The organism is Hydrogenobaculum acidophilum, assembly GCF_054656715.1.
The window spans coordinates 1-57,671 of sequence record NZ_BAAHXP010000006.1 but is presented as its reverse complement, the minus strand read 5'-3'; the positions used below and the strand labels follow the sequence as shown (position 1 = coordinate 57,671).

The 57,671-nt window shown below is 33.0% G+C and carries 50 protein-coding genes (1 of these 50 running past the window's edge); 32 read left to right on the top strand and 18 right to left on the bottom strand.

Annotated features, from left to right (window positions below; all coding sequences use genetic code 11):
• The 18 genes from ACYQZV_RS04675 to csx2 form a co-directional block, all read left to right on the top strand.
• Positions 1 to 1,488, top strand: the 3' portion of a protein-coding gene (locus ACYQZV_RS04675) for a ring-infected erythrocyte surface antigen domain-containing protein (protein ID WP_459893723.1). Its footprint begins 825 nt before the window's first position; only the last 1,488 of its 2,313 coding nucleotides appear in the window; its start codon lies off the left edge, out of view; its stop codon occupies positions 1,486 to 1,488.
• Positions 1,478 to 2,143, top strand: a complete 666-nt coding sequence (sfsA, locus tag ACYQZV_RS04670) for a DNA/RNA nuclease SfsA (protein ID WP_459893721.1) — start codon at positions 1,478 to 1,480, stop codon at positions 2,141 to 2,143. The genes ACYQZV_RS04675 and sfsA overlap by 11 nt, the downstream gene beginning before the upstream one ends.
• Positions 2,144 to 2,157: 14 nt before the next feature.
• Positions 2,158 to 3,330 carry a pyridoxal phosphate-dependent aminotransferase gene (locus ACYQZV_RS04665; RefSeq protein WP_459893719.1) on the top strand — a complete coding sequence of 391 codons (1,173 nt, stop codon included), beginning with the start codon at positions 2,158 to 2,160 and terminating at the stop codon, positions 3,328 to 3,330.
• A complete protein-coding gene (locus tag ACYQZV_RS04660) occupies positions 3,327 to 3,854 on the top strand; it encodes a thioredoxin family protein (RefSeq protein WP_459893718.1) in 528 nt (175 codons plus the stop codon). The genes ACYQZV_RS04665 and ACYQZV_RS04660 overlap by 4 nt, the downstream gene beginning before the upstream one ends.
• A gap of 5 nt (positions 3,855 to 3,859) precedes the next feature.
• Entirely contained in the window at positions 3,860 to 5,692 is a 1,833-nt protein-coding gene (gene mnmG / locus ACYQZV_RS04655) for a tRNA uridine-5-carboxymethylaminomethyl(34) synthesis enzyme MnmG (RefSeq protein WP_459893716.1), read from the top strand.
• A gap of 44 nt (positions 5,693 to 5,736) precedes the next feature.
• Positions 5,737 to 6,588: a DUF86 domain-containing protein gene (locus ACYQZV_RS04650; protein WP_459893714.1), complete on the top strand. Its 852-nt coding sequence runs from the start codon at positions 5,737 to 5,739 to the stop codon at positions 6,586 to 6,588.
• On the top strand, positions 6,581 to 7,258 hold the full coding sequence (pyrF, locus tag ACYQZV_RS04645) for an orotidine-5'-phosphate decarboxylase (RefSeq protein WP_459893712.1): 678 nt from the start codon (positions 6,581 to 6,583) through the stop codon (positions 7,256 to 7,258). The genes ACYQZV_RS04650 and pyrF overlap by 8 nt, the downstream gene beginning before the upstream one ends.
• Positions 7,245 to 9,113, top strand: coding sequence for an NADH-quinone oxidoreductase subunit G (locus tag ACYQZV_RS04640; protein WP_459893710.1), 1,869 nt, complete (start codon positions 7,245 to 7,247; stop codon positions 9,111 to 9,113). The genes pyrF and ACYQZV_RS04640 overlap by 14 nt, the downstream gene beginning before the upstream one ends.
• The gene (locus ACYQZV_RS04635) at positions 9,106 to 10,065 is read left to right on the top strand and encodes a gluconokinase (protein ID WP_459893708.1); all 960 of its coding nucleotides are present in this window, start codon (positions 9,106 to 9,108) and stop codon (positions 10,063 to 10,065) included. Before ACYQZV_RS04640 ends, ACYQZV_RS04635 begins: the two co-directional genes overlap by 8 nt.
• A complete protein-coding gene (locus ACYQZV_RS04630; RefSeq protein WP_459893707.1) occupies positions 10,010 to 11,209 on the top strand; it encodes a hypothetical protein in 1,200 nt (399 codons plus the stop codon). Before ACYQZV_RS04635 ends, ACYQZV_RS04630 begins: the two co-directional genes overlap by 56 nt.
• Positions 11,196 to 11,999 carry a DUF72 domain-containing protein gene (locus tag ACYQZV_RS04625; protein ID WP_459893705.1) on the top strand — a complete coding sequence of 268 codons (804 nt, stop codon included), beginning with the start codon at positions 11,196 to 11,198 and terminating at the stop codon, positions 11,997 to 11,999. Before ACYQZV_RS04630 ends, ACYQZV_RS04625 begins: the two co-directional genes overlap by 14 nt.
• On the top strand, positions 11,990 to 12,559 hold the full coding sequence (gene nadD, locus ACYQZV_RS04620; protein WP_459893703.1) for a nicotinate (nicotinamide) nucleotide adenylyltransferase: 570 nt from the start codon (positions 11,990 to 11,992) through the stop codon (positions 12,557 to 12,559). The genes ACYQZV_RS04625 and nadD overlap by 10 nt, the downstream gene beginning before the upstream one ends.
• Positions 12,546 to 13,808, top strand: coding sequence for a PDC sensor domain-containing protein (locus tag ACYQZV_RS04615; RefSeq protein WP_459893701.1), 1,263 nt, complete (start codon positions 12,546 to 12,548; stop codon positions 13,806 to 13,808). Before nadD ends, ACYQZV_RS04615 begins: the two co-directional genes overlap by 14 nt.
• A gap of 35 nt (positions 13,809 to 13,843) precedes the next feature.
• Entirely contained in the window at positions 13,844 to 14,782 is a 939-nt protein-coding gene (locus ACYQZV_RS04610) for a peptidylprolyl isomerase family protein (RefSeq protein ID WP_459893699.1), read from the top strand.
• 13 nt (positions 14,783 to 14,795) lie between these two features.
• On the top strand, positions 14,796 to 15,386 hold the full coding sequence (locus ACYQZV_RS04605; RefSeq protein WP_459893697.1) for a 3'-5' exonuclease: 591 nt from the start codon (positions 14,796 to 14,798) through the stop codon (positions 15,384 to 15,386).
• 109 nt (positions 15,387 to 15,495) lie between these two features.
• On the top strand, positions 15,496 to 16,617 hold the full coding sequence (locus ACYQZV_RS04600; protein WP_459893693.1) for a TM1812 family CRISPR-associated protein: 1,122 nt from the start codon (positions 15,496 to 15,498) through the stop codon (positions 16,615 to 16,617).
• Positions 16,599 to 17,531 (top strand): hypothetical protein, encoded by a 933-nt coding sequence (locus tag ACYQZV_RS04595; RefSeq protein ID WP_459893691.1) that lies wholly within the window; start codon positions 16,599 to 16,601, stop codon positions 17,529 to 17,531. Before ACYQZV_RS04600 ends, ACYQZV_RS04595 begins: the two co-directional genes overlap by 19 nt.
• 15 nt (positions 17,532 to 17,546) lie before the next feature.
• Positions 17,547 to 18,722, top strand: a complete 1,176-nt coding sequence (gene csx2 / locus ACYQZV_RS04590; protein ID WP_459893689.1) for a TIGR02221 family CRISPR-associated protein — start codon at positions 17,547 to 17,549, stop codon at positions 18,720 to 18,722.
• A 263-nt stretch (positions 18,723 to 18,985) separates the two neighbouring features.
• Here the strand turns inward: csx2 and ACYQZV_RS04585 are convergent, their stop codons facing one another.
• Positions 18,986 to 19,594: a hypothetical protein gene (locus ACYQZV_RS04585; RefSeq protein WP_459893687.1), complete on the bottom strand. Its 609-nt coding sequence runs from the start codon at positions 19,592 to 19,594 to the stop codon at positions 18,986 to 18,988.
• A 217-nt stretch (positions 19,595 to 19,811) separates the two neighbouring features.
• Here ACYQZV_RS04585 and carB point away from each other — a divergent pair, with 217 nt between their 5' ends.
• From carB to folK, 7 genes are read left to right on the top strand one after another with little or no spacing between them, the layout of a single operon-like run.
• Positions 19,812 to 21,401, top strand: a complete 1,590-nt coding sequence (carB, locus tag ACYQZV_RS04580) for a carbamoyl-phosphate synthase large subunit (RefSeq protein ID WP_459893685.1) — start codon at positions 19,812 to 19,814, stop codon at positions 21,399 to 21,401.
• Positions 21,398 to 22,882: a DHA2 family efflux MFS transporter permease subunit gene (locus ACYQZV_RS04575; protein WP_459893683.1), complete on the top strand. Its 1,485-nt coding sequence runs from the start codon at positions 21,398 to 21,400 to the stop codon at positions 22,880 to 22,882. Before carB ends, ACYQZV_RS04575 begins: the two co-directional genes overlap by 4 nt.
• 32 nt (positions 22,883 to 22,914) lie before the next feature.
• On the top strand, positions 22,915 to 23,847 hold the full coding sequence (locus ACYQZV_RS04570; RefSeq protein ID WP_459893680.1) for an ATP-binding protein: 933 nt from the start codon (positions 22,915 to 22,917) through the stop codon (positions 23,845 to 23,847).
• Positions 23,848 to 23,854: 7 nt separating this feature from the next.
• Entirely contained in the window at positions 23,855 to 24,247 is a 393-nt protein-coding gene (locus tag ACYQZV_RS04565; protein ID WP_459893678.1) for a YbbR-like domain-containing protein, read from the top strand.
• A 20-nt stretch (positions 24,248 to 24,267) separates the two neighbouring features.
• Entirely contained in the window at positions 24,268 to 24,726 is a 459-nt protein-coding gene (gene ribH, locus ACYQZV_RS04560) for a 6,7-dimethyl-8-ribityllumazine synthase (protein ID WP_459893787.1), read from the top strand.
• A gap of 3 nt (positions 24,727 to 24,729) precedes the next feature.
• Entirely contained in the window at positions 24,730 to 26,007 is a 1,278-nt protein-coding gene (locus ACYQZV_RS04555) for an amidohydrolase (protein ID WP_459893675.1), read from the top strand.
• Positions 26,004 to 26,489, top strand: a complete 486-nt coding sequence (gene folK / locus ACYQZV_RS04550; protein WP_459893673.1) for a 2-amino-4-hydroxy-6-hydroxymethyldihydropteridine diphosphokinase — start codon at positions 26,004 to 26,006, stop codon at positions 26,487 to 26,489. Before ACYQZV_RS04555 ends, folK begins: the two co-directional genes overlap by 4 nt.
• Here folK and ACYQZV_RS04545 read toward each other — a convergent pair whose 3' ends face one another.
• The gene (locus ACYQZV_RS04545; protein WP_459893671.1) at positions 26,490 to 29,375 is read right to left on the bottom strand and encodes a DUF2309 domain-containing protein; all 2,886 of its coding nucleotides are present in this window, start codon (positions 29,373 to 29,375) and stop codon (positions 26,490 to 26,492) included.
• On the bottom strand, positions 29,372 to 30,100 hold the full coding sequence (locus tag ACYQZV_RS04540; RefSeq protein ID WP_459893668.1) for a hypothetical protein: 729 nt from the start codon (positions 30,098 to 30,100) through the stop codon (positions 29,372 to 29,374). The genes ACYQZV_RS04545 and ACYQZV_RS04540 overlap by 4 nt, the downstream gene beginning before the upstream one ends.
• A gap of 71 nt (positions 30,101 to 30,171) precedes the next feature.
• Between ACYQZV_RS04540 and hemB the strand changes: the two genes are divergently transcribed.
• Positions 30,172 to 31,140, top strand: a complete 969-nt coding sequence (gene hemB, locus ACYQZV_RS04535; protein ID WP_459893667.1) for a porphobilinogen synthase — start codon at positions 30,172 to 30,174, stop codon at positions 31,138 to 31,140.
• Positions 31,141 to 31,288: 148 nt separating this feature from the next.
• Here hemB and ACYQZV_RS04530 read toward each other — a convergent pair whose 3' ends face one another.
• From ACYQZV_RS04530 to ACYQZV_RS04495, 8 genes are all read right to left on the bottom strand, one after another.
• Positions 31,289 to 34,336, bottom strand: a complete 3,048-nt coding sequence (locus tag ACYQZV_RS04530) for an efflux RND transporter permease subunit (protein WP_459893664.1) — start codon at positions 34,334 to 34,336, stop codon at positions 31,289 to 31,291.
• Complete coding sequence (locus ACYQZV_RS04525; protein ID WP_459893661.1) at positions 34,333 to 35,316, bottom strand: efflux RND transporter periplasmic adaptor subunit; 984 nt, start codon at positions 35,314 to 35,316, stop codon at positions 34,333 to 34,335. The genes ACYQZV_RS04530 and ACYQZV_RS04525 overlap by 4 nt, the downstream gene beginning before the upstream one ends.
• 62 nt (positions 35,317 to 35,378) lie before the next feature.
• Positions 35,379 to 36,926 (bottom strand): AAA family ATPase, encoded by a 1,548-nt coding sequence (locus ACYQZV_RS04520; protein ID WP_459893658.1) that lies wholly within the window; start codon positions 36,924 to 36,926, stop codon positions 35,379 to 35,381.
• Complete coding sequence (gene proC / locus ACYQZV_RS04515; protein WP_459893655.1) at positions 36,923 to 37,666, bottom strand: pyrroline-5-carboxylate reductase; 744 nt, start codon at positions 37,664 to 37,666, stop codon at positions 36,923 to 36,925. The genes ACYQZV_RS04520 and proC overlap by 4 nt, the downstream gene beginning before the upstream one ends.
• Positions 37,663 to 39,090 (bottom strand): acetyl-CoA carboxylase biotin carboxylase subunit, encoded by a 1,428-nt coding sequence (gene accC / locus ACYQZV_RS04510; protein WP_459893653.1) that lies wholly within the window; start codon positions 39,088 to 39,090, stop codon positions 37,663 to 37,665. Before accC ends, proC begins: the two co-directional genes overlap by 4 nt.
• 21 nt (positions 39,091 to 39,111) lie before the next feature.
• Positions 39,112 to 39,849: a hypothetical protein gene (locus ACYQZV_RS04505; RefSeq protein WP_459893651.1), complete on the bottom strand. Its 738-nt coding sequence runs from the start codon at positions 39,847 to 39,849 to the stop codon at positions 39,112 to 39,114.
• Entirely contained in the window at positions 39,836 to 40,783 is a 948-nt protein-coding gene (gene lpxK, locus ACYQZV_RS04500; protein WP_459893649.1) for a tetraacyldisaccharide 4'-kinase, read from the bottom strand. The genes ACYQZV_RS04505 and lpxK overlap by 14 nt, the downstream gene beginning before the upstream one ends.
• 19 nt (positions 40,784 to 40,802) lie before the next feature.
• Positions 40,803 to 42,032: a glycosyltransferase gene (locus ACYQZV_RS04495; protein ID WP_459893647.1), complete on the bottom strand. Its 1,230-nt coding sequence runs from the start codon at positions 42,030 to 42,032 to the stop codon at positions 40,803 to 40,805.
• A gap of 106 nt (positions 42,033 to 42,138) precedes the next feature.
• Here ACYQZV_RS04495 and ileS point away from each other — a divergent pair, with 106 nt between their 5' ends.
• From ileS to ACYQZV_RS04465, 6 genes are all read left to right on the top strand, one after another.
• Complete coding sequence (gene ileS / locus ACYQZV_RS04490) at positions 42,139 to 44,904, top strand: isoleucine--tRNA ligase (RefSeq protein WP_459893645.1); 2,766 nt, start codon at positions 42,139 to 42,141, stop codon at positions 44,902 to 44,904.
• A gap of 63 nt (positions 44,905 to 44,967) precedes the next feature.
• On the top strand, positions 44,968 to 45,345 hold the full coding sequence (gene panD / locus ACYQZV_RS04485) for an aspartate 1-decarboxylase (protein WP_459893643.1): 378 nt from the start codon (positions 44,968 to 44,970) through the stop codon (positions 45,343 to 45,345).
• Positions 45,329 to 45,682 (top strand): rhodanese-like domain-containing protein, encoded by a 354-nt coding sequence (locus tag ACYQZV_RS04480; protein WP_459893641.1) that lies wholly within the window; start codon positions 45,329 to 45,331, stop codon positions 45,680 to 45,682. Before panD ends, ACYQZV_RS04480 begins: the two co-directional genes overlap by 17 nt.
• On the top strand, positions 45,679 to 48,582 hold the full coding sequence (locus ACYQZV_RS04475; protein WP_459893639.1) for an AAA family ATPase: 2,904 nt from the start codon (positions 45,679 to 45,681) through the stop codon (positions 48,580 to 48,582). The genes ACYQZV_RS04480 and ACYQZV_RS04475 overlap by 4 nt, the downstream gene beginning before the upstream one ends.
• Positions 48,579 to 49,736: a cation:proton antiporter gene (locus ACYQZV_RS04470; protein WP_459893636.1), complete on the top strand. Its 1,158-nt coding sequence runs from the start codon at positions 48,579 to 48,581 to the stop codon at positions 49,734 to 49,736. The genes ACYQZV_RS04475 and ACYQZV_RS04470 overlap by 4 nt, the downstream gene beginning before the upstream one ends.
• On the top strand, positions 49,723 to 49,983 hold the full coding sequence (locus tag ACYQZV_RS04465; protein WP_459893634.1) for a permease: 261 nt from the start codon (positions 49,723 to 49,725) through the stop codon (positions 49,981 to 49,983). Before ACYQZV_RS04470 ends, ACYQZV_RS04465 begins: the two co-directional genes overlap by 14 nt.
• A 3-nt stretch (positions 49,984 to 49,986) precedes the next feature.
• On the opposite strand, the gene ACYQZV_RS04460 is transcribed toward ACYQZV_RS04465, so the two are convergent.
• From ACYQZV_RS04460 to ACYQZV_RS04430, 7 genes are all read right to left on the bottom strand, one after another.
• Positions 49,987 to 51,126 carry a hypothetical protein gene (locus ACYQZV_RS04460; protein WP_459893632.1) on the bottom strand — a complete coding sequence of 380 codons (1,140 nt, stop codon included), beginning with the start codon at positions 51,124 to 51,126 and terminating at the stop codon, positions 49,987 to 49,989.
• Between the two features lie 102 nt (positions 51,127 to 51,228).
• Positions 51,229 to 52,584: an MBL fold metallo-hydrolase RNA specificity domain-containing protein gene (locus ACYQZV_RS04455; protein WP_459893630.1), complete on the bottom strand. Its 1,356-nt coding sequence runs from the start codon at positions 52,582 to 52,584 to the stop codon at positions 51,229 to 51,231.
• Positions 52,581 to 53,828, bottom strand: coding sequence for a M16 family metallopeptidase (locus tag ACYQZV_RS04450; RefSeq protein ID WP_459893628.1), 1,248 nt, complete (start codon positions 53,826 to 53,828; stop codon positions 52,581 to 52,583). The genes ACYQZV_RS04455 and ACYQZV_RS04450 overlap by 4 nt, the downstream gene beginning before the upstream one ends.
• Positions 53,809 to 54,036, bottom strand: coding sequence for a DNA-directed RNA polymerase subunit omega (gene rpoZ, locus ACYQZV_RS04445; protein ID WP_459893626.1), 228 nt, complete (start codon positions 54,034 to 54,036; stop codon positions 53,809 to 53,811). Before rpoZ ends, ACYQZV_RS04450 begins: the two co-directional genes overlap by 20 nt.
• Entirely contained in the window at positions 54,020 to 54,661 is a 642-nt protein-coding gene (gene gmk, locus ACYQZV_RS04440; protein ID WP_459893623.1) for a guanylate kinase, read from the bottom strand. The genes rpoZ and gmk overlap by 17 nt, the downstream gene beginning before the upstream one ends.
• Positions 54,654 to 56,048, bottom strand: a complete 1,395-nt coding sequence (locus ACYQZV_RS04435) for an NADH-quinone oxidoreductase subunit N (RefSeq protein WP_459893621.1) — start codon at positions 56,046 to 56,048, stop codon at positions 54,654 to 54,656. Before ACYQZV_RS04435 ends, gmk begins: the two co-directional genes overlap by 8 nt.
• Positions 56,048 to 57,526, bottom strand: a complete 1,479-nt coding sequence (locus ACYQZV_RS04430) for a complex I subunit 4 family protein (protein WP_459893620.1) — start codon at positions 57,524 to 57,526, stop codon at positions 56,048 to 56,050. The genes ACYQZV_RS04435 and ACYQZV_RS04430 overlap by 1 nt, the downstream gene beginning before the upstream one ends.
• Positions 57,527 to 57,671: the final 145 nt, after the last annotated feature.

Sequence of the window (57,671 nt, the reverse complement as noted above, 5' to 3'; positions counted from 1 at the left end):
ATAAATACATACATTCATCAAGATACTTTAGATAATATATCTGAGCATTATATACTTGCTAAAGTACAACAAACACCTACCGAAGATACCTCAAATAAAGACAATGAAACTAGCCATAAAATAACCTATTCATCAAAAGATATAGAGCTTAGCATAGAACTTCCCAACCAAAAAGAGAAACAAAAAGACATAAGCAAACATTCTAAAGAAATCACAATAACAACAAAACATATTAACATGCCCGATAAAGAAAATGAATACAATATAATATCAAATTCCACAAAAGGTAGCACATCGAAGGCTAACTCAGACCAAAATCAAGACCCAAAAGTTACACAAGATTTAAGTCTTGATAACACAGAATCTACAAAAGATGTAAACAAATCCAACAACCAAGAAGATATCCAAAAAAATACCAATTTTGCAAAGGACTCAACGCTAGAGACTTATCAAAACATATTAAAATCAAATGAAATAAACCAAGATATCAAATCTTTTAAAACAAAAGACAGCAACACCCAAAATAAAATCATAGATAATAAGACAGCTTATAAGGATATGAGTAAAACCAAAGAAAATACAAGCACTAACAACATTCAAAACAACCAGAAACCAAACAAAGAGTTATATAAGCAAGCTAACATAAGCGAGGACACTTTAATCTCAAAAAATCCACTTAAATCCGATAATTCAAACAATATATTAGAAACTCCAAAACCACAAGATACAGCAAGAGAAAACCCAATTAGATACACCGGCAAAACCAAAGAAAATACAAGCACCATGACAAAAAACATCACGAAAGATACAAATTTAGATACAGCAACGCAATATAAAGAAAACAATATAAAAAATCAAGAACAAGATATAAAACAATACATTGAAAAAAATATAAACGCCATAAACTTAGAAAATAAGGATACAATACCAAAGACAAACTTAAATAATATACATGACTTTGCAAACCCTATAAAAGATATGATAAAAGATGTCGCTAGCTTACAGGCTTTTAACACAAATACAAGCGATAAACAAAAAGACAACAAGGACAATAATCAAGGGTTTAACATGAACTATCAGCAAAATATACAAAACACCCATCAAAATAACACCGATATCATCAATACGGACAAAGTGTTTAAAGAGATAGAAAAAACAGTATTAAAAGAAGTTAAAAACCCTGTTTTGATGAAAAACGTATATATAAATTTAGACGACGGGACTGCGCTTCAAATAAAATTTAATACTAACAACCTTTCTATAGCAATAAATACAAATACAGAGCTAGTTTACAAAGATTATCAAATAAAAGATCTTGTGAAGAATTTACAAAGCTTAGGCTTTAGTATAGAAAACATTACAATCAATGGAGCTACTATAGAATCTCAGATGGGATTTTCGGAAAACAAAGACCAAAAGAAAGATGAGAAAGAACAAAAAGAAAACTATCAGACAGACCAAAGTTTTGAACTTGTAAATGCAGTTTGAGTTAAAAGAATGCATAGTCTTAGAAAGATTAAATAGATTTGTAGCAAAAGTCCTAATAGACAATAAAGAAACCCTTGTACATATAAGAAACACTGGAAGATTACCAGAGCTTCTACAAAGAGGAGTGAAGGGTCTTCTGGAGAAAAAAGAAGGCGGTAAATATCAATGGCATTTAAAAGCCGTAAACAAAAATGGATACTGGGTTTATATAGATTCTCTTTTAGCTCCCAAATTGTTTTTGGATTTTGCTAAAAAAGAAGGGTTATTCGATATTAAAAGCTTAAAACTAGAGCCAAAATATGGTAACTCTCATAAATTTGACATATTGATAAACAATAAAATTGTGATAGAAACAAAATCTGTCAACTTAGTAAGAGAAGATATAGCTATGTTTCCGGACGCTCCTTCAGAAAGAGGAACTAAGCATGTAGAGCTTTTAAAAAATATTTATAAAACAAAAGAGTATAAGCCTATGATAGTGTTTGTGGTACAAAGACCAGATGCAAAGGTTTTTAAACCAAACGAAGAAACAGACCCAGCCTTCTCGAAAGCTCTAAAAGAGGCAAAAGATATAGGTATAGATATACTTTGTGTTGATTGTTATACGTCAGAAAATGAGATTTTTATAAAAGGTGAAATACCAAAGGCTTTTTGATTTATAATATTTGTATGCTTGCTGATAGAGTTAAAACACTTAAACCTTCTCCAACGTTGGCAGTTAGTGCAAAAGCCAACGAGCTTAAAGCAAAGGGTATAGATATTATAAGTTTTGGTGCTGGAGAACCAGATATAGATACGCCAGCGTTTGTAAAAGAAGCTTGTATAAAAGCTTTGGAAGATGGTAAAACAAAATATACACCGTCTTCTGGTATTCCGCTTTTAAGAGAGGCCATAGCCAATAAGCTTAAGAAAGAAAACAACATAGAATATAGCCCTTCTGAAATAGTGGTATCCACCGGTGCTAAGATGCTACTTTTCCTTATTTTTATGACAATATTAAATGAAGGAGACGAAGTAATTGTACCATCTCCTTATTGGGTAAGCTACCCTGAACAGATAAGGCTTTTTGGTGGTATTCCTGTATTTGCGGAATTAACTAAAGAAAACAATTTTGAACTTACTTTAGATATACTAAAAAAATACGTAAGCCCAAAAACAAAAGCTATTATTGTAAACTCTCCTTCAAACCCAACTGGTGCTGTCATATCAAAAGAAAACCTTGAAAAAATCGTTGAATTTTGTATAGAAAAGAATATATTTATAATATCTGATGAGTGTTATGAGCACTTTATCTACGATGGTGCTTTTATGGTAAGCCCAGCATCTTTTAGCAAAGAGGCAAGAGAAATTACCTTTACTGTAAACGCTTTTTCGAAAACATTTTCTATGACAGGATGGAGAGTAGGTTATGTGGCATGCCCTATAGAGTATGCAAAAATCATAGCAGATTTAAATAGCCAAAGCGTATCAAACGTCACAAGCTTTGCTCAATGGGGAGCTTTAGAGGCTTTACAAAACGAAAAATCAAGAGATTTCATAGAGAATATGAAAAATACTTTTGCAAAAAGAAGAAAACATCTTATTGATATCCTTGACAAATATCAAATACCTTACTCAAAGCCAAAGGGCGCTTTTTACATGTTTATAGATTTAACGAAGTATAAAAATTATTTTAAAGACGATATAGAGATGAGTTCTTTTATACTAGAAAAAGGAAGGGTAGCGCTTGTGCCAGGTTCTTCTTTTGGTAAAGATTTTTGGGCAAGACTCTCTTACTGCGTATCAGAAAACACGTTAACAGAAGGTGTAAAAAGAATCCACGAGGCGCTTAGCAATTTATGAAAAAGCTTATTTTGACTATTGGTCTTATATTTGGTGTTGGGCTTTTGGCAACATCTTGTTCTAATAAAAGCAGTGTAAACGATTATTTGAAAGAAAGCTCTTCTAAAAATATACCTATAGTAAATTTAGAGCCTACAAAAGACTACGAAATGCTTATAATAGAAAGTAGCGACTGTCCTTACTGCCATAAACTTCAGCACGATATAACCACAAACAAAGATCTTATTGAAGCTCTTAAGAATGTTGAAGTAGCCCCAGTGTTAGCGGATGATACTTCAAAACTCTACAAGATAATTATAAACAATCACAAACTCATAGGAACTGGACAAGATTTAGCAGCAGACCTTGGAGTAAACGCCTACCCCAACATATTTTTCCTAAACAAAGATGGTAAAGTCATTTTAAACGTACCAGGCTATGTAAAACCAAAGACTATGGTTTGTGTTGTAAACTTCATTACCACCAAAAGCTATAAAAAAGAAGATATAAACTCATACATAAAAGCCAACAACTGCTTATCTTAAGATATATGAAATTTGATGTAGTGATAGTAGGAGCAGGACATGCTGGCATAGAAGCCGCAATCGGTGCTTCTAAGCTTTGTAATAGTGTTGGGCTTTTTACCATAAACGTAGATAACATAGGGCAAATGTCTTGCAATCCAGCTATCGGTGGTATAGCAAAAAGTATTGTAGTAAGAGAAATAGACATACTTGGCGGAGAAATGGCAAAAGCCATAGACGCTACAGGTATTCAGTTTAAAATGCTAAATAAGAGAAAGGGAGAAGCCGTATGGGCACCAAGAGCCCAAGCAGACAAGCTAAAGTACAAAGAATACATGAAAAAAGCTTTAATGAATATACCGAATATATACCTTATACAAGATGAGGTAGTAGATATATTGTTAAAAAACCAAGAAGTAATGGGTATAAAAACAAAGCTTGGTATAGAGTACGAGTGCAAAGCTGTTGTAGTTACTACCGGCACATTTTTAAATGGGAAGATTTTTATAGGAGATAAAGTATTTTCTGGGGGTAGAGCTTGGGAACCACCTTCCACTAACTTAGATGAGTTTTACAAAAGACACGGTTTTACAATGAAAAGGTTTAAAACTGGAACACCTGCAAGACTAGACAAAAGGACAATAAACTTTGATAGGCTTGAAAAAGCACCAGGTGATGAACCAGCGCCAAAATTTTCATTGTTCTCAGAACCAAGAGGAAGCTACTGGTTCAATCCTGGCAAAAAGCAAATTGATTGTTATATTACATACACAAATCCAAAAACTCACGAAATAATAAGAAAAAATTTGCATAGAACAGCCCTTTACGGCGGACTTATAAAAGGCGTTGGTCCAAGATACTGCCCGTCTATAGAAGACAAAGTTGTAAAATTTGAAACTAAAGATCAACATCAAATATTTTTAGAACCAGAGGGAGAAGACACGATAGAGATATATCCCAACGGTCTTTCCACATCGCTACCAGAAGATATACAGCAAGAAATGTATAGAACTATAAGAGGGCTTGAAAACGTAGTGCTTATAAGACCAGCTTATGCTATTGAGTACGATATAGTAGACCCGCTGGAGCTATACCCAACGCTTGAAACCAAAAAGATAAAAGGATTGTTTCATGCAGGTAACTTCAACGGCACTACAGGTTATGAAGAAGCAGCGGGTCAAGGAATATTGGCTGGGATAAACGCAGGTCTTAGGGCAAAGGGTAAAGAACCCATAATATTACCAAGGTCCTTAAGCTACATAGGTCTAATGGCAGAAGACCTTACCACAAAAGAGATAATAGAACCTTACAGGTTGTTTACTTCAAGGTCAGAGTATAGACTTTCCGTAAGACAAGACAACGCTCCTGAAAGACTTCTTGAGTTTTCTCACAATCTTGGGCTTTTAGGCAAAGAAGATTACGACTTAGCAAAAGAACTTTTAAATGGTATAAAGTATTATGTAGATTATTATAAAAGCCAGAAAACTATTGTAAATATAGGAGAAAATCCAAAACCTTACACATTGGCTCAAATAATAGCAGTAGAGGGTATAGAAAAAATAAAAGAATTTGGCTTTGATACCCCTCAAAATCCTTATATAAAAGATGAAACGGAAATAATATTAAAATACGAATACTATATAGAAAAAGAGAAAAAGTTAAACGAGAAGCTAAGGATGTTTGAACACATAAAATTGCCACCAGATATGGACTATGAAAACGTGAAAGGTCTTACAAAAGAAGCCATAGAGAAGCTAAAAAGGCTAAAACCAGCCACCATAGCCCAAGCCAAGAACATAGATGGTATAACACCAGCTTCCATAAGCGCAATACTAATACACATGGGTATTTTAGGCTAACAAATAGCATACAAAAAACATAAAATTAGTTTATAATACATAAGATGAAGAGCAAAGGCTTTAATATATCATTAATAGTACAAAGCTTCATAAATCTAGAAAAGGTTTATAAAGATCTCCTTAAAAATCTCAAACTTCCAAAAGAAGCTTTTGCAGTAAATAAGCTTGTTGTAGATAAAGTAAGAACAGATTTCAATATAGCTTTTGAATCGGCCATGAGACCTTGTAGACATATATCTCAAGTGTTAAGTATAAAAACCACAAAGCACTGTCTTTACGAACTATCAGAAGCTCTTGGATTTCCTTTTGCAAAAGATATGAAGGATTTATCGGAGTTTTATGTAAATTACAGAGACTTAAAAAAAGATATAGACCCAAATTATCTATACGATTTTCTAAATTCTCATGTAAAACTTTTTAGAGACTATGCAGAACATATAATAAACTACATAAAAACTACCACGAAAAATTATCTATTAATAGACTATGATTTTCTAAATGAAAAAGCAAAACATGTAAAAGACGCCGTTGAAAAGTTAAAATTTGTGTTATCTAAAGATAAAGAAGAGTTTTTATCAAAACCTATGTATTTTGATAGAGCAAAATATTTTTATCAAGTGGCATACGATGCTCTGTTTGATATATGTAGACATTTGGCTCCTAAGTTCAAATTTAAAAATCCATCAGACGATTGCTTAGTGGTGATGGCTCAAGCCAATCTAATAGAAAACCCAAATGTGGCTTATGATATGATGAGACTGAAAAACAAGCTTATAACCACTTGGGACGTTAACCACGGGGAATTTTATGAGACTCTAAAAGAGCTTTTGCCGTATTTTGAGGCTTATATCAAAGAGCTATCATCTTCTTTGAAAGAACTTGTGAAAAATGCCTAAGCTAACATTGGCAATAGACAACAAAAACTATTTAGATACGCTAAAAGAATTAAAAGGTTTTCCTATTGTCGTAAAAATTGGTCCTATAGTGTTTTTAGAAGAAGGGTTTTCATTGTTAAAAGCTCTAAAACAAGATGGCTTTGAAGTATTTTTAGATTTAAAATTTCACGATATACCAAACACTGTATTAAAAACCGTAGAAGTTTGTGCAAAACACGATGTGGATTATTTGACTATACATCTGTTGGGTGGAGAAAACATGCTTAGCTCGCTAAAAGATATAAAGGGAAATACAAACATAATAGGAGTTACAATACTAACCTCTCACGACGAAAGCTATATGAAGTTTTTACATTCAAACTATTCTTTAGAAGATATGGTACTTCATCTTGCTAGCGTAGCTTACAAATACAATTTAGATGGGGTAGTTTGTTCTAGTTTTGAAGCTTTTAGTATAAAAAGCAAGTTTCCTAACTTAAAAACCGTAATACCAGGGATAAGACTAAACAAAGACGAAAAAGACGACCAAAAAAGAGTAGCCACGATAGAAGAAGTCTTAGAAGTAGCAGATTTAATAGTTATGGGAAGAGCTATATTTAAAAGCGAAGATCCTAAGCAAACTACTTTAGATATACTTAGCAAAATAGGAGGTTTTTATGGAAACTGTTAGCATATTTATAGACGGAAAAGAATATAAGGCTCCAAAAGGAGAAAACCTTCTCAAATTTATGTTATCAAATAGTATAGAAATTCCTTATTTTTGTTATCTTGATAGATTACCACCTCTTGGGTCTTGTAGGCTTTGCATAGTGCTTGTAGAAAATCAAAATAGAGTAATACCATCTTGCACCTTGCAAATACAAGAAGGTCTTAGGGTTAGCACCCAAGCAAAAGCTGTGAAAGAAAATCAGGCGTATTTATTGCAAGCTTATATGACAAGACATCCTCTTGACTGTCCGATATGCGACAAAGCCGGTGAATGCGAGCTGCAAAATTACGGAGCTATATATGGTCCTCAAACTCAAATAGTACCAGTATCTGCTTTAGAAAAGCATAGAGAAGAACACGATTGGCAAAGTGACTATTTAGAATATTATTCAAATAGATGCGTGGTCTGTTATAGATGCACAAGAGTATGCGATTATATAAACAAAGCAAAAGCTTTATATGTAGAAGAAAGAGGTTTTGATTCAAATATAGTACCTACCGTAAGACCAATTGATACATCTTCTTGTGATATGTGTGGTATGTGTGTAGACGTATGCCCAGTGGGTGCCATCATATCTAAACCTTTCAAGTTTTGGACTAGAAGTTGGCTTTTACAAAACCAAGAAACCGTTTGTTTAAATTGTCCAACCGGATGTACAATAGAGCTTGAATTTGGCGTAGGAGATTGGAAGTCAAAAGCCCAGGTATATAGAACAAAGCCCGGCAAAGATTTAGACAGCTGTGCAAAAATATTTTTTGGATACGACATGCTAAACTACAACAGGATTAAAAATCCTATTTCAAATGAGCACAGATTCCCATTTTCAGAACCCATTGAAATAATAAACAAAAGCCTAAAAGAAAAACCAACAGCAATAATTATATCTCCTTTTATGACAAACGAAGAAATATCCATTGCCCTAGACATAGCTAAGAAATCTAGCTCTTATGTAAGTTCTGTTATTACCATTGACCTAATGCCTTTTTTAAAAGCTTACAAAAAACCGATAGCACATCTTGATGATATAATTTCTAAAAGCAAGTTTGTATTCATAGGAGATGATATAAGCTCGGTAGCTCCTGTGGTAAGCTATAGAATAAACGGCAAAGTTTACAAAACATCAAACAAGAAATCTAGAGATGATAAGTTTAAACCAACTTATATTAGTTTAGAAGACATAAAGAAAGTAGTAGATAAAGATACCGCTATATTGGTGGATATCTATAGCTTTAGATATGAAGATGCCAAAAACCTTGGAGAAATGCTTTCTAATATAGATGCCCCTGTGATGCCTATACCGCCCCAGACAAACGCCATTGGGCTTTACGAAGCTTTAAAAGAAATACCCATAACAGATATAGGGCTTATACTAGACATGATAGAAAAAGGTGAGATAAAATCAGTAGTTTTATTTGGAGAAGATTTATTTGATTACTTTAGTAAAGACTTTGTTTTTGAAGCTTTTAAAAGCGTAAAACTAACTCTTGTAACACCTTTCAAAAGTGAATTTTCTATGTTGGCAGATGCATGCATACCTATGAAACTAACTGGGGAGAAGAATGGCACCATACATACTTTAAGAGGAGTACAAAAAGTTGCAAAAGTATTGCCTTTTGAAATAAACGACGATATATTGCTTGAGCTTCCAAAACTTGCAGGCATTGGAAACTCTTTCTCTTATAAAGAAGGTATAGTTAAAACGGATTATAAAAAAGATATATCTGTTTACAACAGCTCTTGGATAATGGAATATAGCTCACTGCTTCAAAACCTTGATAAGAAAAACAAAGAGGCGGCGATAGAAATAAATGTCTGAAGTGGTTTTTTATTTAAAAGATAAGCTAAAAGGTAAGCTTGTTCAAACGCATAGTTCTTTCGTAATACTTACTGATGAGTTTGTTTATAAAATAAAGAAACCTGTGAATTTTGGTTTTTTAGATTATTCAACGTTAGAAAGAAGAAAGCTTTATAATTACAAAGAGCTTGAGATAAACAAAAGGCTTTGCGCTGATATTTATATAGAAGTGCTTCCAATATCAAAAGTAGACGATGGTTACGAGTTTTCAAGCAAAAATATAGCAGAATACGCTTTGAAAATGAAAAGGGTAAAAGATGAGTTTTTTATGATAAATAGGTTAAATGTTTTAACAGATAAGGATATTGAAAATGTAGCAGAAGTAGTAGCAAATTTTCACATAAAAACTACCAAAGTCTATGATGTTGACTTATATGAGCAGATGAAATTTAACACCGACGAGAACTTTGAACAAACAAAAGAGTTTATAGGAAAGACCATATCGCAAGAAGACTATAGCTTTATAAAGGATAAAGTAAACAATTTTTATAAAAACCACAAAGAAATCTTTGTAAGAAGGCAAAAAGAAGGATACGTAGTGGATGGGCATGGAGATATAAGACTAGAACACGTCGTTATGAAAGAAAACATATGTATAATGGACGCCATAGAATTTAACGATAGATTTAGGATTCAGGATGAGATAAATGACATGTGTTTTTTATCTATGGAGTTAGACTTTAAAGGATACAGGCATTTTTCAAAAGTATATGAAGAAACTTATAAAAATATCACCAAAGATAAAGACTTTAATATATTGCTGGATTTTTACAAATGTTATAGAGCTTATGTAAGAGGCAAAGTGACGTCGTTTTTGCTAAATGACCCACACATAGAAAATAAAGAAGGCATTTCAAATGAAGCAAGAAAACTTTTCAAACTATCAAAAGAGTATGCAGATTCAATTGTCTAACATAAGATACTGGCTTTTGTGGTCTTTGGCTTTTACATTTTTTCTATCAATTACAATTTTTGAAGCTTTTGTTGTAATATATCTCTTGGTACTTTTATACGATGAAATTAAAAACAAGAATCTAAAGGGCATTCTGACAGCACCTATATTTACATACATAATTCCGGGTCTTATTTCCAGTATATTATTTAATATATCAAAAATAAATCATGCCATTGAAGAGCTTGTTTTTATGCTTTTGTACTTAGAGAAAAACTATCTAAATATAGACTACATAGCCTTTGCAAAAAAATTAAACTTATATCTATCATTCTTGGGATTACCGCTTTCTTTGATAGCTTTTTATAATTTTAAAACCAAAGGTTACGAGATGATATTGTTTGGAGGAGCTTTTGATTCTGGGTTTATATTTTCTATGATAGCTTTTTCTTGTTTAGGGGTTTTTCTATACAAAAAAGATTCAAAAAGATTCTTATTTTTAGGGCTATTTTTTTTATATGCTTTTATGGTGGTCTTAAGCACAAAAAGGTCTGATTTACTGGGATTTTTGGCGGGATTAAGCGTTTTTATAAGTGCTTCTTTGGGAAGCTACTCCAAAAAGATTATTCTTTCTATAGCAGCGGTGTCTATTCTTATAGTGTCTGTGGGCGGGTTTTACGTTTTTAGAAAAGATCCTAGATTTGACGTAATTGTTAAAATCATAAAACATGAAAAAATCACTCAAAAAGAGTTAAACACTGTTTCAAGCCTCAGGTATAAAATAATGATACACGCTTTTAGAATTATAGAAAACGACATAAAGGATAAAAATATCCCTGCAATTCTTATAGGGCACGGGGTTAGAAGCGGTTTAAAGCTAGACCCGTCTCTTGGACTTGAAAAGTTTGAATCTTTTGAAGCGATATCTGAGTATATAGAAAAAGGGCTTATCGGTCTTGTAGGGCTTGTTTGGTTTTATTGGAGAGTTTTGAAGTTTAGTTTTAGCTTAAAAGCTCTAAAACCAGAAGATTTTTTATTTGTAAGTTTTGTCTCTACTATGGTTTATCAGCTTTTTGGTTCTCTTTTTACATTTTTCTGGAGTCTTTATCTTCCTTTAATTTTATTGCTTTTTGGTATAGCGGAAAACTATTATGAAAAACGCTAACATACATGTAGGTATAAGTGGTTATTATTACAAAGATGCCATAGGTAGATTCTACCCAAACGGTATAAGACCATCAGAGTTTATACTCTATTACAAAAAATTTTTTGACAGCGTAGAGCTAAACTTCACCTTCTATAGATATCCCCAAAAGCATCATATAAAATCCATACTTAAAAAAGCACCAACCTTAAAATATTCTATTAAACTCCATAGAAGCTTCACACACTTAAAAAATTACGACAAAGAAAGCTTGGATAAATTTATAGACAGCATAGAGCCCATCGTATCATCAGGCCATCTTATAGCTATACTTATTCAGTTTCCACCTTCTATGCATTACAAAGAAGAGACAATAGAGCATGTCAACAATCTTATCAAACATTTAAAACCTTTACCTATTGCTATAGAGTTTAGAAGCAAGTCTTTTAATAGGAAAGATGTTTTTGAGCTTTTAAAAGAAAACAACGTAAGCATAGTAAACGTGGACGCCCCTAAAAAAGAAGATGCTTTGGTAGGCCCATGGATAAACACCGCAGATTTTAACTATATCAGAATACACGGAAAAGACGAAGAAAACCCATACAAATATGTATATAGTATAGATGAGCTAAAAAAGTTAAAAACAAAGATAAGAAAGATAGAAAACAATAAACCTACCTACATATTTTTTAACAACACCTTTGGAGGTGGAGCTTTTTTAAATGCTTTAGAAATGAAACGTCTATATGGATTTGAGGTAGAAATACCAGAAAAGTTAGAGCTTATAAGAAACCAAAACATATGGGTATAGCGTTTTTTGGCGGTAGTTTTGACCCTATACACATAGGACACATACTTGTGGCAAGAGATGTTTGTGAGCTTTGTGGTATAGACAATATATATTTTATGCCTTCTTTTATATCTCCTTTTAAATCCTATCCTATAGCCTCTCCCAGGGACCGGTTTAATATGTTGAAATTGGCTTTAAAAGATGAGTCTTGGGCTTTTATAGAAGATATAGAACTTAAAAAAGAAGAAGTTTCTTATACCTATAAAAGTGCTTTGATATTAAAAGAAAAATACAAGCAAATACCAACGTTTATAATAGGCTATGACGCTTATTTAACACTTGACAAATGGTACAAATATGAAGAGCTAGTAAAGATAGCAAAGTTTATAGTGGTAAAAAGGGGCAAAGACAATCACCTTTTAAACAAAGATGTCGATGCTATATTTTGCAACACAAGAACAATAGACATATCTTCTACAGAGATAAGAAAGCGCATAAAAGAAGGCAAAAGCATAAAACACATGGTGCCAGATAATGTCTTAAAATATATACACAAATGGGGGTTGTATGCCAAAAGCTGAAAACTATGTAAGTTTAGATATATTTTCTTCAAATATACCTGCCTTTGATTACGAAGATAAAGTAGATTTGGTATATAGATTTTTCAAGGAAAAACCTTTCTATAAATATATAGTAGTACTAAAAAACCAGATTCCAATAGGTATAGTAAAAAAAGATGACATAGCTTTTGCCAATAGAAACTTAAATATAGGAGAGCTATCAAAACCACTCCCAAAAGTAAAAAATACCAACATAAACCCTCAAAGACTTTCAGATGTTATAGAAATACTTAGGCTTCAGGTATCAGATTTATTTTTGGTAAACAATAAAAACCAATATATAGGGATTATAAATTACGATACTATAATTCATTACTTGACTAAATTTCCGGATGTATCACAGGATAAAATATCAAAAATGCTAGGTAAAGATTACTACGCTTTGGTTATAGGTTTTCAAGATTTTAAAAAATTAAGGGAAGAGCTTGGGTATAAAATAGATTCTTTGTTTAAACTAATAAACGATCTACTAAAAAGTATATCCAAAGAGTGTTGCACTTATATAGAAAAACAAGATAGCGAAATATATAGTGTCCACAAAACAAAAATTACTAAAGATTTAATAATGCAGTTTTTTGATGAATTTTACAAAGAATACAGCGTATTATTCCAACACCATGAAACGCCTATCATATATGCCGTTGTAATGGACCTTTCCAACATCAAAACTTATGAAGCTTTTACAGAAAGGATAAATATTTTAAAAGTATATATAAAAAACATGAAGAATACTATAGCTATATTCGATGGATTGCAACCACTTCTTGCCACATATATATCTAAAAAAGACTTTCCCACTGTCCAGATTATAAAAGAAAAAATCTTCTCTTCTATAGAAGATATTGCAAACGTATTGGTAAAATCAGAAAAAAATTTGTGGGAGTTTATGTTGTACGATATGTTTAAAAAATATCCTTTTTACGATCTTATATACATAATGAACGAAAACGGCATTCAGATATCAAACAATATAATAAATCCTAATGTAACTAAAACCATAGCATCAGGCAAAAAAGGAGCCAATAGGGCAGAGGAAGTTTATTTCAAAAAAGCCTCTGAAATACCATACATTACAGAAGTTTATCTTTCAAAGGCTACTGACGATTTTTGTATTACCATATCAAAAGCCTTTAAATATCAAAACAAAACCTATGTTGTGGCTGGAGATATAGCTTACTCTGATATAGGAAAAATAAGCCTACAAAGTTAGTATTTTTATATTAAAATGATAAGTAAGGAGGCAGCATGAAACTTCACAAAAACAAGATACTGACTAGCATTATTTCAATGCTTACAATCACCAACATTGTATTAGCCAAAGTTGATAAAAGCAATAGCAACATTGACAAAAACCATCAAATTAAATCAGAAAACAGCTTCGAGGAACTATTGCATAGTACTCCGGGAGTTTTGGTAAATAGAGTGGTAGCTTCTGTAAACGGAGAACCAATATTAGAAAGTGATTTAAAAATAGCGATGGTGTATTTTGGTACAAAAGATGCTAAGTTAGCTCTGAAAAGATTGATAGACATATATCTTATATATCAATATCTTAGCGCAAACCACATGGCAACTCCAGAAAGTTTTTTAGACCAGACAATAAAAGATATGGCTTCTCAAAACCACCTTACCGTAGAACAGCTCTACGAAGAGCTTAGAAAACAAGGAATATCTCCAAAAGAGTTTAGAAGCTTTTTAAGAAAGGAAATACTAGCAACAGCTGGTTTTGGCGAATATTTAAGAAAAGCTGTACATCTAACACCTACTGATATAGAGCTTTTAAAGTTAAAATACGGTAAACCAAAACTAGAAAGAGATATTGAGCTTCTGATAGTACCCAAAAAAGATAAAGACAAACTAAGCAAGCTTTTAAACAATACCACAAGCCTAAAAACAATAGCCAGCAAACTAAGTTTAACTCCTCAAGAGTTAGAGGTAGCTAAAGGCGATTTAAAAAAGAACTTAGACGAACAAGTATGGAAAGCGTCAAAGGGCGATATAGTCTTTGCAGAAGGCAAAAACAACATATACGTTGCTAAGATAAAAAACATAAAATTAGTGTATCAAAATGTTGATCTAAGCAAACTAAAGAAAAAGCTTTTAGAGAAAAAAATGAAGAAAAAATATGACGAGATTTTAAACAAACTTAAAAAGGAGAGCTATATAAAGGTATATTTACAGTAATGTGTGTGAAATCATGTACTTTAATGAATCTTTTGAAAATGACATATATGTAGTTTTAGATATAGAAACCACAGGGCTTAACCCAGACGAACATGAAATAATAGAAATCTTTGCCTTTTTGGTAGAAAAAGAAAGAATTACAAAACAATTTCATAGGCTCGTAAATCCAGGTTTTTTCATTCCAAAGAGAATCACGGAGATAACAGGTATAACAAACGCTATGTTAGTAGGCCAACCTAAGGTCAAAGAGGTTATATACGATTTTGACAACTTCGTGAAAGATTATATAATAGTGGGCCACAATGTGAAATTTGATTTATCGTTTTTAAATAAAGCCTACAGTATATATCTTCAGAAGAAACTAAACTCTCCAAATATCTGCACTCTTGAACTCTCTAAAAAACTCATCCCCAATCTAAAATCTTACAAGCTTTCTGCAGTAGCAGATTACTTTAATATAAAATATGACAGACTTCATAGAGCAAAAGACGATGCACTACTTACCTACAACATCTTCAACAAACTTATAGATATTGCTAGGAAACAATATAAAAAAGAATTAAGTTATTTTTATCTTAAAAGCTTAATAAACTCAAAGATATAGAAGTTAAAACATCATCAAAAGTCTTATAATATAATATTTTTACGTCATATTTAAATTGTAAAGCTGTGTGTAAAATTATAGTTTGAAAGCTAATTGTGGAAAGGTATATATGATAAGCTTAATAGTGAATGCGGGAGCAGATTTTAGCAGATATAACCAGAAGAATTTTTACTATGATGGGAAGTTTTTGGGAACTCATAAGCTTGGGTCTTTGGCTTTTGGAGAGAAGATAAATGCTATAAATATATTTTTCTTACCAGAAAGTCTATCCCAGCACATTGTAGAAAAAGCTCAAAACGAACTGGTACCAGATTATCACAAATCTTCTTATGAGTACATAAAGCTCTTAGTATTTTTAAAACTTATTGATATAGACTTGGAGAGTGATATAGATGAACTTTATTTAAATATCATGTACGGGCTAAATGTATATCCAGATGTTTTGAAAGAAGCTTGTAGGAGTTTTGTGGTTTTTAAAAGCCTGAAAACATACCCCCGTAAATCCTTAGAGTTTAAACTTTTATTCGGAGACCCTATCATAGGAAACACCGCCACAAATATAAACCTTTATACCACAGATATTAGCACCATGGTTTTGTTTGATACGTTTGTAAGCATCAAAGATTTGGAGTTTTTAGAAAAAGATGTCTACGACATGGTCAAAAACGCAATGCTCATTTTAAAAGCTATAAAATACAACATTCCTCTTTTTATATATACCAAAGGTTATCATGATAAAAACACCATACAAAACACTATAAATCACCTAACGAAATATTTTTATAATACCTATAAAAAAAGCATACCAGATTCAAAAACCACAAATCTTATATATGCTATCATGTATCTTTTGGCAATATACCATAATCTGTCAAACACTTTAGAAAGTCTTGGTATAGCTAAAAAAGAGTGGATAAACTTGCAAGATTTAGAAACATTCATAAAAATATACAATATTTACAAAAGGGACTTTGGACAAAACGAAATAATATTGAGAAAAGATATAAGAGTAATCCAAAACAAAGAACAGCAAAACAATATAGAAAATATTTTAAGATTAAAAGAGTTAGATGGTCAAAAGGTAATATCAAATCCAAGCAAGAGAAACTGGAAAGCTCACAGCGGGCTTGAAGGAAACATAACCTTTGCAAAATACGAAAACAATAAGCTTTGTCTCTCTTACGATAAAAACTTTATAGGATGGATAGAGAAATGTCTTTTAGAAGATTAGATAAGCTAAATATAATTTACAACTTTTTACTGGTTATATCACCTACAATACTAATAATCTTTAATAATTATTTTGATAAATATGATATATACATTTTACTTGCTGGACTTGGACTTGCGGTTTTTATTTTTTCATGGCTTTTAAAAGAAACTAAGCAAGCTTTAATAAAGGATAGATACACTATATTACAACAACTTTTTACTGGAAACATAAGTATATCCATTGGTTTAGCCGGATTTCTCATAGAGCTTATACTAATTAATCAACTCTCTAACATCGTCTACTTTATGATTAGCAATAAATGGGGTTTGAAAGAAGCCTTGGAGCTTTTTATAGTATTTTTTGAAATCATGGGGGTAGGATTGTTAGTCTTGAAGTTTTATGACTATTATATAAAAGAACAAGAGATGTTAGTTAAAGAAAAAGGTAGAGAACAAAGAAGAATTTTGGTATTAGCATTATCAAAGCCCAGTGAAAATCAATCCAATAAAGATCTACCAAAAAATTATGAACCATACAAAGATTTGATTGATTTTCATAAAGATAAATTAGAGATTATATTTGCAATTTATTCTGAAGAAGTAAAAAAAGAAGGAATCGAAATATTTAACAAGATAGTCGAAAATATAAAACCTAGTATCGAAATTATAAAGAAAGAAGCAGACTATAACAACGGAGATAGTATAAAATGGGTTCTTATTAGCATAGACCGTGAGCTTAAAGAAAAAAATATAAAAGATGAAGAGATATCCATATACATATCTTCTGGCACAAACGCTATAACCGTTTATTTTACGCTTTTTGGACTTGAAAATAAAAGACAGATTGAGTATATGAGGCAAGATACAAGGGAGATAACAGTTCTTAACCTTATAAAAGAGGATGTATTAAAATTTATCAACAAAATCTATTAGAGATATAATAATTTTATGGCTAAAATTTTAATGGGAATAATAGGTGGTGGAAAATATCAGATTACCAGATACTCTTTTGAAGGTCAGGAGTTTGAGACAAACTATGTTATAGATGCTTTAAAAGAGGTTATAAAACCAGATAGAATATTTATAATAGGTACAGAGAGTTCAAACTGGGGATTGGTGGATGAAAAGCTAAGCTCTTACGAAAAGCTGATAGTACCATTAGGAGCAAACGAGCAAGATTTCTGGGAGATGTTTAGAATTATTACATCCATAGATGTAAAAGAAGAGGATGAGCTTTATGTGGACATCACTCATGGTTTTAGGTCTATACCGCTTTTTATAAACACCGCTTTGAGCTTTTTATCTAAAATAAAATCTGTCAAGATAAAAGCCATATACTACGGAGCTTACGAGGTGAAAGATGATATAAAGCCCATCATAGATATATACCCTATCATAGAGTTAAACGATTGGATTGAAGCTTTTAGCGTATACAAAGAATACAAAGATGCCTCTAAGTTTTCAGGGCTTTTAGAAAAAAAATCAAAAGATGCTTCTAAATATCAAAAGATGCTTCAAACTTATTCTGCACTTTTTGGTTTTACAGCAATAAATCAATATATTGAATATAGCAAAAACATATCAGAAGAGTTCGAAAAGATGTCTTTAGAACCGAGCCTAAAAGCCATTGAGTTTTTAAAAGAAGACCTAAAGCGTATATCCAACATGTTTTCCCATGAAAAGCCTTATGAAAACTATTTAGAGCTAGCAGAGCTTTATTATAAAAGCAATAGATTTCACCAATCTTTGGTGGTGCTTACCCAGACCATTGTAGAATGCGCTCTAAACAAGCTTGGTATAGTTTTAGAAGACAGCAATAGAATAAATCTAGAAAGTCTTATAGTAAAACACCTACAAAATCAAAGCATCGTAACAAAAGATATGGCAGATTTGATGAACCAAATATCTACTCTAAGGAATTCTGTGTCTCACGCTTTTATGGGAAGAGTTGTAAATCCACCCACCATAAAAAAATACAAAGAAGACATCAAAACTTTTATTCAAAAAGCCAAAAACTTGATAAAAGAAGATTTCATAACAGACAAAGAGCATTTTAAAGAAAACATATTTAAAGAAATCAAAAACACCTTAAATCAACAGACACCTCAAACCAAAGAAGCTTAAAGAGTCAAGACAAAGAGCTATGAACGGCAGCCAAAACTAAACCATATCGCATCAAAATTAGAAGCTTTATCAAAACAAAGTTCTTAAAACCGAACTCCCTATCCCAGTATATAAGTTTATACAATCCCACATAGTTCAGATAAAACTATATGCTTTGAAAGCAATATTTTATCCATCACCATGTTCAAATGATGTTCAAAATCTTTATCTTCAAAAAGAATTGGCTCATCCTCTTCATTTTCTATAAGTATGGAAAACTCCGCTCAATATGTATGCAATTTCCTTTTCAACTCCTCTATCTCTCTTTCTTTTTCTAAAATCTCCTTTTCCTTATCAAGTACTATTTTTTTCATATCTATATCTGCTCTTTGATATTTGTTTTCTAGGTCCTTGTAGGCTGTTTTACAATCTTCCAAATCTTTGTTTAAGTTTTTTAGCTTTTCGGATAAAGATTTATTTTCTTCTAACAATTCTTCTATCTTAACCTTGTGTCGCTCCAAATCCTTTGTTAAAAATTCTATCTCTTTCTCTTTTACCGCCAAAAGAGCGTATAGACTAGAAAGCTCTTGCATCAATTCTTGCTTTTGAAATTCAGCATATCTTTGAATATTAATATATGTAGCTATAAGGGCACCGTCTGGAAGTGATTTTAACTTTTCTATAGATTCTGAGATAGCCTGCTCCCTCTCTTGGGATTTTTCTTTGTTGTTTTGAAGGTTCTCGTATTCGTCTGATGTCAAATACACATACCATATACCATCCTCTTCTTTTGCTCCATTTAATATACCAGCCTTTATTCTATTTTTGACAGTATTCAATGATACTGACATCATCGCTGCATACTCGCTTGCCTTTAGTTTGATATCATTCATAATATTTACCTCCAATATGTTGATAGTATTAATATATCATGACATATCATTGATGTCAATTTTTGTTAATATCAAAGCAGTTATTTGTTTATTTGTTAACATAATGGTAATTATATTAACATATTTACCATGCCTTATAGATTAGATTAAGCTAGTGCTGATTATAATATTCAAAATAGATTCCACAAGAGGCAAATTGTTGTATATTATTATGTTAATGAAGAATAAAGTTATTATTTTAGGAAGTGGTCCAAATAGAATTGGTCAGGGTATAGAGTTTGATTATGCTTGCGTACATGCCATACAAGCGGTCCAAGAAGAGGGTCTAGAAGCCATAATGATAAACTGCAACCCAGAGACGGTTTCCACAGATTACGACACTGCTACAAGGCTATATTTCGAGCCTATAGTGATGGAAAACGTCAATTACATCATACAAAGAGAAAAAGATGTGCTTGGTGTTTTGCTACAATTTGGCGGTCAAACACCTCTTAAATTGGCGAACGAGTTTAGGGAAAGGGGTATAACAGTCCTTGGCACATCTCCTGAGAGTATAGACTTAGCAGAGGACAGAGGAAGATTCAACGCTTTGATGAAAGAGCTTGGCATACTTCAACCAGAGGGCAATATTGCTATTACCAAAGAAGAGGCTATAAAAGTAGCAAAAGAAATAGGGTATCCCGTCTTGGTAAGACCTTCTTACGTACTTGGCGGAAGGGCGATGAGAATTGTTTACACCGAAGAAGAGCTTCTTGATTATCTAGAACAAGCAGTAGATGTAAGTTATCAAAGACCTGTATTGATAGATAAATATCTAAGCGACTCTATAGAAGTGGATGTGGATGCTTTGTCTGATGGAGAAGATGTACTAATAGGCGCTATAATGGAGCACATAGAAGAAGCTGGCATACACTCCGGCGATAGCGCAGCTTCCATCCCACCTTATACCCTTAAAGAAGATGTTCTAAAAGAAATCAGAGATCAAACAATAAAAATTGCAAAAGCTTTAAAAGTAAAAGGTCTTATAAATCTACAATTTGCTATAAAAGATGATGTACCTTATATACTTGAAGTAAATCCTCGGGCTTCTAGGACAGTACCTTATGTAAGCAAAAGCGTCGGTTATCCTTTGGCAAAAATAGCTACAAAAATATCTCTCGGTAAAAATCTAAGAGAAATATTGCCAGAAGTTTTTGATAAAGAACACCATGTAGCCTCTGATTTTTTACCAAAAGACTTTAAATACTTTACTATAAAAGAAGCTGTGTTCCCTTGGAACAAATTCCCAGAAGTAGACCCGATACTTGGACCGGAGATGAAAAGCACAGGAGAGGTTATGGGTATAGGTACTTCGTTTGGAATAGCTTACTACAAAGCCCAATTAGCAGTGGGTAGCAAGATACCAACATCCGGAAATATTTTCATATCTGTGGCAGATAGAGATAAACCAAAAATAATAGAACTTGTCTCTGGGTTTTTAAAGCTTGGATTTAAAGTACTTTGTACAGAAGGAACAGCTTACTTCCTAAAATCAAAAGGTATCTTGGTAGAAAAAGTGCTAAAAGTTTCCGAAGGACGGCCAAACATAGTAGATTACATCGCTAACAAAGATATTCAAATTATTATAAATACACCATCAGGCCATAAAGAAAGGTCTGACGCTTTTTATATAAGAAGAGCCGCCATAAACCACAAGATACCATATACAACTACCATAAGAGGGGGATATGCCATACTAGAAGCTATAAAAGCTATAAAAAATAGCGAAGGTCATATAGAGGTTTTCTCTCTTCAGGAGATAAGGTGAACGCAAAAGAGAAAATAGTCCATTCTATAATAGTCATGATAGGGGCCTTCATGGCAATTCTTGATACTACAATAGTAGATGTAGCTTTACCAAAAATGATAGCGCCTCTTCATACCGACTTATACGGCATCCAGTGGGTAGTTACAGCTTACATGATATCTTCCGCAGTGCTGCTTCCTTTGATAGAGTACATAGAGTCAAAGGTTGGTTTAAAAAACATGTTTGTAGTGGGTATTGGGCTTTTCACATCCGCAAGTTATATGTGTGGTACTTCCCATAGATTAGATGAGATGATTTTGTTTAGAAGTGTGCAAGGAGCAGCTGAAGCCCTTATTATGGTATCCGCTCAGGCTATACTTTTTAGCATATTTGAAAACAAAGGCACTGCCATGGGTATTTTTGGGCTAGGGGCTAGTTTAGCACCGGCGGCTGGACCTACTATAGGAGGATGGTTAACTCAGCACATAGGTTGGGAGGCTATCTTCTTTGTAAACGTACCAGTTGGGATATTAAACACATTTTTATCTATATTTTTTCTTAAAAGCCTTAAAACTGGTAAGCATATAGAAGGCTTCAACCTTTTTAGTCTTTTTTTTATAAGTATATCAACCATTTCTCTTATTGTGCTTTTATCAAACGGTCAAAAATGGGGATGGTTTAGTTCAAACATTACAATACTTTTCTCTTACTTGGCATTAATAAGTTTCTTACTATATGTTGTGTTTGACGTTTATTCTAAAGATAAACTAATCGATCTTAGCATATTCTCTAAAAGAAACTTTTTGATGGCATTTTTTGCATATTTTTGGATATTAGGATTTTCCATGTATGCAGTGTTTTACGCTTTACCACTATTTTTTGAAAAGCTAAAAGGCATAGAAAGTTTCAAAACAGGTCTTATCCTTTTACCCTTTGCAATATCAATAGCCATATTTTCTGCAATAGGAGGAGTTCTTAGCGATAAGAAAAATCCAAAATTGGTGCTTTTTATATCAACAATTATATACATTGGAAGTCTTTATTTTTTCTTATTAAAGTTTGATTACTATACACCTAAAATTACAGCTGAACTTCAACTTATAGTAGTAGGTATAGGTCTTGGATTATTTTTCCCACCGGTCACTGTCATTGCTCTTTCTGGATTAGAGGAAAAGATGCTAATAGTTATTACAATACTTGATTATATAAGGTTTATAGGTGGGTCTTTTGGAACAGCCATTGCCACAAACATACTAAACACTAGAACAGATTATCATTTTGAAAATATAAGTATGATACAAAGTTTTAACGCTTTTAAAATAAAAGAATTTTTAAACTCTTCATATCTAAACAAACCTATAAAAGAGGCTATACTTTATAAAAGTATTGAACTACAAGCTTTCTCTGAAGCGTTTCAGGATTTGTTTTTCTGGTGTGTGGTATTTGCCGTTGTAGGTGTTTTGTTCTTTGCTGTAGACCTAAGAATAAAGTCAAAAGCATAGAAACTTTTTTATTAGTCTGATATATTAAATGTGTGGATAATTTTGGAGTGCTAGAATCTTTGTTAAAAGCTAATATGAGCAAATATACAAAGAAGAACATGTGTGAAAAGTGCAAAGGGACAGGGTTTATTATAAGAGAAGACAATACCGTAGATTACTGCGAGTGCATTCTTTCTTCTAAGGACTCGTTGTTAAAAGCTATGAACATACCAAAAAGATATTGGAAAATAGCCGATAACATGGACGCTTTTTATACGGAAGAGCAAGACGGAAGTTATACAAACGCTTATATAGCTGTACTTGATTATGTAAATAAATTTAAAGAAAATGAAGGAAGAGGGCTTATCTTCATGGGCCCACCAGGCGTTGGCAAAACTTATCTTTCCATATTCTCTTTGCTTTATTTAGAGGAAAAATACAAAATAAGAGGGCTTTTTTACGATGTTAGAAGCCTGATACTAGATTTAAAATCTTTGATAGGAAAAGATAGACATCTAAATAGCAATAGTTATGAAAAACTACTTAACAAAGTTTTAAAAGCTCCAATACTTGTTTTAGATGACCTTGGTAGTGAAATTCTAACAGATTACAACAAAGATATATTGACTTATATCATAGCAGCTAGATACAACGATATGGCACCTATTATAATAACAACAAATTTTAACCTACTACAATACAATATAAGACCGGAGCAAGTGGGATTATCAAATAGTCCTTCAAACAAAAAGCAAAGCTCAGAGATACAAACCTCCAGCAAAAAGATATTTGAAAAAAATGAAGCTGAGCAAGGTAAAGTGTTTTCTTACGATGATCTTCCAAACTCTTTGAAATCAGATTTAGTGTTGAGATTGGGAGAAAGTATAGCTTCAAGACTTGGGGAAACATGCGATTTTATCTATATGTTTGGTGAAGATAGAAGAATAAGTAAGTCAAAAAAAACAAAAGAATCCAACGGAAAATAATAACACTATGAAAAACGCTATAACTTTTACAAAAGAACTTGTTTTAAAAGATTGGCAACTAAAGCTTCTAGCTTTAATTATAAGCATAGGACTATGGGTTTATGTTAACTTTGGCAACTACGTACCTATAGAAATTTATAAAACAGTTCACATAAAACATAAATCACAAGATTATGCCTATATAGTAGAGCCTAAAAATGTTGTATTAAACATACTTGTGGTGGATAGGGTTTTAAATCCTAAAATCTTAAGACAAACAAAAGCTTACATAGATGCAAGAACTCTTAAAACTGGTATAAATATAGCCAAAGTAAATGTAGAAGCGCCTATGCCATTTTTGATAAAACAAAACCTTTCTAAACCAACTTACGTAAAGGTTTTTGTAAAGAAAAAAGAATAAAAATAGTTTATAATCTAATAATTATGATGATAGAAGGTTCTTTTCTAGGAGAAGGCTTAAAGATAGGTATAGTAGCTTCTAGGTTTAACTCTACGCTTGTAGATAGGCTAATAGAAGGAGCTTACGACGCTTTAAAAAGACACGGTGTAAAAGAAAACGACATAACGCTCGTAAGAGTCCCTGGCTCTTGGGAACTGCCTCTTGCTTGTAAGAAACTAGCTAAAAAAGATTTTGATGGAATATTAGCCGTTGGTGTTTTAATAAGAGGTCAAACACCTCATTTTGATTATATAGCGGCTGAGGTGTCAAAAGGATTAGCTATGATATCTTTAGAGCTTGAAAAACCAATAGCCTTTGGGGTTATAACAGCAGACAGCATAGAGCAAGCTATAGAGCGCTCTGGTACAAAACAGGGCAACAAAGGCTTTGAAGCTGCTATGGCTTTGATAGAAACTATAAACGTTTTGAAAAATATTTAGCTTATGCTTGATATAATCATCAGAAACGCCAAAATAGACGGCAAAATAGTTGACATAGGCATAAAAGATGGTATTATTAAAAGTCTAAAACCAAACATAGAAGAGTCTTCTAAAGAAACCATAGATGCCAAAGACAAGATTGTAATGCCCTCTTTTTGCAACATGCATACTCATGCAGCTATGAGTCTTTTAAAAGGTATTGGGCAAGATCTTACCCTCATGGATTGGCTTCAGAAGGTAATATGGCCATTGGAAGGAAGGTTTGTGTCAAAAGATTTTGTAAAAGATGGTACTACCCTTGCGGTTGCCAAAATGATAAGAGGTGGTACTACATTCTTTTTAGATATGTATTTCTTTGAAGAAGAAGTGGCTAACGTTGTAGAAGATGCTGGAATAAGAGCTGGAATTGGCTTTGGTATACTTGATTTTCCTACAAAGGTAGCTTCAACACCAAAAGAGTATCTTGAAAGAGCAAAATACTTTGTGGAAACATTTAAATCTAGCGATTCCGTAATACCAGTTTTATGTCCTCACAGCGTGTACACTTGTTCTAAAAATACACTTTACTCTGTTTTAGAATTATCTCAAAAGCTTGACACCTATATTCACATGCATATTTCAGAAACCAGAAAAGAAGTAGAAGGTGTAATAGAAAAATACTCACAATACCCTTTGGAATATCTAGATGAAATAGGTATTTTATCAGATAAATTTATAGGAGCTCATGGGGTTCACTTAAACGACGATGAAATAAATATAGCCTCTCAAAGAAATATAACAATAGTCCATTGTCCTGATAGCAATTTAAAACTTGGGTCTGGTATAGCACCTATTTGGAAATATGTAAAACATGGTGTCAGAGTAGCTCTTGGTACAGATGGAGAGGCTTCAAACGACAACTTATCTATGCTAGAAGAAGCTTCTATTATGACTAAGCTACAAAAAGGCTATTTCGAAGATTCTACTGCAATGCCTATAAATGTGGCGTTAGATATAGCTACGAAAAATGGTTTTGAGGCTTTTAATATTAAAGCCGGTGTCTTAGAAGAGGGATACGATGCAGATATAATTGTTATAAATCCAAACAACGATATAGCAAACATACCCATATACAATGAAAAAGCTTTAATACTTTACTCTTTAAACGAAAGCGCTATTGAAACTACCATAGCAAGAGGTAAAATCCTCTATCACAAAGGGGAGTTTAAGACTATAGACATAGAAAAAGTTAAATTCAATGTAAAATCTTGGCAAGAAAAGATTGAAAACGCTCTGACATGAATGTCGTTTACCTTGGCATAGGTAGCAACTTAGGAGATAGAATAAGCTTTTTAATAAAAGCCCTTGATAGGTTAAAAGAGATATCTTATGTGGAAAAAATATCTTTTGTATACGAGAGCATACCCTTTGGAATAGAAAATCAACCAAAATTTTTAAACTTTGTAGCAAGGATAAAAACAAACATGGGTGATTTTGAGCTTTTAAAAGCTATAAAACAAATAGAAAAAGAGATAGGAAGACAAGAAAGACCTAAATGGTTCCCAAGGGAAATAGATATAGATATTCTCCTTTTCAATACAAATATAATCCTTACAAAACCGCTAGAGGTCCCACATCCTTACCTTTTAGAAAGGGATTTTTTCTACTATCCCCTATTAGAAATAGATAAAGACGTATACCATCCTCTTAAACGAGCAAAGTTAAAAGATATAAATACTAAGCCGCTAAATAGGCTCACCTTCTTTTCTGGGCTTTATATATAGTTATATCACAAACTGATTTATACCCCTTGAGTCTAAGAGTACCTCTAAATTTCCATCCTTAAACGTGTAAGCTATTCCTTTTACCTTATCTATTATGATAAGCCTAACCCATTCGTTTACCACAAGCTTTAGAGCTTCCTCTGTTTGCTGAGCAGCCTCCAAGACCTTTTCAACAGGGGCCTCTATGAAGGTTAAAAGCCTTATAGGTTCGTGATACGGTATACCGTCATGATAAACTGTTTGGTAAGGAAGTCCGGTTCTCAAATCCCCGTAGTTTCCAGTCCAAACACCTATTTTCCCTACAACGTTGTGATACACTTTAGAACCGGCTCCTAATCTTTCGTTATCGGTAGTGGAAAAATAATGCTCCATATTTATCCATTCGCCTATAATAAAAGGACCAGACAGTATTGTCTTTAGTATCTTGTTGTCTTTGTCTATTTCCCAGTCGTAAGATTGCATAAAAAATCTGTTTTTTAAAGTGATGTTTTGAGTACTTGAACGCTTTCCCACGTAAACTCCCATATTTCTAGAAAGGCCCCATTCTGGTCTTGTTTCAGACCAATCTATAGCCCTTATGGATATTCTATCTCCAGAACCAGCATACGGCAATGTCTTTGCCCTTTCTTCTCTAGTCTTTTGAGAAGCTATTTTAAAGTCTTTCTCAATTTTTTCAAAAAGAATTTTGTCTTTTGCCGGAATTGCTTCAGTGTCGTAAAATGTTATATCATCGGTGGTGGTGTTGTGAAGCCCTGGAACAAATATCGTATCAGGCGGTATTGATATACCTCGTTTTAAAAGCTCTTTCCTTACATAATCTCTATTTGCTATATTTGCCAATATTCTTACATTGGGAAGTCCACTGTTTCCTCCACAAGCTCCACAATCCAAGGCAGATTCAAAAGGATTGTTATCAGATGAGCTTACATGGGCTATTAAAAGTACAAACTTTGGTATATTTTCAGTAAGTCCTATAAGCCTTAGAAAATTTTCCACAAGATTTACCTGCTCTTCCTTTGTGTACCCTACGTTTGACAATCTTTGCTTTTCAAACTCAAAGCTTTCTTTAGTTATGTTGTACTTTGTGGATAAAATCTCCAAAACTTTATTGTCTATATTAGATACTTTATCATTTAACATAATTTCTAATATCTCCTTTGCCTTTTTATCGTTTATAGATTTCTTAAACTCTAAGTGATAGGCCTCTTTTATCTTTTGTATGAAAAACTTTTCTGCGTAGAAGTTTATCTCCTCTTCTGTAAGGCTATCTATAGTAAATTGAGTATTTGGTTTTTTGGCTTTTATAAAAGATAAAATCTTTAAGGTAAAGTCTGGAAAAAGCGTTTTGCCAAACAAATTGATACCAAACAACCAGCCCATCGCTTCTACCATAAAAAACGGCGTGTATGGATTATTCTTTAAAGAGTCTAAAATCTTCTTAAAAGTGTGGTTTATGTTGTGTTTTGTTTTATAATCGTAATGCTCTCCCTCTGGAAGCTCAAAAATAATTTTTGATGGTTTTATAAAAACAGGACATAAGTTAAGTTCGTGAGCTTTATCAAACTCAACATAAGCTATTGGAGTACCGAAAAATCCAGCTACTCCAAACGTGTTGTAGTTTCCAAGCCTTTCTATATGTCTTCTTATAGCTTCAGACCTTACATCTATACAAAACACGGCGCTAGCCAATATATCTTTTGATATTCTCTCATGTGATTGCAAGAAATCTATTGTATATTCTTTTATATAAGAATCTTCTAAAGACTTAAGCCATATATAACCTTCTTCCTCTTTCAACCTTTCTATCAAGTAGGCAAATTCTACTATATCTTTTTGTCTATCAAGATTTAGCAAAAGTTCATTGGCTATGTTTTGGATACGACAAGCTTCCAAAATAACTTCTTCCACCAGATAATCTGTTAGTATTAAATTTAAGTTTTCTTTGTTTTCAAGTCTATCTATATACTTTGAAGGCAAAATGTTTTTTGCTTTTAAAAGCTTTAAAACAAATAGAGTTTTATTTTTAGAAAAAGCATTGTAAAGCTCGCTGAAATTTACAATATAAGAGTCTTTTACATATTTGCTCTCATAATGAAGCCTTATTGCTATATAATCTAACAAAGAAGCCGGGTGTATTTGCTGAAAATAATAATCCTTGTTGTCCTCTCTATACCTTATAAAAGCTGCCCATCCAAAATCTTTTATAAGATGTCTTAGTATATATTGTTCTATATTTTTAGGTGATATCTCATGGATTATAGTATCAGCATACTCTTCTGCATTTAGAATTGTGTTTAACCCCTCATAGTATTTAAACGCTTCAAACATGCCTTTTTCTCTTTCTGGCATAGACATCGTAGTCTGACCTTCATCTAAAAACCTTGCCACAAACTCTACTATCTCTTTTTCTATAATGTCCGTTATATTTGCTTCAAACAAAGCGTCTAATATCTCACAAAAAAGCATATCTTCTATAAGCTCTTCAAACAAAACCTCTTCTTTTTTAATTATTTTTTGGTTAAAATACTCCATGAGATTTACATCTGGTTTTTGAGAAGATTTTATTTTATAGTGTTTCCAATCTTGGCTAAGTTCCGTTATAAACTTTTTGGCTTCTGGAAAGTATTTTTCCAAACTGATACTTTTAAGAAACTCAAACAAATTTTTCTCTAAAACATCTTTTTTAATAGCACCTTCTTTGTATAGTTCTGTATAATAAGAGGATTCCATATATACCTTTGCCTTGTAGAGTTTAGAAGCTTTTTTAAGAGCTTCTTTAAAAGGCATATCCTCAAACCCATGCAAAGGGTTGTGGTGTACAAACGTAGTCATCGGCCAGTAGTGAGGTATATATTTTTTAACATTATTAAGATAAGTTTGAATCATATCAAAGCCTCCAAAAAGCTAGAAAGTCCAAGCAATGTAAGCATCAAAAGTACAATCGTCATAACCAAAGCAGATTTTCCAGATATATCTTTGTATATAACATTTTCATTTGGCGCTCCAAATATAGTGTTTTTCATTATCCTAAAAGCCATAAAAAAGTTTGCAAAAAATATCCAGCTTATTATTAAATATCCTATCTTACTTAAGTCTCCCTTCAATATTCCAAGAAGTAAAGAAAATGAGTTGGAAAAAGGAGGGTATAGGCCTAAAGCCATCAAGGTAAGTCTTATCATAAGGGCTAGCTTAGGCGATGTCAAAGCAAGACCTTTTACATTGTAAAAGTTTGCACTTTCAAATATCTCTATATACTTTAAAGCTATAACATAAAGAAGCGCCGAGGCTATAACCACAGAACTATAATAAACGTTGAAAACCTTGTAAGGTAAAATAAAAACAGATACTGCATTTAAAAATAGAAAATAATAGCTTAGCTTCATCAAGTTTGTAGTTTTATAAGATAGATAAAACGTAAGCAAGGAAGTAGCAAAAGCCACAACAGCAAACATATCATAATACATATTTTTAGGTATAGATGGGCTTATAGAATACATCAAAAACCCAATGATAGATATTAAGAATATCATAAGAGTATTCTTTGGTTTTGGGCTTTTAAAAAAAAGATAGTAAGGGATTGCGCCCATTAAAACTATAGCAAAGTATACCATAAAAACCTCCTAGAAAATATATATGATAGCTTTACCTTTGCAAGTGCTAAATACATATTATAATAAATTGTATGGAAAGAAGACCGAGAAGATTGAGGAAAAATGAGATTATAAGAACGCTTGTAAGAGAAACGAATGTAAGTATATCAGACCTTATCTATCCGCTTTTTATAACCCACGGTGAGAACTTAAGAGAGCCCATAAGCTCTATGCCAGGGGTCTATAGATTTTCTATAGATAGAGTGATAGATGAGATAAGAGAGTGCCTGGAGCTTGGCATAAAAGCTTTTATACTATTTGGCATACCAGAGCATAAGGACGAAGAAGGTTCTGATACTTGGTGCGATAGTGGTATAATACAGCGTTCGTTAGACAGTATAAAATCCAAATTTCCAGACGTATATCTTATAACAGATGTATGTTTTTGTGAATACACATCCCATGGACATTGTGGCGTTGTAGTAGATAACGACGTTGATAATGACTTAACTTTAGAAAATCTTAAAAAACAAGTGGTATCTCACGCAAAGCACGGGGCTGACATGGTAGCACCCTCTGGGATGATGGACAATATGGTAAAAGCCATAAGAGAAGCGCTTGATGAAGCAGGGTTTGTAAATGTACCTATTATGGCTTACTCGGCCAAATACGCTTCTAAGTTTTATGGACCTTTTAGAGATGCCGCAGACTCAACTCCTTCTTTTGGAGATAGAAGAACATATCAAATGGACCCTGCAAACAAAAAAGAAGCTATCGTTGAAATGGATATAGACTTTGAGCAAGGAGCAGATATTATAATGGTAAAACCAGCTCTTGCTTATCTTGATATAATACACATGGCAAAAAAACGTTACAACATACCAATAGCTGCTTACAACGTAAGTGGAGAGTACTCAATGATAAAAGCCGCCCATAAGCTTGGATATATAAACGGTGTTGACGTTATGAACGAGGCGCTTTTATCCATAAAAAGAGCTGGAGCCGATATTATCATAACATATTTTGCAAAAGAGTTTGTACTACAAAAATTTTTGGATTAAACAAGTTTCAGTGCTTTTAATACATAAACTAAAATAGTCAATATTAGATAACCTATTAAACTTATGAATGCAACAAAATTGCATTGGCAAAGAAAAATCTTAGAAAACTTACAAATTGTGCCAATTTTATATATTTGTAAACTTATTTTTAAAGCTTTTTAGAGAATCTAAATCTTAGGTAAAACCCTCTCAAAGTAGTATAAAATACAGGCAGCACAAGAAGAGATAGGAAAATACCTATAAACAATCCACCCATCACAGAGATAGCCATGTTTTGAATAACCTCTGTACCTCTTCCTATGGCAAGGGCTATCGGTAAAAACCCCAGCACATCAGCTACCATGGTCATCAGAATGGGCCTAAAACGTTTTTTACAAGCATTGAGCATAGCTTCTTTGTGTGAGATGTTTTCTTCAAGCTCTTTGTTGTAATAATCAAATATAAGTATACCGTTATTTACTACGACACTCAAAACCAAAAGCATACCCATGAAAGACGTAACGTCCAAAGGTTTACCCGTTATCATTAGGGCTAAAAACACTCCAACCACAGACAAAGACAAAACAAAGATTACAGATATGGCTTGCAAAAAGGAACCAAATTGAAATATCAAAAGCGCCAAAACAATAAGGACAGAAAAACAAATAACCACAAACATTTCTTTGAAAGATTGCTGCTGCTCTTTGTAAAAACCTTCTATAGTATAATAATATCCTTGTGGCATCACAATTTTATCCAAAACTTTTCTTAAAACCCTTATACCAAGCGATAGGTTTTCATGATGCATCTTTACTCTAACCACAGATACATTTTGAAGGTTTCTCCTTGTTATACCTGGAACATTTTCTTCAAACTTTATATGAGCTACCAAAGAAAGAGGCACGTACATATGTTTTTTGGGGGAATATATATTTATATCTTTTATAGTTTCATCGTTTGGGTTGAAAGGTTCATAAGCTCTTATAAATATTCTTTCTTGCCCCTTTAAATAATTTGTAATAGTAATACCCCAAAGATGAAGTTTTAAAGTATTAATCACATCATCGTAAGTTATACCATAATCTGAATATGCGTTTTTTTTCAAAGATATGTAATAATAAGGCCCATAAAATAGCGTTTTTAAATTCACCTCTTTGAAGATAGGCTCTTTTGCAACTTTATTTCTTATCTCTTCTCCAAGCTTAACAAGGGTCTCGGGGTCAGAACCATGTATTACTACAGAAAAAGGAGCATGCTGCCCAGTAATATCACCAAGTCTATCACGAAGAACTTGAGCCATATCAAATTCCTTTAAAACATGTATTTTTGCATCTACCCTTTGTCTTATCTCCCTCATAACTGCAAATATAGATTTTGACCTATTATCTTTTAATGTTATAAGCATATCACCTTTGTTGGTAGGATTTCTTGGCTGGCCCAACGATGCTCCTATTCTCACGGAATAGTGTTTCACTTCCGGAACAGAAGCTACTATCTTCTCTATATGTTTTACTATCTGATAGGTATTTTGAGCAGATGCGCCAGAAGGCCCTGTGAAATCTAGCACAAACATACCTTCATCCCATTCTGGCAAAAAACCGGTCTTCATAGTTTTATAAAGACCTAACGATGTTAAAAATAGCAAAGCCACCATCAAAACGCTAAGATTTTTCCTTTTATAAAAAGCACTAAATGCCGATTGATAAAAGTGGGTAAGCTTCAAAAGCCAGTTTGGTTCTGGTTTTACAACCTTTGGTATAGCCATGTAAGCTATTGAAGGAGTTATCGTCATAGAAACAAATTGTGATATTAAAAGCGCCAAGATAACTGCTAAAGCCAGCTCTTTGAAAAATGTACCTATTATACCAGATAAGAAAAAAAGTGGGGCGAAAACGCTTATAGAAGTAAGAGTAGCCAAGCTCATCGGCTTTAATATCTCAGAAGAAGCATCTATTACAGATTCTAGCTTTGGTCTTGGTTTATTAATATTTTTTTCTATATTTTCCATAACCACAATAGCGTGGTCCACCAAAGCCCCTATGGATGCTGCCAATCCTCCAAGACTCATGAGGTTTAAGCTTCCGTGCAGTATATACATAAAAAGTATTGCACATAAAATACTAACAGGTATAACTACCGCCGTAAGAAGAGACAGTCTTACGTTGTTTAAAAAAATTGCTATCACCACGAGAGTGATTAAAGAGCCTATTACAATTGCGTCTATTACACTTCTTATAGAAGAGCTTATAAAATCTGTGACATCAAACCACTTTATAACGTGAGCATGCGGTGGAAGTTTTAAATCTTTTAAAACTTTATCTACCTTATCAACAATTTTTATAGCATTCGCATCGTTGGTTCTATGTATATTAAATATAACTGTAGAAGGATATCCGTCAACATTAACGTAAGAAAGCATAGGATAATGCCCTTTTACCACAGAAGCAATATCCCCTAAGGTTATAGTTTGGTTGTTATAATAAATAGGTATATTCAATATATCCTGCTCATCCTTTGGTGTTTGAATACCAAAAACTAATATAGAAAAGTTTTTTTGATTGTATTCTCCTATAAAATGATTTTGTGTATAGCTTTTAATATCGTTTAATATAACGCTTATAGGTATATTTAGCTTTTGAATAACGGATGGGTTTAATACCACATCCATTGTGCTATAAGTACCACCAACCATGTCCACCTCATAAACACCTCTTATAGATAAAAGCGCTGGTTTTATAGTATATCTTACTATGTTGCTAAGCTCCTCTACCGGAAGCTCCCTTGATACCAAAGCGTATCCAGCTATAGAATAGGCACTTGGGCCCATAAGCCTAACGTCAAAACTTGCTTTTACACCCATATCCATCTGTAGCTCTGATATCTTTGACATTATCATTTGATAAGCTCTATAAGGATTTGTGTTTGGACTAAAATATACATTTAGCATTACAAGACCAGGCCCTGTTCTAGACCTCACATCAGTTACGCCCTCTACCGACTTTATGCCTTGTTCCATGGGAATAGTGATATCCGATAAAGTCTTTTGAATAGGCTCGTAATTGGCGTTTACTGTGATAACAACCCTCGGATATACAACGTTTGGAAATATATCTTCGGGCAGTTTAAAAGAAAGCATGTAACCAAGCAAAGATAAAACACCAAATATTATAAAGAAGGCGTACCTATTTTTAATAGCGAAGCTTACAAAAGACCTCATTTAATCTTTTCACCGTCTTTTAGAAGCTTAGCCCCTTTACATACAACATAATCACCAACTACCCCAGATACCACATAATAATCACCCATATTACCCAAAACCTTAACGGGTATATTTTTAACCATATCACCGCTCTTTACAAAAACACTTGGTCTATTGTTGTAAAGCACTAGAGCTTTTGAGGGTATCTTTTGTCCTTTGATTGTTTTTACGATAAAAGCCTTTAAACTATTTCCGGGATTTTCGTAAAAAGATATTGGGAGTATTACAGCAAGTCTTGATTTGTCATCTTGAAAAACATTTATAGGATATAACTTATTTTCAAACAAAATTTTATCATTTTTAGAGATTTTTACATTAAAAGGTATAAAAAACTCTCCGTAAAGCTTTTTTGCACTTATAAAAGCTATAGGAGCTCCAGGGTTTATGTTGCTACCGCTTGGCACTACATTGGACACAACACCATCAAATGGCGCTCTTACAATACCATAAGAAGCCTCATCTTTTACAGACTTCTCTAAATATATATTTCTCTTGAGTTCTCCTTTTGCAAGCGCTAAATCTGTTTTAATTTGAGAATACTCTTGATAAGACATAGAACCTAACCTGTAAAGCTTTTTTGCTCTTTCGTAGCGAGATTCGTAATATCTTAGCTTCTTTTTAAGAGACTCTATATCCTGAGATATTGCCATAGCTTTATCCTGATAAACTTTTGTATCGATAGTAGCTATCGTTTGTCCTTTTTTTACAAACTCACCGTTTTTTACGTAAATAGCTTTCAAAATCCCGCCTATCGGAGAGCTTACATAAGTAGCCGCTTGATTTTGTACTTCTCCGTATATAGGTGTTTTTATTTGATAAGAGCCGTACTCTACTTTACAAAAAGAAATGTGCGGGGGTTTTATACCTTTTAAGGATTCTTTTTCTTTATTATTGGGCTTTTCACAGGAAAACAGTACCCCAGAAAAAAATAAAATCATGAAAACAATATAAAATTTCATACAAATATGTTACCAAAAACCTATGATATATTAGTGAAAAACTAAGAAGAAAACTGTTCTATAAGCTTTATAGCACCTTTTTTAGTATCTTCGCTAACAATGCCCATTAATCTTGAAAGCTCCTCTATTTTTTCATCTTTTGTCAACGACCTTATGAATACGTTGTCCAATTCTTTTTTTACAAATATATGGTTGGATGAAGCGGCTGCCAAAGCCGGAGTATGGCTTATACATATAATCTGGGCATTTTTTGAAATGTTTTTTAAAAGCTTAGCTATTGATATAGAAGCTTCTCCGCTTGTCCCAGCGTCTATTTCATCGTATATATAAGTCTCGTAATCTCCAAGCACTGAGGATATAGCCAACACTATCCTTGACGTTTCTCCCCAAGAAGCTACTTCGCCAAGTTCTTTCAGGTGTTCTTTTGAATAAGAAGAAAACATAAAACTTATATCATCTATGCCGCTTCTCGATAAGTCCTTTTGTTTTATATATATCTCAGAATAGGCTTCTTTCAAATTTAAAAGCTTTAAAACATTGTTTATCGCTATACTTATCTCTCTTGCCTTTGATTTCCTTAAATTAGAAAGCTCTGATGCCTTATCTAACGTGTCTTTTCTAAGATATTCTATCTCTTTAAAAAGATGCTCTATATTTTCTTTTAAAACTTTTAATTTGTCTAAATTTTCCTTATAGGCTCTTTTCATATCAAACATATCTTCAAAAGACATTCTATATTTTCTTTCCAAAGATTGTACATTAAATATAGTTTCATTTAGCTTGTCTATTAAATCTATGTCTATATACAACTTATAAGAAGTTATAAAAGATACAATATCAAGAAGCTGTTCTTTCAAAGCGTTTAATTTTTCAACAGCTTTTGATAAATCTTCTTTGTAATAAGAGGCTTGGTTTATCTGAGATATAGAATAATTTATCTTTGACATAGCACTTTGGTCGCTGTATTCCAATGCACTTAAAGCACTTTGTAACAACATGTTTATTTTTTCAGCGTATTTTAGTTCCTCAGCTTTTTGTTTTATATCATTGTAAGCCTCTTTGTCTATACCAAGCTCTTCTAAAGCGCTTATTAGCTCTTGGTTTTTTTCAATATCTTTTTCCAAAGATTCCTTTTGTAAAAGAAGCTCCTTTAATAGCTCTTCTTTTTGTTTTAGCGTATCAAAATATTCTACAAACTCCTTTTTTTTGTTTTGAATATCCCTATCTTTATCAAGTATTTCAAGTTGATGGGACTTCTTGAAAATTTTCGACTGGGAAGACTGAGCTTGAAAAAGTATATTCTGACCAAAGACTTCTAAAACGGTTCTTTGATTCGAGGCAATGCCATTTATATAAAACCTGGATTTGCCAAGCTTTGTCTCTCTTCTTACTATATCATCGTTTATTTCGAGTTCTACACAAGCGTTATCAGAAGATGATGGTAAAAGCCCTATACCAAACTTTATGGCATCCATAAGCATAGATTTACCAGCCCCAGACTCACCCGTAATGACATTTAGACCTTCTGAAAACTCTATGTATTGGGATTTTAACAAAAGATAAGACTCTATTTTGACGCTTTTAATCATAAATTTTTACTCTTCTGATAAGCTTTTATAAAAGTTTCCATCAAAGTGCCCTTAATTCCAGATTTTTCGATGTTGTATATGCCCTCAATAGTAGTTCCAGCGGGTGAACTAACTTTCAGCATAAGCTCCTCTTCGGTATAATGTTTTAAAAGCTCTAAAACTCCTTCTATGGTAGATAAAGCTATATCGTAAGATATATCCTTGTTTAAACCCATATAAACTCCAGATAGCCTCATGGCTTCAACAATGCTAGCTATAAAAGCTGGTCCAGAACCCCCTAAGGCTGTAAAAGCATCAAAGTACTTTTCATCAAGCTCATATACCTTTCCGAGATTTTCTAGTATGCTTTTAATGATATCTTTTTTTTCATCCTCACTGTAAAAAGCCATAACGCCCTTTTTAAAAAGTACCGCCAAGTTTGGCATAATCCTTGTAATATAGGCATCTTTTATATGCTCTTTTAATCTTGAAACACCAACACCAGCTAACATGCTTACTACAGATTTTTTACTAAAGTTTATACTAGCTAAAGACGGTAAATCTTGTGGTTTTATAGAAAGTATTACCATATCTACTTTATCTAACAAAAACTCTATAGAGGACGCAAAGCCTACACCATCTTGCAAAACAATGTCTTTTTTTGATAAATCCTTGTCGTAAGCTATTAGCTCATACGAATCCTTTAGCCCAAGAGCAAAAGCTCTTCCCATGTTGCCATAGCCTATTATACCAATCATCATAACCCGTAATAGCTAGCCAAAGCCGCTGATATGGCCAAAGCCAAGACATCTTTTGGTTTTTCACCCTCTATTTTATAATCGTACTGGCTTAGCCTATTATCTAAAAAGCTTGTATCAAAATCTCCCCTTATAAACTCCTCATCTCTTATAATTTCTCTATGAAGCTGTAAGTTGGTGGGTATACCTCTTATAATGAACTCATCCAACGCCCTTTTAGCCCTAGCTATAGCTCTTTCCCAATCAAGAGCCCAAACACATAACTTACTCACCAAAGAATCGTAGTAGGGTGGGATTATATAATCTTTGTATATCGCCGAATCCATCCTAACACCTATACCACCTGGCGAGTGATAAGCGGTGATTCTGCCTGGAGATGGTGCAAAGTTTCTAGTGGGATCTTCGGCATTTATTCTAAATTGTATAGCACATCCTCTAAAAGATATATCGTTTTGCACAAAAGAAAGCGGCTCCCCGTTAGCTATTCTTATCATCTGCTCCACTATGTCAATACCTGTCACCATCTCGGTAATAGTATGCTCCACTTGAAGCCTTGTATTCATCTCTATAAAGTAGAATTCATTGGTGGTTTGGTCTAATATAAACTCTATGGTACCCGCACTCTCATAGCCATATTTCATCATGGCCCTCACAGACATCCCAAGCATTTTGTTCCTTACGCTTTTATCAAGGCTGGGAGAAGGTGTTATCTCTATTATCTTCTGATGTCGTCTTTGGATAGAGCAATCTCTTTCACCAAGATGTACTACGTTTCCATATTTATCAGCCAAAATTTGCACCTCTATATGCTTTGGTTTTTGTATGTATTTTTCTATGAAAATATCCCCTTTACCAAAAAAAGCTAAAGATTCTTTTTGAGCAGATTCAAAGTTCTGTTTTAAATCTTCTTTTTTATACACAACCCTCATACCTCTACCGCCACCACCGTATGCGGCTTTTAATATTATAGGATAGCCAATTTCGTTAGCTATGTCGTAAGCATCCTCTAATTTTGTGATAGGCCCATCGCTTCCTGGGACCACCGGTACACCTAAATTTTTCATTACCTTTTTAGCCTTTACTTTGTCTCCAAAGGTTTCTATTTGCTCAGGAGTGGGTCCTATAAATATAAGTCCCGCATCTATACAAGCTTGAGCAAATTCTGCATTTTCAGACAAAAAACCATACCCTGGATGTATGGCATCAGCCTTTGATTGTTTTGCTATATTTATAATTTTGTTGTAATCAAGATAGGCCTTTATGGGATCCATAGGAATAAGATAGGCCTCATCAGCTTTTTTTATATGTAAAGAGTTAATATCAGCCTCGGAGTATATGGCAACGGTTTTTATATCTAGTTCTTTACAGGCTCTTATGATACGAACAGCTACTTCTCCTCTGTTTGCTATCAGCACTTTTTTAATCATACTTTAATTATATAAAATTTTTTAAGGTATGTTTATCAGAAATTGAAGTTTATTTTCCATAACACTTTCAGGCATGGGTGGGGCTTGTAAACTGCTATCGCATGAAGGGTTTCCCTTTTCTACTTCTAAAAGTCTTAAAGTACCATCTTTATATAAATCAAACATCAGAACACCTTCACCCTTACAATGCTCATGTATATAATGAAAAACAACCTCTAAATAGCTTATAAGGTCGAAATAAGATCCTAGCGTATTTATATCTTTTGGCTTCATGATTTGTTTAGGTTGGTTTTCTTTGGATTGTTGGTTTTGAGTTGTTTTTTGGTTTGAAGGCTTTTCTTTATTTTTTGATGGTTTATTGATATTTTGACTGGGATTCGTAGAAAGCTTTGAAATATGGCCTTTTGAAGATGTGCTACTAGATGATGTGTTATAGCTTTCTGTTGTAGCCCTTTTTGTAGATGGTACTGTAAGGTTATAGTTTATTTTAGGCACCGATTGTCCGATTTTCTTTGACTTTGAAGTTCTATAATGTTTAATATTTTTTATGGATTTCTCGTGTTCTTTCTTAGGTTCTTTTTTTACAAACAGCCTTTTTGCTAGATTTTTATGTGCCAATTCTTGTTTAATAGTAGTTATATATATAGGTTTTTTTGGAGCTTTTAAAGGGATATCTATTTTAACAAAAGCCAAAAGAAAAAAAAGATGTATCAGGATTGACAATAAAAATCCATAAATAAAAAATCTACGACTTTTCATATTTTTGTTTTACAAACTCTAAAAATCCAGGTATCTCAAGGGTAGTGTCTATCCCAAGTATGAACTGATTAAAATCTCTTAGTTTTACCAAGTCTTTTGTAGTGCAAATATAGTTTTTACCATTTTTTAGATCCTCTTTTTTGTAAAAATAATGATCTTTAAAAGTTCTGACATCGTTTATTTTGAACCCTATATCGTTGGAGAGTTTTTCTACAAATCTTAAAAATTGCTCTTTATCTCCTAAAGCACATATCACATCAAAACTTTTTCCTTTTACAGCTTTTATGTCAACGTCTTTAAAATCTTTGTCTACAAAAGCTCTAAAAACTGTTTTTGCTTTAAAAATGGGCTTATCTACATCAAGTTTTGGCATGTCGTAAGATTCCAATCTTGTTATAACTATAGCATCGGCTCTTTTTATAGAGCTATAGGGCTCTCTCAGATTACCCCAAGGCAAAAGATAGTCTTTTATGCGGTTTGCAGGCATTAGCAAAATATCTAAATCTCTTTTTATATATCTATGAGAAAATGCATCATCAAGTATTATCATATTAGAACCAAGCTCTTTGCATGTGCTAGCGCCTTCTACTCTTCTATGAGCTACTACAACCTTTGCATGTGTTTTTAAAAATATCTCTACAGCTTCATCTCCGTAGAGCTCTGTATCTAAAGAACTCACCAACAAGTTTTCTCTGGTTTTTCTTTTGTATCCTCTTAAAATTATACAAGGATTCAGATGGTTAAAACTTTTAGCAAGATATATAGAAACTTGAGTTTTACCAGTCCCTCCTACACTAAGGTTTCCTATAGATACTGTAAAAATACCAGAATGTTTAGCTTTTAATATATTCAAATCAAAAAGCTTGTTTCTAACCCATATCCCCGCACCGTAAAAAACAGAAAACGGAGCCAAGAGCCCCCTTGTAAGTTTCATCTAATAAGTATATCAACTTTTAATTAGAAAGCTCCTCTTGGTTTTGATTTTGGTTTGACATCGTCACAGATTGTTCATAGATTTGTTTTATTATATCGGCTACAAACTGAGCCCTCGGTACTTCTGTAAAGCTTGTTTCTACCTTTGCACGACCATTGGCAGCTATTTCTCTGGCTTGGTCTTCGTTGTCTAAGAAAAATAAAAGCTTTTCTTCTATCTCAAGCCTATCAAGAGGAGTATAAGTCACTATCTCTTGGTCTGGTATAAAAAATCCAGGCAAAGACGCTCTATAGTCTATAAAAGCACAAGAATTTTGAGATATTACCTCGATAGGAGTAAAGCCTATGCTTGATGGGACTATAGAAGGAAAACTTAAAAACGTTATCAAAGAGTTAGCATATATGTTTAAAACATCCTCTTGTGTCTCTGCGTTTATTACCTCTTGACCATCTTTCAAAGGCACCTGAGAATCTCCAAGTATTTTAATATCTATACCTTCTAAAAAGCTTATAACAAAGAGTCTTTTCCTAGCAGTGTTGTAAAGACCTACGTTAACCAAAAAGTTTATATACCCTTCCGGAGATTCATTTCTCCATTTTAAAAACTTCTCTTGTATTTCGTAGTTAAAGAATGGAAGCATATATTCTACAGCAAATATAGCATCTACTTCTGGGTTTCTTCTCATAAATTCACCAACTTCTACAAATACAGGCATAACCTCTTCTGGAAATATCTTTGCACTTTCTTGGACTATGATATTTGGGTCCACTATTGGTCCTGGAAAAAGCACCTTTATCTCTTTTTCTTGAACTGTTGGTCTTTTTAAAAGCTCCTCTGACACAAAAGGGGCTAAAAAGTATACGTTTTGATATCCTACGCTTCTTAAAAAGTCAGCATGCTTCATATCCGTTATCATCTGTATAAAGTTCCTCGAACCCCTTCCGTTGAAAAGCGCTGGATAGTAAAGCATCGGATCTTCCGTGAAAACGCTTATATGTAGAAAACCAAAAGCATCGCACAAAGACACCCTACTGCCATCGGACTCACCGTAAACAAGAGCAGCACCGTTTACATCCATGACAAAAAAAGGACGCTCTTCTTGCAAGAAATTAACATAAGCATCTATATTATTATAATCTAAATCATACATCGCAAGCTCTATACCAAACTGATTAAGCTTTTGGGCCATGCGCTCCACATAATGAGCATTGTAGCTAAGACCAGGTGTTCTTACAAAAATTCCTTTCATAATAAAAACTATTATAAACTAAAATCATATTAAAAGTTTTTGTTGTTAACCTTATATCTTCAGTTTAGTAGGCTTTTAAGGAAAAAGTATTGTAAAATATAAATCTATGGATTACAAAGATACTATCAACTTGCCAAAAACAGACTTTCCAATGAAAGCTAATCTATCAGAAAAAGAACCTGAGATGCTTAAAAGATGGGAAGGTCTTTATAAAAAACTAAGAGAGCAAAGAAGAGGAAAGCCTCTTTTTGTCTTACACGACGGACCACCTTATGCAAATGGCAACATCCACATTGGACACGCTCTAAACAAGATATTAAAAGATATTATATGTAAAGTGGCTTTGATAGAAGGTTTTGACGTAGATTATAAACCCGGATGGGACTGCCATGGACTACCCATAGAACAACAAGTAGAAAAAGAGTTAAAAGCAAAAAAGATAAACAAAGAGAGCATACCAAAAGATGAGTTTAGAAGACTTTGCAGAGAGTATGCCTCTAAGTTTGTAAATATCCAAAAAGAAGAGTTTATAAGGCTAGGAGTACTGGGAGATTGGGAAGAGCCATACCTAACTATGGACCCAAAATACGAAGCCCAAGAAGTAAGAGAGATAGGAAGATGTCTTCAAAACGGTGTGCTTTATAAAGGTAACAAACCAGTTTATTGGTGCATATACGATAAAACTGCAGAGGCAGAAGCAGAAGTAGAGTACAAAGAAAAGAAAGATACATCTATATATGTGAGGTTTGAGCTTTTGGAAGATTCAAAAAACCTTCTAAGACAAAAACTAAATTTATCAGATAAACCTATTTCAATAGTAATTTGGACCACCACTCCTTGGACTCTTCCCGCAAACTTAGGAGTAATGGCTTCTAAGGATATGGAATATGGTGTCTTAGAAGAAAATGGACATCTACTTTTAGTAGAAAAAGAAAGCCTTTACGCAAAAGATAAAGAGCTTATAGCCTTTATAAAAGGCGAAGAACTCATTGGTTTAGAATACAAGCATCCTTTCATCGAAAGAACAGGCAGGATATATCCATCAGAGTTTGTGGAAAAAGGCACAGGAACAGGATTTGTGCATATGGCTCCAGGACATGGTATGGAAGACTACATAGTGGGTTTAAGATACGGTCTTATGCCTTTATCGCCTGTGGATGAAGCAGGAAGGTTTACAGAAGAAGCTCCAGAGTTTATAAAAGGCCTAAACGTGTTTGAAGCAAACAAGGTAATAATAGAACATTTAAGACAGACTGGTTTTCTTTTAAAAGAAGAGGAGATTTTGCACCCTTACCCCCATTGCTGGCGATGCAAAAACCCAGTTATATATAGAGCGACTCCTCAATGGTTTATAGGTGTTGATATTAAAAGCCCAAAACTTCAAAACAAAAGCATAAGAGAGAAAGCCATAGAAGAGGCTAGCCGTGTAAAATGGGTCCCAAAAACTGGCCAAAACCGTATGCTCTCCATGCTGCAAAATAGACCTGATTGGTGTATATCAAGACAAAGATTTTGGGGAGTACCTATTGCAATATTCTACTGCAAACATTGTAATGAGCCACTTTTAGAACCTCGTATATTTGAACACGTGGCAAAGATATTTGAAAACTCACCTTATGGGGCTGATGAATGGTTTAAAAGAAAAGAAGAGGAGCTTTTACCAGAGAATACCGCCTGTAAAAAATGTGGTTCCAAAGAGTTTATAAAAGAAGTCGATATATTAGATGTATGGTTTGACTCTGGATCTTCCCACGCATCTGTTTTAAGACCAAGGGGCATAGAAAAAGCAGACGTTTATTTAGAGGGTTCTGACCAGCATAGGGGGTGGTTTCAAGCATCACTATTAGAATCCGTAGCTTCTTACGGAGAAGCCCCTTTTAAAGCTGTGGTAACCCACGGGTTTACAGTGGATGAGAAAGGATACAAGATGTCAAAATCCCAAGGAAACGTCATATCACCTCTTGAGATTATAAAAGAGTATGGAGCAGATATATTAAGATTATGGGTAATATCAGAAGATTACACAGAAGACATAAAGCTTGGAAAATCCATTTTAAAAAGGCTAGCAGAAGATTACAAGAAAATAAGAAACACACTGAGATTTTTCCTTGGCAATCTATACGATTTTAAATACGAGCTTTCTATACCACCAAAGAAACTTCATCACTTTGACAGATACATGTATGCTTATTCATCTAAAGTGTTTGACGAGTTATTTGGCTTTTATAAAAACCACATGTATCACAGGTTTTACCATAAGTTGATGGATTTTATAAGCGTAGACTTATCTGCTTTATACTTTGATGTTTTAAAAGATAGGCTTTACATGTATAAAAAAGGCTCTTTTGAAAGAATATCTGCCCAAACAACATTGTATTTCTTGCTAAAAAACCTCGTGATACTTTTATCACCGGTGCTTAGCTTTACCTCCGAAGAAACTTATTCTTATATGAAAAGCATAGAAAACTCTTTAGAAGAAAGCGTATTTATGAACGAGTATACACCTTCAAACTTTACCGACGAAGAGATTTTAAAAGACTATCAAAATCTTTTGCTTATTAGAAAAGATGTATTAAAAGCTATAGAGATAGAGCGCAAAAACGATATTATAAAACATCCTTACGAAGCCAGAGTTATCATAGAGCCAAATGAAGAGTTTTCAACACTTTTAGAAAAATACAAAGATTATCTTCATTCTTTATTTACAGTAAGCCAGGTAGAATTTTCGAAAAACGACGGTGAAAAAGGCGAATATACAGGACTAAATATAAAAGTAGAAAGAGCAAAAGGTGAAAAATGTCCAAGATGCTGGTTATATGTAGAAAATATGGTGGATGGTCTATGCTTAAGATGCAAAGAAAACATAAATTAAACAAATTTATTTCATTGCAATTTTATAAGATTTTAATATAATGTTTAGCAAGGAGGTAATTAATTGAAGAGACATGTATTAAGAGCTAAAATACATAGGGCTACTGTTACAGGAGCAAATTTAAACTATGAAGGGTCTATATCCATAGACGAAAGGCTTTTAGAAGCTGGAAATTTTGTATTGTTCGAAAAAGTGGATATATACAATGTAAACAACGGAAATAGATTCTCTACTTATGTAATACCTGGTAAGTCAGGTGAGATAGCTCTCAACGGTGCAGCAGCAAGACTTTGTATGCCGGGGGATATCATCATAATAACAGCTTATGCAGAAATAGAAGAAAAAGAACTTAACAGTTTCAAACCTTATCTTGTTTATGTTGATAGTCAAAACAACATATTGGAAGTAAAAAGAGACATGAGCCATGTCTTTGCCTACTGAAGAAAATGTTTGTTTTGACAAGGTACCTTCGGTTTCAGCCGAAGAAGCAAAAAGTCTTTTAGAAAAGGATAAAAATTACATGCTCTTGGACGTAAGAACAAAAATGGAATATGATAAATGGCGCATAGAGGGTGCTAAACTTTACCCTTTGGATACTCTTATGAGAACTTACAAAGAACTTGATAAATCAAAAAAATATTTGGTTATATGCTTAAGCGGTGGTAGAAGCGCTTGTGCTACATATGCTCTTAGACAGCTCGGTTTTGAGGCTTTTAATATAAAAGGTGGAATGTTAGAATGGCCCTACGAAACGGTGGGCAGCTTTGATGATTTATGAGACCTATTTTATTAGAAATAGAGGGATTTTTATCGTATAAAGAAAGGACTATAATAGATTTTTCAGAACTTTCTTTGTTCGCTATTACAGGCATGACTGGTGCTGGCAAAACTAGTATAATAGATGCTATAACATTTGCTCTGTATGGAAAATGCCCGAGATTTGAAAAAGGAGCCTCTAAAGAAGATTATATATCAAAAGGAAAAGATTTTCTTCGAGTATCTCTAACATTTTCTTTAAGAAACAAAATATATACCGTAGAACGCTCTTTAAGAGCCGGTAAGAATATATCGTTGTCTTTTAAAGAAAATGGTAAAGAGCTAAGAACAGAAGAAAAAAACAAAGTAAGAGAAGAGCTTCTTCAGAAAATTCTTGATATAGACTATGAAACCTTTACCAAGATAATAGTACTCCCACAAGGGGAATTTGCAAAGTTTATAAAACCAGAAAGGCCCCAAGAAAGAAGAGAAATTATCATCAAATTAAGCAATTTAGATAAAATAGACAAAATAAAAGAGTTGGCATCATCCAAAAAGAAAGATATACAAAACGAGATAAACGTAATAAACTCAAAAATAGAAAGTTTAAAAATAGGAAACGAAGATTTAGATGAATTGGAGAATACTCTAAAAGACTTTGAAAAACGACTAGAAGACGAAAAAAACGTTAAACATACGCTCCAAGATAGACTAACCAAAGCCGTAAAAAAAAGAGAGCTTATAAAAGAGTTAGAAAAAGCCAAAGAAGAATATGAAGTGTTAGAAGAAAAAAAAGACCAAATGAGCGCTCTAAAAGAACGCATAGATTTCATAAAACCAAAGCTTAGCCTAAAATCTGATATAGAAAGATATATAAAACTAAAAGATAATATAAACCATATATCCCAAGAACTTAATACAAAACATGAAAAACTTCAAGCGTTAGAACAAGAATATCAAAAGCTTTTGGAGGCTTTTAAAAGCATAAAACAAGAATACGAAAACACAAGAGAAAAAGAGCGTAGAATAGAGAAAGGTTATGAGATAGTTGGAAAGTTAGAAAACACTATATTGCTAGAAGATTATATAAATCAAAGAAAGCTAGAGATAGAAAAAATAAATCAAGAGCTATATTCATTATTTTCCGAACTATCCAATACGTCTGAAAAAATAAGTCAATACGAAAGCGCTTTGTCAAAAGCGGATTATCAAGATATAGAAAAAAAATTAGAAGAGCTTACAAAGACACTTAATCAATTAGAAATAAAAGAACAAGATATGATCAAAAAGTCAAAGGATAAAGAAAGACTTTTAAAAGAGATATCCACCCTAGAAGACAATATAAATAAATATAAAAAGAAACTTAAGATTATAGAAGACGATATAAACGCACACAAAAATGAGATGATTTTATATCACAGTAGCATGCTGAGAACACTTTTAAAAGAAAATGATATTTGCCCAGTATGTGGGGGTATTTATCAAGAAAAAGAGCATGTCATATCAGATAGTTTGGAGAATATAGAAAACTTAGAAGAGAAAAACAATATATTAAAAGAATTTGAAGACCTTAAACATCAAATAGCTTCATCAGAAAGTATTTTGGCATCTAAAAAAGAAGACCTTGCAAAATTAATTGAAGAAATAGAACCTTTAGAAAAACAGCTTTTGAATAAAAAAAGCATAGAAACCAGCATAAAAGAACTAAAATCTAAGAAAGAGGCCCTAGACAAAACAAAGGAACTTTTGCAAGAAGAAAAGCTCAAGAAAGATAAGCTGGAAAATCTAAAAGCGCTTCAAGAAAATAGGAAAAGTGACATTGAAAAAGAGATATCCGCAAAAGAGCAAGAGTTAAAATACAAAGAAGAAGAGCTGATATCTTATGGGGTTACAGAAGAACATTTAAAAAATAAGAAAAACACAGTGGTATCTTTCAAACAAACGATAGAAAAGCTTAAAAAAGACATACAAAAGGCAAAAGAAGATTACGAAAGATATCAAAAGCTTTTAAACAACAAAGAAAAAGAAAGACTAGTTATCCAAACCGATATATTATCTTTAGAAAAACAAACAGAAAATATCAACAAAGAACTCTCAGAACTAGACCAAAAGCTATCATCTTTGGAAGATAAAGAAAACATATTGGAAGAGCTAAAAAACCTAAATATATACGAAGAAACCTACAACGAATATACATCAAAATTAAACAATTTAAAAGGGCTAATTGAATCAAAGAAAAAAGAAATCGATCAGATAGACGAAAATAGCACACCAGAAGACCTAAAAGAAAACCTAAACGTTGTAGAGGAGTCTATAAGCAATTTAAACAAAGAAATAGGGTCTATAACTTCCAAAATAAACCAAATAAAAGAAAACGAAAAGAAAATAAAAGATTTACAAAAAACCTTAGAAGAGCTTGAGGGTAAACTAAATGTATACGAAAGGCTTGAGCACGATTTAAAAGGCGATGCACTTCAAGCTTACATATCCCAAAAAATCATAGAAGAACTAATAAAACACGCAAACATATACGCTTCAAAGATGGATTTTCCTTATACGTTTAAAGTAGAAGAAGCCCCCCGAGAAAAAGATAGTATAGTAGTAGAAGATGCTTTTGGAAATATAAGACCAGTTAAATCTTTAAGTGGTGGAGAAACTTTTATAACATCACTTTGCTTTGCATTAGCTTTGAGTGAGACGATAGGCTCTAGCTATCTGCAATCTCTTTTTATAGATGAGGGTTTCGGTACTCTTGATAAAGAAACTCTTGAAAAAGTGGGAGACGCTTTAGAACTTTTAAGTCAAAATATAAACAAAATGGTAGGTATAATTACTCATGTAGAAAGCTTAGCGGAAAAATTTACCAATAGAATTATAGTGACAAAAACAAAAGATGGTGGTTCAAAAATAGAAATAGTATGATACATCATCTTCCTTTGATAATAGGTATGCTTGTAGCTATCATAAGCCCTATTCTATCTTATTATATAAAGATACCGTTGGTTCTAGTAGAGTTTATCATAGGTATATTATTTGGGACAATTTTTGAGAAAGATATTATAAACGCCAATTCAGTGGCTTTCTTATCTTACATAGGATTTCTTATTTTGATGTTTTTAGCTGGCTTTGAAGTGGATTTTGACTTTATAGAAGAGCTTAAAATAAGAGAGATTGTATTTATTTTTTTATATGTTGTTATGCTAATTCCCTTCGCATTTTTAAGTTCCAGTTCTTTTGGATTAGGTACCCATTATATGATAGTAACACCGCTTATCTCTGTGGGACTTGGACTTCCTATACTAAAAGAGTCAAAGATAGCTAAGACAGAATTAGGCCAAAAGCTTTTAATACTAGGAAGTATAGGTGAGATAACCAGTATATTTTATATAAGTTTTGTAAACGCATTTTTAAAGTTTGGATTTATTGAGGCAGCCGTTAAAACCGGTATCACATATGTAATTCTGATATTAGCTATATTTTTTGCAAAAACCATCAAAACAAAAATAAAAAAATATAGAAACGTTGTGAAAAACATATCGCTAGAAAACACACATATATTTATTAGATTAGCGTTGTTTGTAACATTTATATCAGCTTCTTTGTTTGAATTAATAGGTATGGAACCAATACTTGGTTCTATGCTTAGCGGTATGGCGCTGGGATATGTAATAAGAAAAAAAGGAGTTATAAACAAAAGTTTTTATGATATGGCTTTCGGCTTTTTTGTACCACTATTTTTCGTATATACAGGTTTTAGCTTAAACATAGCCAGTGTTAGCAAAAATATTATAATAGGTGGTGTAATGATAGGGGTTATCCTGCTTGTAGCTAGATTCGGTATTTCTTTCATATTGCTTTTTGCTGGTTTTAAAATAACAGAGCTTCCTATAGCAAGCGTATTTACAAGTTTTCCTTTTACGCTATTAATAGCATCTATAAAAATATTATCCGATACGAAATATATAACACCAGAACAGGGCGTAGGTATACTTATAGATACTTTGTTTACTTCTTTGTTCTATCCGATAGTTTTTAAATTCATATCTAGATTATATGTAAAAGATGAATATGCTTGAAGGTCTCATTATAGGATTTACAATGGGAATAATATACTTCGGCACGTTAAGAATAAGAACAAAATTTATATTTGGTAAAAAATATCTCTACTATGTTGGATGGATAATTTCTTTAATAATATTTTCTTCAATATTCTTATACTTAAATAGACTTATAGTTTTTGATACGATGTATTTTCTTGTGGGTATATTTATAGCTCAGATATCTGTTGTAAGCTTTTATTTTATTAAAAGCCAAAAACAATAAATTTTATATGGACCAATAGTTTTTAACAAAAAGGGCTTCTAAAGCAAAATTTGCAAAGAAAAAAAGAGGCGCTATCACGCCATTCAACCAAGGATAATCTTCTAATAAATCAGCAAGCGCAATAAATATAGGCACACTTATATAAGATAACCTAGCAAAGGCACTAGTATTTATGAAAATCCCTCCAAGAGCCCACAAGTATTCAAGCAATATAAGAGCAGAGAATAAAGTGTAATGCATTGGTAGTCTATCAATAGCCAAAACTATTATAATTACATAAACTATCATTACTAACAGGTTAACAAAGTGGTCAAACTCGTATACCCCAAGTGGTGTCGATATAGGATGAGACGGTATATCGTGAGGTATAAGCATTAGTATATTTGATATTCGTTTTAAAAGAGTAGGTCTTCCCCACCAATCTTGAGCATGTATAAAAGCTATAGGGTCTTTAAATTTGTAAAAGCTATACAAAACAAAAGCAACAAGTCCCCAAATAGATAATATAGTATAAAAAACGGCTTTTATAAAATCTACTGTTTTCTTGTTTTTAATAATATCAAAAAATATCACCACAGATAAGAATACTGCCAATGGCCCAAACAAAGTACCAAGACCTGCCAAAAAACTAGCTAAAAGATATTGATTTTTTCTAAGAAAATAGAATACGCTTATAGCAAAAAAGTTTAGAGCAGATACAGGGTAAGCAGACATACCAAAAAAAGAAGAAGGATAAAAAGCAAACAAAAGAAGAACCATGTATATGGTAGTATCTTTCTTATTTAAATCCTTCAAAAGTAGATATAGAATATAAATAGATGCGCCCTGGAAAACAAGAGAAGGTAATATATACAAAAACGATATATCTTTACCAACAAGCGAGTGTATAAATTTCATTATAATGGGGTAACCTGGGAAAAAAGCTATTGTAGGAATGTGCACAGTTGAGTTTCTATATCCATAGACTGCTATATGAGTATACCAAACTGCATCCCAATGCATAAAATGATTAAAAAAAGAAGGTTCATATTTGAAATGTACAGGATAAGGCCTTCCATAGTGTGGTTTTAAAAGATTTACAGAAAACCACGCCACCATGAGGGTCCAAAAAAACCACGATATAAAAAATATAAAAATTTGCATCAGGATTTATTTTCTAAAGCTTGTTCTTCTTGACCTTCTTCTTTGTCTTCACAAGAACATTCTGTCTTGTCTTCTTCCCAATGAGTGCAATCTACATCTTCTTCAAACATCTATAACTTCCTTTCTTGAAGGAATATAAACATTTTTATCTCTAAGTTTCTCTTTTAGCACAAGCATCTTATCCTCTTCACCGTGTATAAGATATATATTTTGAGGATTGGCAGCATTTATCCACTCTATAAGCTCTTGTTGATCTGCATGAGAAGAAAAACCGTTTACTGTATAGATTTTTGCTTTTATGTTTATAGGCTCTCCCATAAGAAAAACTGGATTTTGCTTTTCCAGTATCCTTCTTCCAAGAGTCCCATGGGGTTGATATCCCACAAACACTATAGCGTTTTGTTCTTTGTAAGCATGGTGCCTTATATGATGTAGTATCCTACCACCAGTTAACATGCCACTACCAGCTATTATTATAGCACCTTCTTGTATATCATTTATTTGTTTAGATTCTTCTATGTCCCTTACCATAGTAAGATATGGCAAATTAAAAGGGTCTTCCCTTTGCATGATTTCATAGGTCTCTTTTCTAAAATACTCTTGGTTTCTTAAAAATACTTTTGTTACACCTATAGCCAATGGCGAATCTAAAAATATTTTACACTTAGGCAAAGAACCTTCTTCGTAAAACTCTCTTAAAACATACAAAATATCTTGAGTTCTTTCAAGGGCGTAACTTGGTATAAGGACATTGCCGTGTTTGATAGTATCTTTTATAATACTTTTAAGCTCTTCCTTAGACTCTTCAAAGCTTTTGTGAAGCCTATCCCCATATGTACTTTCTACATAAACTACATCAGCCTTTGACGGAAGCGAAAAATCCCTAACTATAGGCTTACCTTTATTTCCCAAATCCCCTGAAAATACTATTTTCCTATCTTTATATTCTATTTCATAAAAACACGAGCCCAAAATATGCCCTGCGTCTTTAGGAGTTACTTTTAAATCAAAGATTTGGTAGCTTTTATCATAAGAAAATATAGGCTCAAAGTGCTCCATAGCTTCAAATACATCATCTTCATCATACAACGGTTCCAAAGGCATATCTTTTAAAGTACCTCTTTGAAACCTTTTCATGTGAGATTTGTAGTTTTCTAGCATTACTTTAGCAGTATCTAAAAGCATCAATCTCGAAAGTTCATATGTAGGCCTTGTACAGTATATTTTACCACTAAAACCGTTTTTTACAAGCATTGGTATACGACCGCAATGGTCTATGTGAGCGTGTGTTAAAAGGACAGCATCTACTTCTTTTGGATCAAAGCCAAGATCTTCCGATTTCTCCTCGTCCACTCCTTGAAAAAGACCGCAATCCACAAGTATTTTCTTATCCTCTAACAAAAGCATGTGAGCGCTACCAGTAACCGTTTTGGCAGCACCGTAAGAGATGATTTTCATACACTCTCCTTGGGTTTCATCGTAAGTTCCACATAGATATCGTTTTTAAAATAATTATCCAAAAGCCTTAAAATATCGTTTTTGTCTACATTGTCTATATTGCTTTTAAAATATTTAAAATAGCTTATATCTTTTACTACCGCAGAAGAAAATCCCATCAAATCGGCTTCTGACTCAGGATTTTCCAGCACAAAGTCTTCTTGATTCAATATTTTTTCTTTGGCTTTTTGTATATCTTCATCTTTTAAGTGAGATATTTTTTCTAAAAGTTCAAAAACTTTGTTTTTGAATAAAGTTACCTTATCATAATCCGTTATGGCAAAAATTGTATAGTTGTTGTCTTGTTTATGAGCACCGTCCTGACAAGAGTAAGAATAAACTATACCATTTTCCTTTACCTCGTTATGCATAAGAGAAGTTCTACCACCAGAAAAAATTTGATCGAATACTACAAAAGGATAATACATTTTCTCACCTATATTTGGAGCATCCCACCCTATAGCGTAATAGGTTCTATCTATCATCGGATCCTCTATGAGTTCTTGACGAGGAAATTTCTTAGGCGGTTCTGGTACATATATAGACGGTCTTATATCGTTTTTAGGTTGTTGAGAAAATATATCGTATATGAAATTTATATCTTCATCAGAAAGATTACCAGAAACACTTACAGTCATGTTTAAAGGCTGATAGTAGGAGTTGTAAAAGCTTTCAAGCATTTCTTTTGTAAAGTTAGATATTGTATCTTCGTAACCTATTATTGGGTACATATAGTTTGAAACTTTATAAAAAAGCCTATCAAAACGTTCAAAAAACCTAGTAATAGGGCTATCTAAACCTCTTCTAAGTTCCTCTATTACAATAGGCTTTTCTTTCTCTATCATATCTTCTTCGAGCTTTGCTCTAAGAGTAAGGCTTTCAAGAATATCCACAGCTTGTTTTAAATAGTTAGAAGAAATGTTTATATAATAGTAGGTAAAATCTTTAGAAGTAGCAGCATTTATTTGGCCACCCAAACCCTCCACCAATACATCCAACTCTCCATATTCATATCTCTCTGAACCATTAAACAACATATGCTCTAAAAAATGAGCCATCCCTTTTTCTTTATAGTCTTCGTAGCTTGAACCTACACTAAACCAAACTTGTACAGAGACCGATTCTACATCTTTTCTTTTTTTTATAAAAACCTTAGAGCCATTTAAAAGCTTATGCTCTATTATATCAGCTATGTACTTCTTCATTCTCTTCTACTATATGTACTTCTATATCGTTATCCGCTAACCTATTAATAGCATAAAAAGTCTTCTTTATTAGCTCTCTCTTACCTCTTATAAAAGAGCTATCATCATCTTGCATCAATTTTTCTGTGTACTTAACAGCAGTATGAACAAGCTCATATTTGTTACTAACTTTTTTAAGAGCTTCATAAATATTAGGTCTCAAAGACATCACACTTACCTCCTTCTAAGATATTTATTATATCATCCTCTACATAATTCTTATGCTCTAAAAAATATTCTCTTCTAGCCTTATTGCAAGATATAATAGATTTAATCATATCAACTGTTTCATCCACATACCTATTTACCACTATAAAATCAAAGTATCTAGCACAAGCTATTTCTTTTTTAGCAGACTCAACCCTTTCCAAAGCATTCTTATCTTCAAAGTCCCTATTTTTAAATCTAACATAAAGCTCTTCTAAAGAAGGCGGCATTAAAAATATCAAAAGAGCATACGGAAAAATATTCTTTATGCTTTTGGCTCCTTGTATATCTATTACCAACAAAGCATCAAAGCCTTCTTCTAAAATAGCTTTTATGCCTCTAATAGGTGTGCCGTAATAATTTCCATATACATTGGCGTATTCAACAAACTCATTGTTTTTTATCATATGTTCAAACTCTTCTTTAGATACAAAATTATAATCTATACCTTCTTTTTCGTTTGGCCTTTTCGGTCTGGTGGTGGTAGTTACAACCCTTTTTACATTTTTCATCTCTTCTAAAAGCTTTAAAGCTATAGTGGTCTTTCCAGCTCCAGAAGGTGCAGATAATACTATTATATTACCCATGGAACATATCTTTTAATATTATATCAAATAAAACATTTGGAAATATACCGAAGAAAAATACGCTTATTAAAAACAAACTTACGCCTATGGTATCAAATAGGCTAAGAGACAAAGATTGATTTTCTTCGCCTACTGGGTCTTTGAAGAACATATACACTATAAGTTTTAAATAATACCCAGCCGCTATTATGCTACCAATTATAAAAAGTACCGCAAAAAACCAAGCATTTGAGTTTACAAGCCCTAAAAATATACCAAGTTTACCTACAAAGGTTGCAAAAGGTGGTATACCTATTAGAGCAAATAAAAATAGGGCTAAAGAACCGGCTAAAAAAGGGCTTTTTTTGTGAAGAGCTTTATAGTTGTTCATGTCGTGGGTCCAGTTTTCATTTTTTTCCAATATAGAAAGCACTAAGAAAGCACCAGCAGTGGCAAAAGCGTAAACTATTACATAAAACATAGTAGAACTAACAGACAATACATTGTATTTAGAAAAACCTATTAAAAAATAACCAGCATGTCCTATAGAAGAGTAAGCAAGCATCCTTTTGGCAGAATTTTGAGCATAAGCTACCAAATTTCCCCAAAACATGGATACAACACCTACTATACCCACTATATAGCTAAAGTTGTTTATTATAGGAAATACATAGCTTGCAAGCAAAAATATTACAGCATAAAAGCCTATCTTTGGTACCGTTGATATAAATGCAGTAGTAGAGGTTGGAGCACCTTCATATGCATCGGGAGTCCAAAAATGAAAAGGAGCTGCGGATACCTTCAAAGCAAAAGCTACAAATAAAAATAAAGAGGCTAAAGCAAAAGCTGTATTTTGATTTACAGATACGCTTATAATATCAAGGTGGGAGGTAGCACCTATATAAAAAGCGCTTCCAAGACCAAAAAAAGCAGTAGCCATACTACCAAGCACTAAGTATTTAAAGGAGGCTTCTTTCGATACATAATCATCTTTTAACATACCAACCGCTATATACATAGAGATAGAGGCTAGCTCTAAACCAGAAAGTATTACTACTAAATTCTTCGAAGAAATCATTATGGAAAGCCCAAGAGCTATTAGAAGAAAGGTATACACATTTTCTAAAAATGTTTTCTTGCTTTTAAAAAAGCTTACAGATGTAAATATTACAAAAGCACTCAATATATATATAACACCTTTTAAAAGCAAAGAAAATGCATTTATATCAAGCAACCATTTGGTAAAGGTATAACCTTCTAAAGAGTATTTTATTGCCAAAAATCCGCTTGTAAGACTTATCAAAAAGCCCAAAAATCCTATGAGGTCAAAGCTTGGAAGCACAAGCTCTATCAAGATAAGAGCGATTATCCCTACTATCACTATAATATCTGGATATAAGGCTTTCATCAAAAGCTCCCTATTATTATCTTTGATGTTTGAGATATTATATTAACAAAATTATAAGGCATTATACCCATTATAAAAGCTCCAAAGAGTATAAGGACAAAAGGTATTATGTGGTGTATTTCAAGGTCCATAGTGTGTTGAAGTTTTTGGATTTTAGATTCAGATAAAGAGGCCGATTCTAACATAACATTTTTATACATATATAAAAAGTAAGCTGCACCCAAGACCATACCAACACCAGCTATAATAGCCCATATTGGAAAATACTTAAAGGTTCCAAGCAGTATTAAAAACTCAGACACAAACCCAGAAAAGCCTGGAAGGCCAATAGACGCCAAGCCACTTATCATAAACAAAATGGCAAAGTTTGGAAGATATTTTGCTATACCACCCAAATCAGACATCTCATAAGAGTGGAATCTATCGTATATAAAACCAGCAGCGTAGAAAAGAGCAGCAGAGCTAAGACCATGAGCTATCATCATATAAGAGGCACCATTCAGAGCGCTCATAGACAAAGCAAAGGTCCCAAGCGTTACCATACCCATATGGCTTATAGAGGAGTAAGCAATGAGCTTTTTTATGTTTGTTTGAGATATAGCCATCATGGCAGCATATACAATAGCTATCACGCTAAGCACAAACATCACAGGGATAAATATTTTAGAAGCTTGTGGAAAAAGCGGCAAAGAATATCTAACAAAACCAAAAGTACCCATTTTTAGAAGTACCCCAGCCAAAACCACAGAGCCAGCCGTAGGAGCTTCCACGTGAGCATCTGGAAGCCATGTATGAACAGGCCACATAGGAACTTTTACGGCAAAACCTATTCCAAAGAGCACAAACAAAATAATTTGAAGCCACAAAGGATAGGCTATATGCTTATGAAAATCGTATTCAAAAGATATATGACCACTTATAAAATAACCATACACAATCATTGTAGCCAAGCCAAGCAACAAAAACAAGCTACCAAAAAATGTGTATATAAAAAATTTATTGGCAGCATATACTTTTCTATCGTGTCCCCAAAAACCTATTATAAAATACATAGGCACAAGCATACCTTCCCAAAATAGGTAAAACAAGAACAAATCAAGAGCAGAAAAAGTACCTAAACAAGTGGTCTCAAGTATCAAAAACAAAGCATAAAATAGATTTGGTTTTTCTTTTACTTTTATAGCCCAGATAAACACTGTAAAAAATATAAGTGCGGTGAGAGTAAACAAGGATACACCAAGACCATCTAAACCAACATCATAATTTATACCAAGAGATGATATCCAAGGAACTGTAGTTCTATAAAGAAAATGATGGGCATTGGGGTCAAAGTTAAACAAAAGTATTAGACTTATAATAAAAACAATACCTGATAAAGCAATAGATACCACTTTAGTAAGCCACTCGTTCCTAAAAAGCGAGACGATGAAAGCACCTACCAAAGGTAAAAATATAGCTATATTAAGAAGACTAGCCATTTAGGATACCCCCTTCAAAGATTACTAAGATTAAAAGCAAAAATACGCAAACTACACCGTAAAGCATATACAAAGCATAGTAGTTTAGCTTACCATTCTGCAGTTTACTAACTGGTTTACCATAACTAGCGGTAGCGTTTGCCAC

Excerpts from the sequence above, each read along its gene's own strand:
- sfsA (WP_459893721.1), top strand. The coding sequence starts at position 1,478 with ATGCAGTTTGAGTTAAAAGAATGCATAGTCTTAGAAAGATTAAATAGA.
- ACYQZV_RS04665 (WP_459893719.1), top strand. The coding sequence starts at position 2,158 with ATGCTTGCTGATAGAGTTAAAACACTTAAACCTTCTCCAACGTTGGCA.
- ACYQZV_RS04660 (WP_459893718.1), top strand. The coding sequence starts at position 3,327 with ATGAAAAAGCTTATTTTGACTATTGGTCTTATATTTGGTGTTGGGCTT.
- mnmG (WP_459893716.1), top strand. The coding sequence starts at position 3,860 with ATGAAATTTGATGTAGTGATAGTAGGAGCAGGACATGCTGGCATAGAA.
- ACYQZV_RS04650 (WP_459893714.1), top strand. The coding sequence starts at position 5,737 with ATGAAGAGCAAAGGCTTTAATATATCATTAATAGTACAAAGCTTCATA.
- pyrF (WP_459893712.1), top strand. The coding sequence starts at position 6,581 with ATGCCTAAGCTAACATTGGCAATAGACAACAAAAACTATTTAGATACG.
- ACYQZV_RS04640 (WP_459893710.1), top strand. The coding sequence starts at position 7,245 with ATGGAAACTGTTAGCATATTTATAGACGGAAAAGAATATAAGGCTCCA.
- ACYQZV_RS04635 (WP_459893708.1), top strand. The coding sequence starts at position 9,106 with ATGTCTGAAGTGGTTTTTTATTTAAAAGATAAGCTAAAAGGTAAGCTT.
- ACYQZV_RS04630 (WP_459893707.1), top strand. The coding sequence starts at position 10,010 with ATGAAGCAAGAAAACTTTTCAAACTATCAAAAGAGTATGCAGATTCAA.
- ACYQZV_RS04625 (WP_459893705.1), top strand. The coding sequence starts at position 11,196 with ATGAAAAACGCTAACATACATGTAGGTATAAGTGGTTATTATTACAAA.
- nadD (WP_459893703.1), top strand. The coding sequence starts at position 11,990 with ATGGGTATAGCGTTTTTTGGCGGTAGTTTTGACCCTATACACATAGGA.
- ACYQZV_RS04615 (WP_459893701.1), top strand. The coding sequence starts at position 12,546 with ATGCCAAAAGCTGAAAACTATGTAAGTTTAGATATATTTTCTTCAAAT.
- ACYQZV_RS04610 (WP_459893699.1), top strand. The coding sequence starts at position 13,844 with ATGAAACTTCACAAAAACAAGATACTGACTAGCATTATTTCAATGCTT.
- ACYQZV_RS04605 (WP_459893697.1), top strand. The coding sequence starts at position 14,796 with ATGTACTTTAATGAATCTTTTGAAAATGACATATATGTAGTTTTAGAT.
- ACYQZV_RS04600 (WP_459893693.1), top strand. The coding sequence starts at position 15,496 with ATGATAAGCTTAATAGTGAATGCGGGAGCAGATTTTAGCAGATATAAC.
- ACYQZV_RS04595 (WP_459893691.1), top strand. The coding sequence starts at position 16,599 with ATGTCTTTTAGAAGATTAGATAAGCTAAATATAATTTACAACTTTTTA.
- csx2 (WP_459893689.1), top strand. The coding sequence starts at position 17,547 with ATGGCTAAAATTTTAATGGGAATAATAGGTGGTGGAAAATATCAGATT.
- ACYQZV_RS04585 (WP_459893687.1), bottom strand. The coding sequence starts at position 19,594 with ATGAATGATATCAAACTAAAGGCAAGCGAGTATGCAGCGATGATGTCA.
- carB (WP_459893685.1), top strand. The coding sequence starts at position 19,812 with ATGAAGAATAAAGTTATTATTTTAGGAAGTGGTCCAAATAGAATTGGT.
- ACYQZV_RS04565 (WP_459893678.1), top strand. The coding sequence starts at position 23,855 with ATGAAAAACGCTATAACTTTTACAAAAGAACTTGTTTTAAAAGATTGG.
- ACYQZV_RS04555 (WP_459893675.1), top strand. The coding sequence starts at position 24,730 with ATGCTTGATATAATCATCAGAAACGCCAAAATAGACGGCAAAATAGTT.
- folK (WP_459893673.1), top strand. The coding sequence starts at position 26,004 with ATGAATGTCGTTTACCTTGGCATAGGTAGCAACTTAGGAGATAGAATA.
- ACYQZV_RS04545 (WP_459893671.1), bottom strand. The coding sequence starts at position 29,375 with ATGATTCAAACTTATCTTAATAATGTTAAAAAATATATACCTCACTAC.
- ACYQZV_RS04540 (WP_459893668.1), bottom strand. The coding sequence starts at position 30,100 with ATGGTATACTTTGCTATAGTTTTAATGGGCGCAATCCCTTACTATCTT.
- hemB (WP_459893667.1), top strand. The coding sequence starts at position 30,172 with ATGGAAAGAAGACCGAGAAGATTGAGGAAAAATGAGATTATAAGAACG.
- ACYQZV_RS04530 (WP_459893664.1), bottom strand. The coding sequence starts at position 34,336 with ATGAGGTCTTTTGTAAGCTTCGCTATTAAAAATAGGTACGCCTTCTTT.
- ACYQZV_RS04525 (WP_459893661.1), bottom strand. The coding sequence starts at position 35,316 with ATGATTTTATTTTTTTCTGGGGTACTGTTTTCCTGTGAAAAGCCCAAT.
- ACYQZV_RS04520 (WP_459893658.1), bottom strand. The coding sequence starts at position 36,926 with ATGATTAAAAGCGTCAAAATAGAGTCTTATCTTTTGTTAAAATCCCAA.
- proC (WP_459893655.1), bottom strand. The coding sequence starts at position 37,666 with ATGATGATTGGTATAATAGGCTATGGCAACATGGGAAGAGCTTTTGCT.
- accC (WP_459893653.1), bottom strand. The coding sequence starts at position 39,090 with ATGATTAAAAAAGTGCTGATAGCAAACAGAGGAGAAGTAGCTGTTCGT.
- ACYQZV_RS04505 (WP_459893651.1), bottom strand. The coding sequence starts at position 39,849 with ATGAAAAGTCGTAGATTTTTTATTTATGGATTTTTATTGTCAATCCTG.
- lpxK (WP_459893649.1), bottom strand. The coding sequence starts at position 40,783 with ATGAAACTTACAAGGGGGCTCTTGGCTCCGTTTTCTGTTTTTTACGGT.
- ACYQZV_RS04495 (WP_459893647.1), bottom strand. The coding sequence starts at position 42,032 with ATGAAAGGAATTTTTGTAAGAACACCTGGTCTTAGCTACAATGCTCAT.
- ileS (WP_459893645.1), top strand. The coding sequence starts at position 42,139 with ATGGATTACAAAGATACTATCAACTTGCCAAAAACAGACTTTCCAATG.
- ACYQZV_RS04480 (WP_459893641.1), top strand. The coding sequence starts at position 45,329 with ATGTCTTTGCCTACTGAAGAAAATGTTTGTTTTGACAAGGTACCTTCG.
- ACYQZV_RS04475 (WP_459893639.1), top strand. The coding sequence starts at position 45,679 with ATGAGACCTATTTTATTAGAAATAGAGGGATTTTTATCGTATAAAGAA.
- ACYQZV_RS04470 (WP_459893636.1), top strand. The coding sequence starts at position 48,579 with ATGATACATCATCTTCCTTTGATAATAGGTATGCTTGTAGCTATCATA.
- ACYQZV_RS04465 (WP_459893634.1), top strand. The coding sequence starts at position 49,723 with ATGAATATGCTTGAAGGTCTCATTATAGGATTTACAATGGGAATAATA.
- ACYQZV_RS04460 (WP_459893632.1), bottom strand. The coding sequence starts at position 51,126 with ATGCAAATTTTTATATTTTTTATATCGTGGTTTTTTTGGACCCTCATG.
- ACYQZV_RS04455 (WP_459893630.1), bottom strand. The coding sequence starts at position 52,584 with ATGAAAATCATCTCTTACGGTGCTGCCAAAACGGTTACTGGTAGCGCT.
- ACYQZV_RS04450 (WP_459893628.1), bottom strand. The coding sequence starts at position 53,828 with ATGAAGAAGTACATAGCTGATATAATAGAGCATAAGCTTTTAAATGGC.
- rpoZ (WP_459893626.1), bottom strand. The coding sequence starts at position 54,036 with ATGTCTTTGAGACCTAATATTTATGAAGCTCTTAAAAAAGTTAGTAAC.
- gmk (WP_459893623.1), bottom strand. The coding sequence starts at position 54,661 with ATGGGTAATATAATAGTATTATCTGCACCTTCTGGAGCTGGAAAGACC.
- ACYQZV_RS04435 (WP_459893621.1), bottom strand. The coding sequence starts at position 56,048 with ATGAAAGCCTTATATCCAGATATTATAGTGATAGTAGGGATAATCGCT.
- ACYQZV_RS04430 (WP_459893620.1), bottom strand. The coding sequence starts at position 57,526 with ATGGCTAGTCTTCTTAATATAGCTATATTTTTACCTTTGGTAGGTGCT.